The following is a 57,671-nucleotide window of genomic DNA, read 5'->3' as shown; positions in this document are numbered from 1 at the left end:
GGGCTGAACTGGAAGAAAATCGATTATGGTCGGAATCCTCCACACACCATTTATTAATGAATCTACTAGGTCGGAATCTAAATGAAATCTATGAAGCACGCCTAAAACTTGAAGGAATCGGCTTGGTGAAGACTTATGTTAAAACGGAGGATGAGGTGCGTTCCTTTATTTATGAACTCCACCCTCCGTTAAGCCCGGACCAGTTTTTTTTGGATGGTATGCTTAACATTTATCTTTATCGTAAAATTGGAAAAAATCATTTTTCCCGTTTAAAACGCTTTTTCTCGGAACAGCAAATCCCAAAAGGTACCGGATATCAGGAAACCACTAAGGCGTTTCAGGAAGTGTTTATGTCAGCAACACCCGGTACTATCCAATATATGCAGGATAACTCTGAGGATCTTGCTGCCGATACTGACCAGCACTTTATAGGGCGTCACGATTCAAGTGGTGTGCAAATTGATATCGGTACGTTTGATTTTGATCTGCTTATCGCCGGTTTAAATGAATCGCTTGTCCCGAACAAAGCTTTAAACCATAAGGTAAAAGAGGTTATTAGTAAACTCGCATTTCTTTATAATATCGATGCTATTCAAATGAAAAATATTATTCTCAGTGCTGTTAATGAGGCAAATGAAATTGATTTGGAAGAGTTGCGAAAAGCTGCGCGTGATTGGTATCAATTTGTGAACTATGACCAGCTGCCGACACTCATCGAACGTACCCAACCGGCTGCCCATCGGGTTCAAACGGAAGAGCCAAAAACAAAGGAAGAGAAGCTCATTCATTATTTGGAAACAACGTCCCCTTTGCAGTTTTTAAAAGACCTGTCGGGAGGGGCAGAACCATCAAAATCGGAAATTGAGCTGATTGAAGAGATCATGTTCAATCAAAAGCTTCTTCCAGGTGTTTTAAATGTGCTGATGCATTTTGTGATGCTAAAGACCGATATGAAGCTGACAAAGGGGTACACCGGGACAATTGCCAGCAACTGGGCAAGGCTGCAAATAAAGACGGTCAAAGAAGCGATGGAGCAAGCCAAGAAGGAATCCCAAAAAACGGCCAAAAATAAACAGGCTACCGGAAAAACATCAAAGCAAAAGCCAATCCGGACGGAGTTTCTTCCAGAATGGTTTGACGAAGATCCATCCAAAAAGGCTGAGCCGCACAAGGAAACGACCAAAGATTTAGAAGCAAAAAAACGTGAAATAGAAGAAATGCTTAAGGCATTTGATGACTAGATGCTGGAGGTGAATTATGGAAAAGATCAACAAAACTCTAAAACGGTTAGCCTCACATGAGAATTTTCAAAAACGATTTGCGCAAATGCGTGAGGACACATTGGCCAATCCTGATGTCAGGGATTTTTTAAGGAAGCATCAGCAGGACCTCACCGAGGAGATTATTGAGAAGAGCCTGATGAAGCTTTATGAATATACGCAGCAAAGCAGGTACTGTCACAAGTGTGAAAGTCTTGAGGCATGTACCAACATGATGAAGGGGTATCATCCTGAATTAATTTTAACGAGGAGTTCCATCGATTTGCGGTACGACCGCTGTCCGCGAAAAATTATGGAAGATGAGAAGCGGAAAAATGAGAAACTCATTAAAAGTTTACATGTGCCAAAGGATATCCTGAATGCCTCGTTCGAGGAGCTTGAACATGATGAGGAACGGATCGATGCAGTTCAGAAAGCTGCCGCTTTTTTACTAAAATATGAGCAGGGCAAGCCGGTGAAGGGACTTTATTTTTACGGGAAGTTTGGTGTTGGAAAGTCCTATTTATTAGGTGCCATTGCCAATAAACTTGCCAAAAAGCAGATTTCTTCGATGGTTGTCTATGTTCCGGAGTTGCTGCGGGAGATGAAAAGCTCCATCGCCGACTCGACTTTAAACGAAAAAATCGATGCGTTAAAAAAAGAGCCGATTTTAATGCTTGATGATATTGGTGCTGAAGCGATGTCCAGCTGGACGCGCGATGAAGTTCTTGGACCAATCCTGCAATTTCGCATGCTTGAGAGCCTGCCGACCTTCTTTACTTCTAATTTTGATTTTCAGGGGCTCGAGCACCATTTAACCTACAGCCAACGCGGCGAAGAGGAAAAAATGAAGGCCCGCCGCATAATGGAGCGAATTCGTTCTTTGAGCGAACCCGTAATGGTGGGCGGTTCCAACCGCAGAAATTAATGTTACAAGGGATTCCGGTATTCGCCGGAGTCCTTTTTTACACTTTTAAAACTTCTATTTTGGCCAAGTCCCCCATATATATTAAAACAGAGATTCGGTTTTTAGGGGGGATTTGGTTGGCAGAAATCATCTTCCAAAATAAGATGGATGCAATCCGTTTTTATAATCATTTGCAAAAAGTATTAAATAATCTTCTTGATTATGAAAATATTCTTCTTTTTGAAGATCGACATATAGTGAAAATAATGGATGGCTCTTGTTCTGACCATTTATTTGCCAAGGTTAAAGACGCTTTTTATGAGTTTATTACATGTATTAAACGCGATGACTGGTTTATGGATATTTTGGAGCAGCAATTTTTTTACGAAGACCTGGAGGAACGGCAGCAAATTTTGGAGATTCTTTATTCCATTTTAGAAGGGCATCGCTTTGAACTGTCTTCTTTTTTACTGGAAAATAATGAGGAGCCTAATATTAAGGAAGCCATTCATCATGTTTTTCAGGAAAATATTTCGTTCTCGTTTGATTCGTTTGCGAAATTTAGGTTGCGCTCGTATCTCCAGCTCCTTGAAAGCTATGTGGAGCTTTCAATTGATGAATATAAAATGGAGCAGGAATACCAAATGTTTGTGAATATGCTGAGAGATTTTTTGGCAAATCGGGAGCCGAAAATTGAAGTGCTGCATCTATTATTTGATGATGAAATCACCTTTTACAATGAACATTTTGAAGAAATGAAACGAAGCGAATTGATACGTCTGATTGACCGAAAGCTATTGGTGAATCATCCAGTTTACGTCGATTCGGCCTCGATTGCCCCGCTATTATCTCTGGCGCCGACATCTATTTTTCTTTATACAAATGATCCGGAGGCCCCGCTTGTCAGAACGATTAAGAATATTTTTGAGGAAAGAGTGAAGGTCAGGCAATTCGAGGCGCTCCGGGAAGTGAAAAATTGGGTAGGAAAAGCAGCTTCCTCCGAAAACCATGGATAAAAAATACAAATTGTTGAAATAATTTGTTTTATGAAGTTGATTTTTTAAAACTAAATCATTATAATAACGTACATAGCTTATATCACAGTAAATGTAATGATAAGGACAACAGTATTTTTTTACGGTTTTTAGAGAGGGAGGACGCGGCTGAAAGCCTCCTAACACGAAAGAAATACTTACCACCTTTAAACTTCACCAGTGAACACTTCATTTTTTCATGAAGCTAGTAATTGTTGACGGCAATCAGCCGTTACCCTGACCTAAAGTCATTTTCAGTATGCCTTTTTGGCAGCTTCTGAAAATGAAAAATTGGGTGGAACCACGTGTTAATCAAAACTCGTCCCTATTCCTAGGGATGGGTTTTTTTATTTTTTATTTTATAAGGAGGAATTGATGATGTCAGATGTTGTAAAAATTGCATTTCCTGATGGGGCAGTAAAGGAGTTTCCAAAAGGAACGACAACAGAAGATATTGCGGCATCCATCAGCCCTGGTCTGAAGAAAAAGGCTATTGCCGGCAAACTAAACGGTCAAATGTATGATCTTCGCCGTCCAATTCAAGAAGACGGTTCAATAGAAATCGTGACACCAGAATCTAAGGATGCCCTTGAGGTATTGCGCCACAGTACTGCCCACTTAATGGCACAGGCTGTTAAGCGTTTGTACCCGGGAGCCAAGCTTGGTGTCGGCCCGGTTATTGAAGGCGGATTTTATTACGATATGGATTTAGAGGAATCTTTGACACCTGAAGATCTTCCTAAAATCGAAAAGGAAATGGCGAAAATCGTTAGCGAGAACATTGAAGTTGTTCGCAAGGAAGTCAGCCGTTCTGAAGCAGTTCAGCTTTTTAAAGGAATCGACGACGAGTATAAGCTTGAGTTGATTGAAGCTATTCCTGATGAGGAACAAGTAACGATCTATGAGCAGGGTGATTTCTTTGACCTATGCCGCGGTATCCATGTTCCATCAACTGGAAAAATTAAAGAATTTAAGCTGTTAAGCATTGCGGGTGCCTACTGGCGCGGCGACAGCAATAACAAAATGCTTCAGCGCGTATACGGCACTGCCTTTTTCAAAAAGGAAGAGTTGGCTGAACATCTTCGTTTGCTTGAAGAAGCAAAAGAGCGTGACCACCGCAAGCTTGGTAAGGAGCTTAATTTATTTACTAATTCTCAAAAGGTAGGGCAAGGGTTGCCGCTTTGGCTGCCAAAGGGTGCAACAATCCGTCGTATCGTTGAGCGCTATATCGTGGACAAAGAGGTCAGCCTAGGCTATGACCATGTTTATACACCGATTATGGCAAACGTGGAGCTATATAAAACTTCCGGCCACTGGGATCATTACCATGAAGATATGTTCCCGGTAATGGAAATGGACAATGAGCAATTAGTGCTCCGTCCGATGAACTGCCCACACCATATGATGGTGTACAAAAATGCGATGCACAGCTACCGTGAGCTTCCAATTCGGATTGCTGAGTTAGGAACAATGCACCGTTATGAAATGTCTGGTGCTTTATCCGGATTGCAGCGTGTCCGCGGGATGACTTTGAACGATGCGCATATCTTTGTTCGTCCGGATCAAATTAAGGAAGAATTCCAGCGCGTTGTTCGGCTGATTCTAGAGGTTTATAAAGATTTCGATATTAAGGAATATTCATTCCGATTATCGTATCGTGACCCTCAAGATAAGGAAAAGTACTTCGATGACGATGCGATGTGGGAAAAAGCACAAAGCATGTTAAAAGAAGCGATGGATGACCTTGGCCTTGATTATTTCGAAGCTGAAGGAGAAGCCGCATTCTACGGTCCTAAATTGGATGTTCAAGTCAGAACTGCTTTAGGCAAGGACGAAACTTTGTCGACTGTGCAATTGGATTTCTTGCTGCCTGAACGTTTTGATTTAACTTATGTTGGTGAAGATGGCAAGCAGCACCGTCCGGTTGTTATCCACCGTGGCGTAGTTTCCACTATGGAACGATTTGTTGCTTACTTGATTGAAGAATACAAGGGCGCATTCCCAACTTGGCTGGCGCCTGTACAGGTTCAAGTGATTCCTGTATCACCAGAAGCGCATTTTGATTATGCCCGAAAGGTACAGGAACAATTGAAGGCTGCAGGCTTCCGCGTTGAATTGGACGGCCGTGATGAAAAAATAGGCTATAAGATCCGCGAAGCGCAAATGCAGAAAATCCCTTATATGCTGGTTGTCGGCGATAAGGAAGTCGAGGAAAACGCTGTTAACGTACGTAAATATGGCGAGCAGAAGTCTGAGACTAAGGCGTTTGAGGAGTTTCTTGCTGGGTTGAAGGCGGAAGTGCAGAAATAAACAGTAATTTTAAAAAAAGGGAGAGAAATCTCCCTTTTTGGTTTTTTAAGGACAAAACTGCTTGAAATAGAGGCGGAAGTGTCCGAACCCGGGCAACCTTCGGACAAAACCGATTAAAAAAGAGATGGAAGTGTCCGAACCCGGGCAACCTTCGGACAAAACCGATTGAAAAAGAGATGGAAGTGTCCGAACCCGGGTAACCTTCGGACAAAACCGATAGAAAAAGAGGTGAAAGTGTCCGAACCCGGGCAACCTTCGGACAAAACCGATTGAAAAAGAGATGGAAGTGTCCGAACCCGAGCAACCTTCGGACAAAACCGGTTGAAAAAGAGGTGGAAGTGTCCGAACCCGGGTAACCTTCGGACAAAACCGATTGAAAAAGAGGTGGAAGTGGTCCGAGGTTCTGGAGCAATTGGCGGAGCAAAGAATTACTTTTATTTAACTGGTAAAGTGGATTAGTATATTCAGTCTTTGGCAGCTTATATAATCTATCTGATTCTGGTTCGGATTCTGGTCCTAACTCGTAAAAATAATTACCTTCATAATTTTTTACTTCACACAAATAAATCTGTCCAGGCACAATAATCAATGAGTCAATTTGAAAAGTTTGATTGTTTACCGTAAACAGCAAATCGTTTAAAATAAAGCATTCGCATCTGAGCTGTTCCGTCAGCTCATCAAACATTATCTCTCCTTCATATCCCTTTTTTAGTCGTAGATAATGCTTCTTGTCATCATCTGATAAAGTCATCGGGCATTTAACACTCCTAAAATGAGTAATTCTTCAGACTGGGTTCGCGGTTTATATGCCATTTAGCCACATCCTTTCTCCAAATTTATTTTAATAAAAAATGATTCTCCTAGGAATGAATATTTTGTTAACTTTTACCTGTAATAAAAATATGTTGAATAATTTCTGCTTTCCTGCTAAAATAAATTTCGTTGTCACAAAAGGAGTTCATTTGACAAAAGTTCTTTGCTTGTGATATAGTATCTAAGGTATAAATTGAATACTTGTTTCTAGGAAAAGAAGAAGCACCCGCTTCTCACCTGATTGACGCAGTTTGGCAGTTGGCAGGTTTTACGAGGACTTTTAGTTATTTTAACTTTGTTCGTAAAGTGTGGGTGTGTACATCCACACTTTTTTATTTGTACTTCTCATGGACTGCCAAACATAAAAAATCTTGGTGGGGAGTATGTTTTTCCAAACGTTGTATTCTTGATTAAACCTTGGAGGTGGCTAATTATTAGCAAAGACATGTTAGTAAATGATGGGATTCGCGCTCGTGAAGTTCGCTTGATTGATCAAAATGGCGAGCAGTTAGGAATTAAATCCAAAATCGAAGCGCTGGAGATTGCCGGACGAGTGAATTTAGATTTAGTGCTTGTAGCACCAAACGCTAAGCCTCCGGTAGCCCGGATTATGGACTACGGCAAATTTAAATTCGAGAATCAAAAGAAAGAAAAAGAAGCTCGAAAGAACCAAAAGATTATCACGACAAAAGAAGTTCGTTTAAGTCCAACAATTGATGAGCACGACTTTAATACAAAGCTTCGCAATGCTATTAAGTTCTTGGAAAAAGGCGACAAGGTAAAGGCCTCCATCCGTTTCAAGGGCCGGGCAATTACCCATAAAGAAATCGGTCAGAAAGTATTAGACCGTTTTGCAGTAGAGTGTAAGGAAGTAGCTACGATTGAGTCTCATCCAAAAATGGATGGCCGTAGCATGTTCTTGGTTTTAGCACCTAAAATCGAAAAGTAATAAGGAGGACATCCCAATGCCAAAAATGAAAACTCACCGCGGCGCTGCTAAGCGTTTCAAGAAAACTGGATCTGGTCAATTAAAGCGTGACCACGCTTATACAAGCCACTTATTCGCAAACAAATCTACAAAAGCTAAGCGTAAGCTTCGCAAGTCTTCACTTGTATCTAAAGGTGATTTCAAACGCATTCGTCAATTATTAACAAACGTAAAGTAATCGATATAAGCATTGATTTAATCTAGGAGGGAAATTACATGCCACGTGTAAAAGGCGGTACAGTTACTCGCAAACGTCGTAAAAAAGTTCTTAAATTAGCTAAAGGTTATTACGGTTCAAAACATACATTATACAAAGTTGCTAACCAACAGGTTATGAAATCTTTAATGTATGCATTCCGCGACCGTCGCCAAAAGAAGCGCGACTTCCGCAAACTTTGGATCACTCGTATCAACGCAGCAGCTCGCATCAACGGTCTTTCTTACAGCCGTTTAATGCATGGCTTAAAGCTTGCTGGTATCGAAGTAAACCGCAAAATGCTTGCTGAATTAGCAATCAGCGATGCTAACGCATTTGCTGAATTAGCAAACGCTGCTAAAGCTCAAATAAATAAGTAATTAAAGATATGGCCATTCTCTCTGATGAGGATGGCCTTTTCTGTAGAGGAGATTTTTTATGGCAGGATTATGGGCAGCTATTATGGCTATAAATATAGTTGCGTTCAGCTTAATGGGCGTTGATAAAAACAGAGCGAAGAAACATCAATACCGGATTCGGGAAAGAACGTTATGGCTTGCAGCGTTATTTGGCGGCGCTGTTGGTGCTACGATTGGGATGTACTTTTTCCGGCATAAAACAAAGCATCTGCAGTTCAAGATTGGCTTTCCGATTCTGGCAATCATCGATGTGATACTTATTATAAAGGGAGTGTTTTAAAAATGAACCTTGTGAAGTTGTTTCAAATGCAAAAGGCATTAGATTCGCATATTGAAGAAAAACACCAGCTTCAGGACGAGGATTTATTCAGCCGAAAAATTCTCGCCTTATTAGTTGAGCTTGGTGAGCTCGCTAACGAAACCCGCTGCTTTAAATTTTGGAGCGTTAAGCCTTCATCACCAAAAGATGTGATTCTTGAGGAGTTCGTTGATGGGGTGCATTTTATTTTATCGTTGGGGATTGAGTGCGGATTTGATCAAAAGGGAATGGAATTAATGGCTGCACAGCCTGAGTGCAGCGTGACAGAACAGTTCTTAAGTGTTTATGAAGGGGTCACAATTTTTCAAAAATCAAAAGGTTTTGAGGATTACCTGCGATTATTCGTAGCATATTTGCAGCTGGCAGCCCTGCTTGGGATATCTTATGAAGAAATGGAACAGGCATATTTTTCAAAAAACGAAGTAAATTATCAAAGACAGCAAAACAACTATTAATTTGTTAATTGTCAAATAGTTTCGTTATAATGAAAATGATCGTACATATAAAAGGGGGCTAAATAATGGCAAAAATGGATGAAACATTGACCATGCTGAAGGATTTAACCGATGCCAATGGAATTCCAGGCAATGAGCGTGAAGTGCGCGAAGTCATGAAAAAATACATAGCACCATATGCAGATGAAATCACCACTGACGGATTAGGCAGTTTAATTGCCAAAAAGGTTGGAAAAGAGGGCGGCCCTAAAATCATGGTAGCCGGTCACTTGGACGAAGTTGGCTTTATGGTGACGGCGATTGATGACAAAGGCTTCCTGCGCTTTCAAACGGTCGGTGGCTGGTGGGGCCAGGTGATGCTTGCCCAGCGAGTGACCATTGTAACAAGAAAGGGCAATGTAACAGGGATTATCGGATCTAAGCCGCCGCATGTTTTATCAGCGGAAGCCCGCAAGAAGCCAATTGAAATCAAAGATATGTTTATTGATATCGGTGCATCAAGCCGGGAGGAAGCATCTGAGTGGGGCGTGCGTCCTGGAGACATGGTCGTGCCATATTTTGAATTCACTGTAATGAACAATGAAAAGATGCTTCTTGCGAAAGCTTGGGATAACCGCATCGGCTGTGCGATTGCGATTGATGTTTTAAAGCAATTGCAAGGTGTTGATCATCCGAATGTTGTTTACGGCGTCGGAAATGTTCAAGAAGAGGTTGGCTTACGCGGTGCCAAGACAGCTACTTATAAAATCCAGCCTGATATCGGCTTTGCTGTTGATGTAGGTATTGCCGGCGATACACCTGGAATTAGCGAAAAAGAAGCGATGAGCAAAATGGGCAAAGGGCCGCAAGTGGTTGTCTATGATGCTTCAATGGTAGCGCACAAGGGATTGCGTGATTTTGTAACGGATACTGCGGATGAACTCAACATCCCTTACCAGTTTGAATCCATCCCAGGCGGTGGAACAGATGCTGGCTCCATCCATTTAACGCATAATGGTGTACCTGCACTGGCGATTACGATTGCGACTCGCTATATTCATTCACATGCTGCAATGCTCCATCGTGATGACTATGAAAATGCTGTTAAGCTGATTGTAGAGGTCATAAAGCGTTTGGATCGCGAGGCTGTTGATAAGATTACGTTTGAATAAGGTATTGGGGTCCCCGGCTGCTGTGTTTGCGCCGGGGATTATTTTGTAATTTGACGATTCGCCGATAGAATGCTCCGATTCGCTGATAAAACCCAAAAATTCGCCGATAGACTTCTCAAATTCGCCGATAGAACTCAAAAATTCGCCGATAGACCCTGCCTTCCCCCAAAAAAACAGCCGCCAACCCATCGGCCAGCGGCTTCCAAACCAATTTTTAATGCTTTAACCCGCTTTCAAGCGTGCTAAGCATCTCTTTTTTCTCTTGTTCAGATGAATTTTGCCAAATAACTTCAAATAACACGCCCAAACCTGGCAGCATTTTCTCTTCCCCGCTTTGAATCGCATCGACAATGGTATCCTCTAATTGGTCTTGCGAATTATTGGAAACATTGTGAATTACAGCATTTCGCAAATTGAAATTCATAATGGGCCACTCCTTCTTTAAGCTTAAATTCTTTAGCTAATAGGGAATTATAAAATTCCCCAAATATATAATTCCCTAACGCATAAATTCAACTACGCTTCTGTCTTCGTCCTATCGGACTCGCCAATCAGCGAGTTTTCATTTATTATCATTTCTAATTTTGGTTTTAATATGTATTTTAATTGGGCTATAATGTTAAAATCAGAGTAATTTTTTAAAGGGGAAACAAAATTGAAATATATACAATCGCAGCAAAATCCGCAGGTTAAGCAATGGAAAAAGCTTTTAACGAAAAAAGAGCGAGACCGCTCAGATACATTTTTAGTGGAAGGCTTTCATTTAGTGGAAGAAGCACTCAAACAGGATGAACAGGTTTTAGAAATCATTATTTCTGAAAAAATAGGTGTGCCGCCTCGCCTCGATGCTGGTCAGACACCCATTTACATGGTGACGGAGGAAATCGCCGATTCCTTATCGGAAACGGAAACGCCCCAGGGGATTTATGCTGTCTGCCGGCAAACCGATCAAAAAACAGACTTAAAAAATGCAAAAACGTACCTCCTAATCGATGCTGTTCAAGATCCGGGAAATCTCGGCACGATGATTCGGACAGCCGATGCGGCGGGAATCGATGCGGTAATTGTAGGCAAAGGCAGCGTCGATGTCTTTAACGGAAAGGTTCTGCGTTCCGCTCAAGGAAGTCACTTTCACCTTCCAATCATAAGAGGCGACCTTCAAGAATGGACGACAAAACTAAAAGAAAAAAATATACCTGTTTACGGAACAGCACTTGAGGGAGCTTCTGCATATACTGATATTTCAACCGGTGAATCTTTCGCCCTGATTGTCGGCAACGAAGGGAGCGGCATGGATAAAGAACTTCTGTCCCAAACAACCGCCAACCTTTATATTCCGATTTACGGCAAAAGCGAATCGCTGAATGTCGCGGTTGCGGCAGGAATTCTTTTATATTACTTGAAAAAATAAATTTGAAACACTCAAAAAATTAGTATATAATAATGAACAATGTTGATATTTAAAAGACAATGACGGAGAAAAGTATCTTGTCAAATGGCCATTTTTAGGGAGAAAGTGCCGCGACTGAAAGCACTTTTATGGACAGGGCAGGAGAAGTTCACCTCCCGAGTCGGCATCGGGACCATTTCCATTGGAGATGTAAAGATGCGCCCGGCTACAGCCGTTATCTGAATGAAGCGAACACAATATGTGTATACATACGTGTTTACAAGGGTGGTACCGCGATCTAATACCTCGTCCCTTTTTTGGGGGCGGGGTTTTTTATTTTTACATAAATAATCAAGGAGGAATCCAAATGCAAGAGCGTTTAAAGGAGTTGCAAGCTGAAGCAATTCAGAAAGTGGAACAGTCTTCAAGCTTAAAAGACTTGAATGACATCCGTGTTGCATATTTAGGGAAAAAAGGCCCGATTACCGAGGTATTGCGTGGCATGGGCAAATTATCGGCGGAAGAGCGTCCGGTGATTGGAGCTCTCGCTAATGAAGTACGTGAAGCCATCGCTGCTAAAATCGAAGCTAAGCAAAATCACCTGGAAGAAGCAGCTGTCTTAGAAAAATTGGCTTCTGAAAGCATTGACGTCACCCTTCCAGGGCGTCCTGTTAAGGTTGGGAACCATCATCCATTAACAAAAATCATCGAGGAAATCGAAGACTTGTTTATCGGAATGGGCTATGAAATAGCAGAAGGACCTGAGGTAGAGCAGGATTATTATAACTTCGAAGCGTTGAACCTGCCGAAAGGCCACCCAGCCCGCGACATGCAAGATTCCTTCTACATTACGGAAGAAATCTTGCTTCGCACCCATACATCGCCGGTTCAGGCCCGGACGATGGAAAAGAACAACGGCAAAGGTCCGATCAAAATCATCTGCCCTGGTAAAGTATACCGCCGCGACAATGATGATGCGACGCACTCACATCAGTTCATGCAAATTGAGGGCTTAGTGGTAGGCGAAAATATCCGCATGAGTGACCTTAAGGGAACATTGGATGTATTTGCTAAAAAGATGTTCGGCCAAGACCGTGAAATCCGTCTTCGCCCAAGCTTTTTCCCATTCACAGAACCTTCCGTTGAGATGGATATTTCCTGTAAAGTATGCGGCGGCCATGGCTGTAATGTTTGTAAGCAGACAGGCTGGATTGAAATCCTTGGCGCAGGAATGGTTCATCCAAACGTACTTGAGATGGCTGGCTATGATTCAAAGAAATACACTGGATTTGCTTTTGGAATGGGACCTGAGCGGATTGCGATGCTGAAATACGGTGTTGATGATATCCGTCATTTCTATACAAATGATGTTCGTTTCTTAAAGCAATTTTCGGTGGAAGAATAGGAGGTTGACGATATGTTCGTTTCATATAAATGGCTCCAGGAATACGTAGACTTAACTGGAGTTTCGGCAAATGAATTAGCTGAAAAAATTACCAAAAGCGGGATTGAAGTAGAAGGTGTAGAAATCCTGAATGAGGGCATTAAGGGTGTAGTTGTTGGTCACGTTGTAGAACGCGTGCAGCATCCAAATGCCGATAAATTAAGCAAGTGCCAGGTTGATATTGGCGAAGGTGAGCCGGTTCAAATTATTTGCGGTGCACCGAATGTCGCCCAAGGACAAAAGGTTGCCGTTGCGAAAGTAGGCGCCGTGCTTCCAGGAAATTTTAAAATCAAAAAAGCGAAGCTTCGCGGGGAAGAATCAAATGGTATGATTTGTTCTCTACAAGAGCTTGGCATGGAAGGAAAAATTGTTCCTAAAGAATACGCAGAAGGAATCTTTGTTTTTCCAGCAGATGCAGAGGTCGGGACAGATGCACTTGCCTTGTTGAATCGCGACGACGAAGTTCTTGAACTTGGGTTAACGCCAAACCGTGCTGATTGCTTAAGCATGTTAGGTGTTGCTTATGAAGTGGCAGCGATTCTTGGCAGAGAGGTTACGCTTCCGGAAACAAGCCTAGAGCCGCTTAGTGAAAAGGCAACGGATTATGTAAAGGTTGTTGTCGAGGCGACTGAGGATAATCCGCTATACGTTGCGAAAATGATTAAAAATGTGAAAATCGGGCCGTCACCACTTTGGATGCAAACCCGCTTAATGTCTGCGGGAATCCGTCCGCACAATAACGTGGTTGATATCACAAACTACATTCTTCTCGAATATGGCCAGCCGCTTCATGCGTTTGACTACGACCGTTTAGGTTCAAAAGAAATCCTTGTCCGTCGTGCGAATGATGGCGAGAAATTTGTGACGCTTGATGATGTAGAGCGCACATTAACGGCTGACCATTTAGTGATCACGAACGGAACAGAACCTGTTGCGCTTGCTGGTGTAATGGGCGGTGCCAATTCTGAGGTAACTTCTGATACGACTACTGTGTTATTGGAAGCAGCTTATTTTAACGGAGCAACAGTAAGAAAAGCGTCTAAAGATCACGGCCTGCGCAGTGAAGCTAGCGCCCGGTTTGAAAAAGGGGTAGACCCGAACCGTGTACGTGTTGCTGGTGAACGTGCAGCTTACTTAATGGCTAAGTACGCTGGCGGTGAAGTGTTAGAAGGTGCAGCAGAGGTTGATACATTAACTGTTGAGCCGGCAGTGGTTTCAGTTACTCTTGAAAAAATCAATCGCGTACTTGGAACCGGCCTTGAAATGAAGGATGTGGAAGCCATCTTCAACCGCCTTCAATTTGGGGTTTCTGTTGAAGGGGACACGGTTACTGTAACGGCACCAACACGCCGCGGCGATATCAAAATCGAAGAGGATTTACTCGAAGAGGTTGCCCGCCTATTCGGCTATGACAACATCCCGAAAACCTTGCCGATTGGTTCCACAACACCAGGAAAGCTATCTGAATACCAAAAGAAACGCCGTGTCGTCCGTGCTTATTTAGAAGGAGCCGGTCTGTACCAGGCCGTAACTTATTCTTTAACAAGTGAAGAAAAAGCATCTCAGTTTGCTATGGAAAAGCGGGATTTCATTCGCCTGGCGATGCCAATGAGCGAAGACCGCAGTATACTTCGCCTAAGCATCCTGCCACAGCTGCTGGAAGTATTGAAATACAACAGTGCTCGTCAAAATGACAGCCTAGCAGTATACGAAACCGGAAATGTCTTTTTATCCAACGGTGTGGAAGTTCTTCCTGAAGAAAAAGAGCATTTGGCTGGAGCGATTACCGGTCTTTGGAACAATCATTCTTGGCAGGGCGAAAAGAAACCTGTTAATTTCTTCGTTTTAAAAGGTATTTTGGAAGGATTATTCGCAAAGCTAGGTCTGACAGAACGTGTCTCATATGTTCAAGCACAAGTAGAAGGCATGCACCCAGGGCGCACCGCTGAAATCCGGTTGGATGGCTCGAAAATCGGGTTTGCCGGCCAGCTGCATCCAAGCGTCCAAAAAGACCTAGATTTAAAAGATACCTATGTATTTGAATTATCATTAAAAGCAGTTCTTGGTGTAGAAACGGAAGCACTGCAATATCAGTCTATTCCGCGCTACCCATCCATTACAAGAGACATTGCTCTTGTAGTAAACAGAGAAACGGTGTCAGGCACGTTGAAGGATATTATCGTTAAAGCTGGTTCACCTCTTTTGAAAGAAGCTTATGTCTTTGATTTATATGAGGGTGATAAGATGGAGGAAGGCAAGAAGTCGATTGCGTTCTCATTGAAATATGTGGATCCAGAACGTACTTTGACAGATGAAGAGGTAACAAAGGTTCACGCGCGCGTGCTTGAGGCATTAAAAGAGCAAGCAGGTGCGGTTTTAAGGGGATAAGTATTAAAAAAGAGTATCCATTGGCGTGGATACTCTTTTTGCGTTTAGTTGTATTTTTCGTAGAGGGTGTCATATTGTTTTGCAAGGGAGATATCTAGGTCGGTTAAACCTCCAGCATGCCAGGAGGTTATTTTTAAAGTGACCATTTTATAGTCAATCGATATGAATGGATGGTGATTTTTTTCTTCGGATAATTGGGCGATGTCATTAACGAATGCAATCCCTTTTAAAAATTCCTGAAAGCGGTACTTTTTTACAATGAACTTTCCGTCCAGTTTCCAGCCGGTTAATTCATTAAGGGCTTCTGAAATTTCTTGGTCACTTAATTTCTTCATCACTTTTTGCACTCCCTTTGATTATTTTAATCTTCACCCTACAATGTGTCATAAGACCAAAAGCAACAAGTACGACTGGAAAGTGGTCTTATAAAAGGTTCATAAGACCAAAAGCCAATCAAGCAACCGGAAAATGGTCTTATAAAGGGTTCATAAGACCAAAATCCAACAAGCACGACCGAAAAATGGTCTTATAAAAGGTTCATAAGACCAAAAATCAACAAGCACGACCGGAAAGTGGTCTTATAAAAGGCTCATAAGACCAAAAGCCAATCAAGCACAACCAGAAAATGGTCTTATAAAAGGTTCATAAGACCAAAAGTCAACAAGCACGACCGGAAAGTGGTCTTATAAAAGGTTCATAAGACAAAAATGCAATAAATAAGACAGAGAAGTGGCCTTATAAAGGATTCATATGACCACAACCCGGTAAAACAAAAGCATAAAGTGGATTAATAGCTCCCCATTATCCATTACTTCTGCTTTTTCCTTACTAATGCCAGCGCCTTATCCGTATTTGCAAAATGAATCTTCACAAACCCTGGCAGCACTCTTTGCCCTTTTTTCAAAATAAGCTTGGCAGCAGCCTCATCCACCTGAGACCCGGCCCCTTTCGGCAGGCGAAAACCGGCCGCTTCGCTGAGTTTATCGATGTATTGGATAAAAGCATACCGGGCGAGAATACTTGCCGCGGCCACGGCTAAATGGATGCCCTCGGCCTTCGTGCTGAAATAAACATTCTCCCTAACAATGGATTTCTGCCCTTTAAGATGCTGATAATAGGTTCCCGACTGCACAAATTGGTCAATTAAAACAGCGTCAGGCTTCTCCGGTGAAATTTTTTCTAAAACCTTCAATATCGCCTGGTTATGAAGCAATGCCTTCATTTTTCCCTGTGACATTCCTGCCGCCTGAACCTGATTATATTTTTCATTTTTTAATGTCATGAGGCTAAAGGGAACAATATCCTTGATCACCTTTGCGATTTCAATTATTTTGTCATCGTTTAAATCCTTCGAATCTCTAACTCCCAATTCTTTTAATAAAGGAATATCCTTTTTCCGTACATAAGCAGCGACAACCGTAATCGGACCGAAGAAGTCCCCAGTTCCGACTTCATCCGAACCAATGACAGACCATTCACTAAAACCGGCCGGAAGCCCCGCCCCTGCCTTGGCAGAGGAAGACGTCATTTTTCCATTGCCGGCTGCCTTCGTGGCAGGCCCGGCTCCTGAAGCGGCCCCGCCCCATCTTCCCGCTTCCTTCTCACAATCATTCCCCTGAAACAAAACCTTTCCCGATTTATAAGCGGTAATGGCACAACCGGGAGTTTTCGCGGCAAACACGCTTCCGGGCGGAACCTTATCCGTTAAATGCTTGCTGTAAAAGTCTTTCATCTTTAAAATTGTATTCATATTACATACTAAAACAACATTTGCCATTAAAAGCACCACATTTCTATTAAATATATTCATTATTACAACTTTTCGACTTTAATCTTTTCATGTTATGATATACTGTAGGATTCCTGAAAGGGGCATTAACATTGTCGAATACTCAGAAAAATAGAATTACCGTAGAAATTTACGGGCAACAATACGTGATCTTAGGCACGGAAAGTCCGAGTCATATTCGCTATGTAGCATCGTTGGTCAACGCTAAAATGCGCGAAATTAGTTCTAAGAATCCAGGACTCGAGGTAAATAAACTTGCAGTTTTAACAGCAGTTAACGCAGTCAATGATTATATCAAAATAAAAGAAGAGATGGAACGACTGACGATAGAACTTCAAAAAGAAAAGGAATAAAAACAATGTTAGATTTAGTGATTATTTTATTTTTAATTATTGGTTTTTTTGTCGGCCTGAAAAGAGGCTTTATCCTGCAGCTTGTACATTTAACAGGGTTCATAATTGCCTACATCGCCGCCTATATTTACTACGACGATCTTGCACCAAAACTGACCCTTTGGATTCCTTACCCAAACCTTGGCGAGGATACGGCATTAAAAATTATCACTGATGCCGCAAACATGGAGACCGCCTTTTATCGGGCGATTGCTTTTGTTATTATCTTTTTTGCTGTAAAGGTGATTATGCAGATTATCGGGTCCATGTTTGATTTTATCGCCCATTTACCGGTACTAAGGCTGTTGAACGTATGGGCTGGTGGAATTTTAGGGTTTTTGGAAGTCTATTTAATTATCTTTATTGTATTATATATTGGCGCCTTATTACCAATTGAGATTTTCCAAAATATGCTAGATGGCTCCTTCATGGCAAAGGCGATTGTGAATTACACCCCTGTTCTTTCTCAGCAGATTAAGGACTGGTGGATCGAATATAAAGCTGCGTGAACTTCTCTAATGCAGAGAAGTTTTTCTATTGTTGGAAAAAAGGTTAAAATGAAAATGTGTTAATTAAAGGCAGGTGGAGTTTATGGAAGTGAATAAAAAAGAAGTCATTCGTTTATTGGAAACAATCGCGATTTATATGGAATTAAAGGGTGAGAATCCATTTAAAATTTCGGCCTTCCGCAAGGCTGCAAATGCTTTGGAGACGGACGAACGAAGTTTATTAGAAATAGACGACTTTACAGCACTATCCGGTATCGGCAAAGGGACGGCTGCTGTTATCGAAGAATACATAAAGGAAGGTTCTTCCACCGTTTTAAAGGAGCTAAAGGAAGAGGTTCCGCCAGGTTTGATTCCGCTTCTGCAAATCCCAGGTCTTGGTGGTAAAAAAATCTCCAAGCTTTATCAGGAATTAGAAATTACCGATGTATCAAGCTTAAAAGAAGCATGTGAAGCCGGCCGAGTACAGGGGCTGGCGGGTTTTGGAAAGAAGACGGAGGAAAAAATCTTAAGTGCAATCTCGAACGTGGGGACAAGACCAGAGCGCCTGCCCCTTGCTTACATGCTTCCGATTGCGGAGTGGATTGAAGTGAACCTGGGGAAATTCACCAATATTGACCGGTTCTCAAGGGCCGGAAGCCTGCGGAGGATGCGGGAAACTATTAAGGATCTGGATTTTATCATTGCTACTGATCAGCCAGAAACTGTCCGTGAACAGCTGTTAAAATTGCCGAATATTAAAGAAGTGATTGGCGCAGGGGATACAAAGGTATCAGTTACCTTGGAATTTGATTATGATATATCCGTTGATTTCCGCTTGGTGAAGCCGGAGGAATTTATTACAACGCTGCACCATTTTACCGGTTCAAAGGACCATAACGTGCGCATGAGACAATTAGCTAAGGAACGCGGCGAAAAAATAAGTGAATACGGCGTTGAAAACTTGGAAACAGGGGAAATCCTCACCTTCTCTTCCGAAGAGGAATTTTTCAAGCATTTCGACCTTCCATTTATCCCTCCTGAAGTGAGAGAGGATGGCCGCGAAGTAGATACATTCAAAGCCGATGAGGAATTAATCGAACTTGAAGACATCAAAGGCGACCTGCACATGCATTCGACCTGGAGTGATGGGGCACATACCATTGAACAAATGGTGGAGGCCTGCCGGGCCAGGGGCTATCAATACATGGCTATTACCGACCATTCTCAGTATCTGAAGGTGGCGAACGGATTAACTCGCGAAAGACTGTTGCAGCAAAAAGAAGAAATTAAGAAGCTAAATGAAAAATATGATGACTTTTTGATTTTATCTGGTGTGGAAATGGACATTTTACCGGACGGCAGTCTGGATTACGAGGATGAACTTCTAGCGGAAATGGATTTTGTGATCGCCTCCATCCATTCAGCTTTTTCGCAGCCAAAGGAAAAAATCATGGAGCGCCTAAAGAACGCGCTGCAAAATGCCCATGTTGATTTAATCGCCCATCCGACCGGCCGCAAAATTGGCCGTCGCGAGGGCTATGAAGTGGATATGGACCTACTGATCCAATTGGCAAAAGAAACGAACACAGCATTAGAGTTGAACGCGAATCCAAACCGGCTTGACCTTGCCGCAGAGCATTTACGGAAAGCCCAGGAGGCTGGCGTAAAAATAGTAATCAACACCGACGCCCATCAATTGGATACATTAAAGCATATGGAAATCGGTGTGTCCGCGGCTAAAAAAGGCTGGATTAAAAAATCAACTGTAATTAATGCCTTGGATAAAAAGGACTTGCTTAATTTTCTGCATAATAGATAAAAAAGGAGGCTCGCCCTCATGCAAGATAGAGTTTTAAAGGTTTTAGAGTTTACCAAGGTCAGGGAGCAGCTGTTAGAGCACGCTTCCTCCTCCCTTGGGAGAGAAAAAATAAAAAATTTGGTGCCCTCAACAGATTACAATGAGGTCGTTAAGCTGCAAGCCGAAACAGATGAGGCGGCAACTGTTTTACGTATAAAAGGCAATGTACCGCTCTCAGGCATTCACGATATCCGCCCGCATATAAAACGCTCTGTAATTGGTGGTGTCTTGAGCCCGCATGAGCTTGTGCAGATTGCCAGCACAATTCATACAAGCCGCCAAATGAAGCGTTTTCTGGAGGAAATTGCTGAGGAACGGACGGAAATTCCAATATTACTTGATCAGGTGGATCAAATTATTCCACTAACGGATCTCGAGCAGGCCATCAAAATGGCCATTGACGAAAGCGGTGAAGTCCTTGATGGCGCAAGCGAACTGCTTCGTTCGTTAAGACATCAGCTTCGTACCAGCGAAGCGCGGGTACGTGAAAAGCTGGAAAGCATGATTCGCTCTTCTAGTGCTCAAAAGATGCTTTCCGATGCGATTATAACGATTCGTAATGACCGTTTTGTCATACCTGTAAAGCAGGAATACCGCGGGCATTATGGCGGGATTATTCATGATCAAAGTTCATCGGGGCAGACGCTATTTATCGAACCCCAAGTGATTGTGCAGCTGAATAACCAGCTCCAGGATATCCGAGTGAAAGAGCATCTGGAGATTGAGCGGATTTTAATAGAGCTTTCCGCCAAGGCAGCAGAATACGAGAGTGAACTTCAGGTCATTGTAAAGATTTTGGCCAATTTGGATTTTGTTTTTGCAAAGGTCCGCTATGGGCGAAAGATAAAAGCGTCAATGCCGGCGATGAACAATGAGGGCAGAATCTCCTTATATAAGGCAAGACACCCCTTAATTCCTATCGAGGAAGTGGTCGCGAACGATATTATGCTCGGCAAAGACTATACGACCATTGTCATTACCGGTCCAAACACCGGGGGAAAAACGGTTACCTTAAAAACACTCGGCCTATGCACCTTGATGGCACAGGCGGGCCTGCAGGTACCAGCCCTGGATGGTTCTGAGCTGGCTGTGTTCGGGGCCGTCTACGCCGATATTGGTGATGAGCAATCGATTGAACAGAGCTTGAGTACTTTTTCCTCTCATATGGTGAACATTGTTGACATTTTAGAAAGGGTTGATTTCAACAGCCTCGTCCTGTTTGATGAACTGGGGGCTGGTACGGACCCACAGGAGGGGGCTGCATTGGCCATTTCCATTCTAGACGAAGTTCATAATCGAGGAGCAAGGGTAGTTGCTACAACCCACTACCCGGAATTAAAAGCATACGGCTATAACCGTGAAGGTGTGTTAAATGCAAGTGTGGAGTTTGATGTAGAAACATTAAGTCCAACCTATAAGCTGCTCTTAGGCGTCCCAGGCCGGAGCAATGCTTTTGAAATCTCGAAACGGCTCGGCCTGAATGAGCGGGTCATTGGGGCAGCACGATCGCATGTAAGCGAGGATACAAATCAAATTGACAAGATGATTGCCTCTCTTGAAGAAAGCAGACGTCAGGCTGAAAACGACCGTGATGAGGCTTTTGATTATTTAAAGCAGGCTGAAAAGCTGCACAAAGACTTGCAACAGCAAATGATCGAGTTTTATGAGAAGAAGGACTCGATGCTTGAGAAAGCCGCAGAAAAGGCGGAGGTAATCGTCGAAGAGGCGAAAAGAGAAGCGGAGCAAGTAATTCGCGACCTTCGCAAGATGCGGACCGAAAAGCATGCTGATATCAAAGAACACGAATTAATTGAAGCAAAAAGGCGCCTAGAAGGCGCGGCACCGGAAATCAAGAAATCGGATAAGCTCATCAATAAGAAAACGAAAAAGTATACTTTCACACCAGGGGATGAGGTAAAGGTACTTACGTTTAACCAAAACGGAATTCTGGTGGATAAAGTCTCGGATAACGAATGGCAGGTGCAGATAGGCATCTTAAAAATGAAGGTTAGAGAAAAGGATTTAGAATATATCGGTGCTTCTCAAACAAAACAAACGGAAATGAAGCCGCTGGCGATTGTTAGGGGGCGGGATTCCAATGTGAAGCTTGAATTGGACCTAAGGGGAGAACGTTATGAGGATGCTCTCTTAAAAGTGGAAAAATATATTGATGATGCCCTGCTGGCCAATTATCCGCGTGTTTCCATTATCCATGGAAAAGGAACAGGTGCATTGAGACAAGGAGTTCAGGAGTATTTGCGGAACCATCGCTCCGTCAAGAAAATCCGCTTTGGAGAAGCCGGTGAAGGCGGTTCAGGTGTCACCGTCGTTGAATTTAAATGAAAACTCGCCGATTGACAAGTCCGTTAGGACGAAGGCAGAGGAGTAGTTGAATTTATGCGTTCGGAATTTGAAAAAATTCCGATTAGCAAATAGATTCAGGGGAGAGTAGGCAATGGACCAGTTCTGGGAAAACGAATATATTCAAATAGCGGCCTATTACAGTGTTGTCATTTTATGTATGATTGTATTTTTAGCCATTTTCGAAATGGTTACGAAATACAAAAATTGGGATGAAATAAAGAAGGGAAATTTGGCTGTGGCAATGGCAACCGGCGGAAAAATTTTTGGCGTTGCCAATATTTTTAGACATACCATTGAAGACCACGGTTCATTGCTTTCCATGATTGGCTGGGGCATATACGGCTTTGTACTGCTGCTGGCCGGTTACTTTATCTTTGAATTTTTAACTCCAAAGTTTAAAATTGATGAAGAAATTCAAAATGATAATCGGGCTGTAGGCTTGATTTCGATGATTATTTCCATTGGGCTATCCTATGTCATCGGGGCAGGAATATCATAAGGGGAGAGAGTTTGTGGAAACATTAGCAAAAGTACTAATAGGATTATGCGGACTATTCGTGGTGCTGGGCGTTATCTATCTCTTATTTTAAATTAAGGAAAATCACCGTGTGAAATTATTGCACGGTGATTTTTTATTTTATAAACATAATGATTAACAAAAAAATCATGAATTTGAAACGTGAATAGACTAGATAAACTATTGCTTATTTAGTTGATAGACAAAAGGTAGTAATTATTTCAAGATATGGAAATGGAAATTGTTTATTGTAAAAATTTGTTCTATAATAGGTTTAGATGTTGGAATTTTCACAATTTAATAAACATAAGGGGGCATATTATGTCGGAGTTAAAACCGTGGTTGAAAAATTATCCTAAAGAAGTACCTGCCACACTGGAATACTCCACAGAACCAGTACACAAATACTTGGAAGTAACAGCCAAGAAGTTTCCGGATAAAGTGGCACTCCACTTTATGGGGAAGGAGCTTACCTTTAAACAGCTCTATGAAGATGCCCAAAGCTTTGCCGGCTATCTGCAGGCGAATCTTGGAGTTCAAAAGGGTGACCGTGTTGCAATTATGCTTCCGAATAGCCCGCAAAACGTTATCTGCTTCTTCGGAATTCTGATCGCAGGCGGGGTAGTCGTGGAAACCAATCCATTATACACAGAACGAGAGCTTGAACACCAAATGAATGATTCTGGCGCAAAGGTCATTGTCACAATGGATATTCTTTACCCGCGCGTCGCAAAAGTAATGCCGCACACTGCTTTAAAACACATCCTTGTTACCGCTATCAAAGATTTCCTCCCATTTCCTAAAAACTTAGTTTACCCTTACATCCAGAAAAAACAATACGGAATTGTTGTAAATGTAAAACATGAGGGCAGCACCCATTTGCTGACAGAGGTTTTAAAACAAAAGAAGAAAAAATTAATGGAATATGACTTCAAAATTGATGAAGATATTGCCATGCTTCAATATACCGGTGGAACGACCGGCGTGGCCAAAGGGGTCATGCTAACCCATAAAAATGTTAATGCCAATACCACGATGAACCAGGCCTGGGTCTTTAAAGCCCAGCCAGCAAAAGAAGTCATCTTGGGAATATTGCCGTTCTTCCATGTCTTTGGCTTAACCACGGTTATGATTCTGTCCGTAAAGATGGCCGCTAAATTAATTTTAATGCCTAAATTTGATGCGCTTGAGACGTTGAAAACGATACAAAAACACCGTGTAACACTTTTTCCGGGAGCACCAACGATTTTTATCGGCCTGTTAAAACATCCAGATTTGAAAAAATATGATTTATCATCAATTGAGGCATGTATCAGCGGCTCGGCTCCGCTTCCGCATGAAGTCCAGGAAAAATTTGAGGCTATTACAGGTGGTAAGCTTGTCGAGGGCTATGGTCTTTCAGAAGCATCACCAGTTACTCACTCCAACTTCTTATGGGGGGCAGTAAGAGTTAAGGGCAGCATCGGCGTACCGTATCCTGATACGGATTCCAAAATTGTATCTTCTGAAACGGGAGAAGAGATGCCTGCTGGAGAAATTGGCGAACTCATCATTAAAGGTCCACAGGTAATGAAGGGTTACTGGAATCGGCCAGAGGAGACAGCGGAAACAATAAAAGACGGCTGGCTGTATACAGGTGATCTGGGATACATGGATGAAAAGGGTTATTTTTATGTGGTTGACCGGAAGAAAGACATGATTATCGCCGGCGGATTTAATATTTATCCGCGTGAAATAGAAGAAGTTTTATATGAACATCCCGATGTTGTCGAAGCCGTCGTCGCGGGTGTGCCTGACCCTTATCGGGGTGAAACGGTTAAGGCGTACATTGTTTTAAAAGAGGGCGTAACGGTTACTGCTGAGGAAATGAACAAGTATGCCAGAAAATTTCTTACTGCTTATAAAGTGCCAAGACTTTACGAATTCAGAAGTGAACTTCCGAAAACTGCTGTAGGAAAAATACTGCGAAGAATGCTGGTCGAAGAGGAAATTCAAAAATTAGAAGACGAGGCTAAAAAGCACGCGTAACTTGCCAAATATTAATTTTTAAAATATTATGAAGAAAATAGCTTGTCTTTCTTGACAGAAAGTTATATAAAAACTATTATAAAAATATGAATGATGATTCATTCATATTTTTTCTTTTTTAATTTGATTGGTTTGTAAATTTTTCTTCAAAGGGGGGAACGTAAGTGAAAAAAATGAAACCAAAATACATGCAAATTATCGATGCCGCAGTGATTGTCATCGCTGAAAACGGCTACCACCAAGCCCAGGTTGCAAAGATTGCCAAGCAAGCAGGAGTGGCTGATGGCACGATTTATTTGTATTTTAAAAACAAAGAAGACATCCTTATCTCACTCTTTGAAGAAAAAATGGGTAGTTTCGTTGAAAAAATAGATGAAGAAATTGCAGGAAAAAAGACGGCGGCAGAGAAATTATTAGTGTTGGTTGAAACTCATTTTCAGCTTCTATCGGAAGACCATCATATGGCAATCGTCACACAGCTGGAATTACGCCAATCCAATAAGGAATTGCGGATGCGGATCAATAATGTTCTGAAAGGCTACTTGCAGGTGATCGACAAGATTATCATTGAAGGCATAGAAACTGGTGAGTTTTCAGAAACCCTGGATGTTCGACTGGCCCGGCAAATGGTCTTTGGCACCATTGATGAAATCGTTACTTCATGGGTGTTGAACGAGGAGAAGTTTAACTTAACAGCGCTTGCACCTAAAGTCCATCGTCTTTTAATCAACGGGTTTGCAGGCTGCTAGATCACAAATTAGAGGAGGGATACTATGGAATATTTAAAATGGTCAGTGGAGGACTCCATCGCAACCATTACGTTGCAGCGTCCTCCGGCAAATGCGCTTTCATCAGGCCTTTTACGGGAATTAACCGCAGCACTAGATGAAATTGAACCAAGCCGCGAGATTAGAGCAGTTGTCATCCATGGTGAAGGCCGCTTTTTCTCGGCAGGTGCCGATATTAAAGAATTTACAACGGTAAGTTCTTCAGAAGGTTTTTCAAACCTCGGCAAATTTGGACAAGATTTGTTTGACCGGATGGAGAAGTTTCCAAAACCTATTATTGCCGCAATCCATGGTGCAGCTCTAGGTGGTGGGCTGGAACTGGCAATGTCATGCCATATCCGTCTTGTTAGCGAAAACGCGAAACTAGGTCTTCCTGAATTGCAGCTTGGGATCATTCCAGGCTTTGCTGGTACCCAGCGTCTGCCAAAATATGTTGGAACAGCAAGAGCGGCGGAGATGATGTTAACATCCGAGCCAATCACTGGATTGGAAGCGGTTCAATATGGGCTTGCTAACCATGCTTATCCGGAAAATGAAGTCTTAGAACAAGCCTATAAACTTGCAGGAAAAATTGCCAAGAAGAGCCCTGGCTCTGTCAAAGCCGCTATTGAACTATTAAACTATTCAAAAACAAAAGAATTTTATGAAGGTGTAAAGCGGGAATCAGAACTTTTTGGTGAAGTATTTGTTTCAAAAGATGCCAAAGAAGGCATTCAAGCTTTTATTGAAAAAAGAGAACCTCATTTTAAAGGTGAATAAACTTTCCTAGTCCTCCGAGCGAGTGCTCGCTAGGAAGCTTATTATATTTTTTTACAAAAAATTTTTTCAATCTTTCAAACTAAACAAATGTTTGAATATTTAGGAGGGTAACCATGAACATTTTTGTATTAATGAAAAGAACCTTTGATACAGAGGAAAAGATTGCGATTTCCGGCGGCAAAATCAATGAAGATGGTGCTGAATTCATCATTAACCCTTATGATGAATACGCCATTGAAGAAGCGATTCAGGTCCGTGATGCAAACGGCGGCGAAGTAACCGTTATTTCTGTCGGCAACGAAGAAGCTGAAAAGCAATTGCGTACTGCGCTTGCCATGGGTGCAGATAAGGCTGTTCTCATCAATACTGAAGATGACGTTGAAAATGGCGACCAATTTACAACTGCCAAAATTCTTGCTGAATACTTAAAAGATAAAAATGCTGACTTAATCCTTGGCGGAAATGTTGCCATTGACGGCGGATCTGGCCAGGTTGGACCGCGTGTTGCTGAACTTCTAAACATTCCTTACGTAACCACGATTACAAAGCTTGAAATCGATGGAACAAAGGCAACTGTTACTCGTGACGTTGAAGGGGATTCTGAAGTAATTGAAACAAGCCTTCCGCTTTTAGTAACTGCTCAGCAAGGCTTGAACGAGCCGCGCTATCCATCATTGCCTGGGATCATGAAGGCAAAGAAAAAGCCTCTTGATGAGCTGGAATTAGATGATCTTGATCTTGAAGAAGATGATGTGGAAGCTAAAACAAAAACAATTGAAATTTACCTGCCGCCAAAGAAAGAAGCAGGCAAGGTTTTATCTGGCGATTTAGCCGACCAAGTAAAAGAACTTGTTCAACTGCTCCACACTGAAGCAAAAGTAGTCTAATCGGTTTATCATAAAAATTGATTTGCAGGAGGTAAACACTAATGTCTAAAAAAGTATTAGTTTTAGGAGAAGTTCGCGACGGATCCTTACGTAATGTATCTTTTGAAGCAGTTGCTGCAGCTAAAACTGTTGCTGAAGGCGGAGAAGTAGTAGGAGTATTGCTTGGAGAAGCAGTACAAAGCCTTGGTGCAGAATTAATTCAATCCGGTGCAGACCGCGTCGTTGTTGTTGAAAACGAAAAATTAAAGCAGTATACATCAGATGGCTATTCTCAAGCACTATTAGCTGTCATTGACCAAGAAAAGCCTGAAGGTCTTGTTTTCGGTCATACAGCACTTGGAAAAGACCTTTCTCCAAGAATTGCTGCTAAGCTTTCATCAGGTCTAATTTCTGATGCTACAGCTGTTGAAGTGGCTGGAGGAAACGTTGTCTTTACACGACCAATCTATTCCGGTAAAGCATTCGAAAAGAAAATTGTGACTGACGGCTTAATCTTTGCAACCGTTCGACCAAATAACATTGCTCCACTTGAAAAAGATGAGTCAAGAAGCGGCGAAGTTTCTTCCCTTTCTGTAGAAATCAAAGACCTTCGCGCCATCGTTAAAGAGGTAGTTAGAAAAGCTACTGAAGGTGTAGACCTGAGCGAAGCAAAAGTCGTTATTTCCGGCGGACGCGGCGTGAAGAGCGCGGAAGGCTTTGCACCTCTAAAAGAATTGGCTGCTGTATTAGGCGGAGCAATAGGAGCTTCCCGCGGTGCGTGTGACGCTGAATACTGCGATTACTCACTGCAAATCGGGCAAACTGGTAAGGTTGTAACTCCTGACCTATACATTGCCTGCGGTATTTCCGGCGCTATCCAGCATCTTGCGGGTATGTCCAACTCTAAAGTTATTGTAGCCATTAACAAAGATCCTGAAGCAAACATCTTCAAAGTGGCAGACTACGGTATCGTTGGTGACTTGTTCGAAGTTGTTCCACTTTTAACTGAAGAGTTTAAAAAGCTTAAAGTTCATTCATAATAAATAATGAGGGCGAGCGGGATGTTCCGCTCGCCTTTATCATGAGTTTGCATAGAATACTTACTAGGCAAAAAGGGAAAATTACCTTCGAAACAGATTATTAGCGTGATTTTCCATTCGATGTTATACTTTCGTTAGATTTAAGTATTAATTAGGGAGGCAATGAAAAATGGCTATTGCACACGTAACAGATCAAAACTTTGCGGCTGAAACAGGTTCAGGTCTTGTTCTTGTAGATTTCTGGGCACCATGGTGCGGACCTTGCAAAATGATTGCGCCAGTTTTAGAAGAGCTTGATGCTGAAATGGGAGATAAAGTAAAAATCACGAAACTTGACGTGGATGAAAATCCGCAGACAGCTTCTAATTTTGGAGTAATGAGCATTCCAACTTTACTAGTGTTGAAAAACGGTGAAGTTGTTGATAAAACTGTCGGCTTCCAACCAAAAGAAGCTTTAGCAGGATTACTACAAAAACATCTATAATCTTCAAAACAAAAAAACCTTAACCGGAATATCGGTTAAGGTTTTTTTATTTCTAGAGACTCCCACTTTAATTTACCTGCAGATTGTTTTAAAATTTATAAGTATATGATTAAAACGGCAGAGAGGAGAGCGGCCGGAATGAATGAAACCATTAAACAAAAGTTAACGCTGCTGCCGGATCAACCCGGCTGCTACTTGATGAAGGATCGTCAAGGATCGATTATCTACGTTGGTAAGGCGAAAGTATTAAAGAACCGTGTCCGGTCTTATTTTACCGGTTCGCATGATGGGAAAACACTTCGCTTGGTAAATGAGATTGAAGACTTTGAGTATATCGTGACCTCATCCAATATCGAAGCACTTCTGCTTGAATTAAATTTAATAAAAAAATATGACCCAAAATATAATGTCATGCTTAGGGATGATAAGACTTATCCATTTATTAAGCTGACTGCAGAAAGACACCCAAAGCTAATTATTACAAGAAAAGTAAAAAAGGATAAAGGTAAGTATTTTGGTCCATATCCCAACGTAGGCGCGGCCAACGAAACAAAGAAACTGCTTGACCGGATTTACCCGCTCCGCAAATGTTCTACGCTTCCTGACCGAGTTTGCCTCTATTATCACTTGGGGCAGTGCCTGGCGCCTTGCGTAAATGAGGTTTCTGAAGAACAGTATAAACAAATGACCGATGAAATTACCCGCTTTTTAAATGGCGGTTATAATGAAATAAAAAAGGACCTAACTGAAAAAATGCAGGCTGCCGCGGAAGAGCTTGATTTTGAAAGAGCAAAGGAATTCCGTGACAAAATCATTCATATTGAAACAATCATGGAAAAACAAAAGATCACGATGACTGATTTTACTGACCGTGATGTATTCGGCTATGCCGTTGACAAAGGCTGGATGTGTGTTCAAGTATTTTTTGTGCGCCAAGGGAAGCTGATTGAACGAGACGTTTCGATGTTCCCTATCTATAATGAGCCGGAAGAAGAAATCCTTACCTTCCTCGGCCAATTTTATCAAAAGACGAACCATTTTAAACCGAAGGAAATTCTCATCCAGGACGATGTGGATTTGCAGATGGCTGAGCAGTTATTGGAAGTAAAAGTCATCAAGCCGCAGCGGGGTCAGAAAAGGGACCTTGTCAAAATGGCAATTAAAAATGCGAAAATCGCCTTGAATGAAAAATTCTCTCTTATTGAAAAAGATGAGGAAAGAACGATCAAAGCCGTTGAAAACCTTGGAGAAATGCTTGGCATATATACGCCCCACCGGATCGAGGCCTTTGATAACTCTAACATTCAAGGGACAGACCCGGTGTCAGCGATGATTGTTTTTACAGACGGCAAAGCAAACAAGCGGGAATATCGGAAATATAAAATTAAGTCTGTTGAAGGCCCGGATGATTATGAATCGATGAGAGAGGTAACGAGACGAAGATACTCGAGGGCTCTAAAGGAAGAGCTTCCGCTGCCTGATTTGATCATCATTGACGGTGGAAAGGGGCATGTAGAAGCTGTCCGCGATGTACTAGAAAATGAATTGGGGCTGGACATTCCTCTTGCTGGACTGGTCAAGGATGAGAAGCACCGCACATCACAGCTTATGTATGGGAATCCATTAGAAATTGTAGCGCTTGCCCGGAATAGCCAGGAATTTTATTTACTCCAGCGAATCCAGGATGAAGTTCACCGCTTTGCGATTACCTTCCACCGGCAGACACGCGGTAAAACTGCATTCCAATCCTTACTTGACGACATTCCTGGGATTGGCGAAAAACGCAAGAAGCAGCTATTAAAGGAATTTGGCTCCGTTAAGAAAATGAGAGAGGCAACCCTTGAGGAATTTAGAGGGATTGGCATCCCCAAAAATGTGGCAGAAGAATTAATAAAAAAACTTCAGTCACAATAATTGTCACTCTAGTATTACTATGCTATAATGAATAAAAATTTAATAGACTATCACTTTTATAAGTAAAGTGAAGGTAGAGGTGCGAGCTTCAAGAGTAAAGGCCCGGAGAAGGATGAGCTTCAACGATGGGCTTTGAAAGGGAATGTTCGCCGAAGTTGGGAAACACTCATTATTTTCCTTGCTGGTTCGTCATTGAAAAAATGCCGGATTGTCAAGACCGTTGTCTTGGAGCGCTATCTTTCATTGTCTACTAACGCGAAAATGTTAATTTTGTGTTTTCAAAGCAATGGGATATGCTCCCATTGCTTTTTATTTTTTTACAAGAATGACTGAGAGAAGGGGAAGACATGGGCTTAATAGTACAGAAATTTGGCGGAACCTCCGTTGGCAGCATTGAAAAAATTCTAAATGTCGCAGAATGTGTGCGGGGGGAAAAGGAATGTGGAAACCAAGTAGTGGTCGTTGTTTCGGCGATGGGAAAATCAACGGACCAGCTTGTTAATATGGCAAAGGAAATATCCGAGCAGCCGAATAAGCGGGAAATGGATATGCTGCTTTCAACAGGTGAGCAAGTAACGATCGCATTGCTTTCAATGGCCTTAAACCAAAAAGGTCTGGAGGCTGTTTCCTTTACAGGCTGGCAGGCTGGAATTATGACAGAGCCTGTTCACGGCAATGCAAGGATTTCGAAAATAAACACTGATGCTGTTCAAAACCAGCTTGATGCTGGAAAAGTCGTTATTGTGGCCGGATTCCAAGGGGTTACTGAAGTCGGGGAAATCACTACGCTCGGACGCGGGGGTTCTGATACAACTGCAGTTGCGTTGGCGGCTGCGCTAAATGCGGATAAATGTGATATTTATACCGATGTAACCGGGGTATTTACAACGGATCCCCGTTATGTCAAGAACGCTCGGAAATTATTATCAGTATCGTATGATGAAATGCTTGAACTGGCCAATCTGGGTGCGGGAGTTCTACATCCAAGAGCGGTCGAGTTTGCAAAAAATTATAATGTAAGGCTTGAGGTCCGCTCTAGCATGGAGAAGGTTGAAGGAACTGTAATTGAGGGGGAAGCAACGATGGAACAAAATTTAGTCGTACGCGGAGTCGCGTTTGAAGATGGAATTACACGGGTTACTGTTTTAGGGCTTAGAAATTCATTAACAAGCTTATCAACTATTTTTACGACATTGGCCAAAAATCACATTAACGTGGATATTATTATTCAAAGCACAACAGATGAGGGCGCAGCCAATCTCTCCTTTTCCATCCATACCGATGATTGGATCCCAACCTTAAATGTGCTCGAAAACAATAAAGAAACACTTGCCTATGACCAGCTTGATGCTGAGAATAAACTGGCAAAGGTATCAATTGTTGGTTCCGGAATGATTTCTAATCCTGGTGTGGCTGCGAAAATGTTTGAGGTTCTTGCGAACAGCAATATTCCAGTAAAGATGGTCAGCACCTCAGAAATCAAAGTATCAGCTGTAGTAGAAGAAAAAAATATGCTCAAAGCAGTAGAAGCCCTGCACGAAGCATTTGAACTTGGGCAAAATTAAATGAAAACTCGCCGATTGGCGAGTCCGGCTGGACGGTTCATGGGGCGTAGTTGAATTTATGCGTTAAGAAAAGGGGGGCTTTGCCCCCCTTTCTTTTAGTCTTTATCCCATTTGACGGTGAAGCAAACTTTGTTCGATTTTTTGACCGGGTGTTCGAAGGTTTCCGCAATAGCCCCTTTTTGGACTTCGATTTGCTGAGCTAGGAAGCCGGCTTCAAGTTGAAAGAAGTTTTCCGCTTTTGATTTAACACGCGATACAATCATTGGACTTGCCAACTCGAATTCCAGCTCATTTTTTGCTTCCTTCTTAATTTCTAACTCACCCCATGAAGCTTTTGAAAAAAAATCTATCAGGCTTTCGTAGCTTTCCAAAGGATATTTTCGAGCGAGACGTTTCCCTGCCCAGTAAAGAATTTCAGGAGTGTCCTTGCCGAAAATCTCAGGGAGAAGAACTTCTCTAATTAATTCATAGCCAAATATAGAGACTGTCCTTGGTTCAGGCGTTTGTAGATCTTGGTCCATTACTGCACTATTTTTCATTTACTTCCCCTCTTTCTATCATTCTATTATATACAAATCGAGTTCTGTTTCAGTACAGTTTTCTAATAATGTAAAGAAGTCGCAAAGAAATTTATTATTTTACAATATATGTTCTTATTTCTTATCATAATTATCGTTTCCGATATAGGAAAAAAATTATCCAGTAAGATGTTGGTAATTACAAACAAAAATAAAGCGCTTACAAAACGATGACATGCTGAAATTCATATCTATAATAATATCAATATATTATAAAAATTTTAGTTTTCAACGCTTTTTTATGTATCCGTTTCCTTGACGCTCTATGATGTTGGGAGTAAAATGGACATGTCACATAATTGTCACAGTGATGCTAGGTTATATTAATGAAGGAAGTTAAAACTTAACATCATTTTTTAAAATTTAAAAGGGGGTAAATCAATGGCGGGGAATCGCGAATTTTTCAATCGGAGACTGCACTCGTTGCTTGGGGTTATCCCAATCGGGGTATTCATTGTTCAGCACCTGATTGTCAACCACTTTGCAACAGAAGGAGTGGAATCCTTCAACAAGGCAGCAAATTTCATGGGGACACTTCCGTTCCGTATTGTCCTTGAAACAGTAGTAATTTATTTACCTTTGCTGTTCCATGCAATCTATGGTCTGTACATTGCATTTACAGCAAAAAACAATGTTTCAAGATTTGGTTTCTTTAGAAACTGGATGTTCCTGCTTCAGCGTGTATCAGGGGTAATCACTCTTATTTTTATCGCATGGCATGTGTGGGAAACACGTATTGCCGCTGCATTTGGTGCTGAGGTTAACTTCCAAATGATGCATGATATTCTTTCTTCACCAGTCATGTTTGCATTTTATGTAATTGGTATTATTTCAGCTATTTTTCACTTTGCGAACGGATTATGGTCTTTCATGGTAAGCTGGGGTATTACGCAATCCCCACGGTCACAAACTATTGCTACATATTTTACGATGGTAGTTTTCGTACTTCTATCTATCGTAGCCGTTCAAACTCTATTAGCTTTTGTTTGATAAATTAATGATTTCTTGATTGGAAAAATATTGGATTTGGATTAAGGGAGTGAGTCACGATGAGTAAAGGTAAGGTGATCATTGTCGGTGGCGGATTGGCCGGCTTGATGGCGACTATTAAAGTTGCAGAACACGGAACTCCTGTAGAATTATTTTCTCTTGTTCCTGTTAAACGCTCTCACTCTGTTTGTGCCCAAGGCGGTATTAATGGAGCAGTAAATACTAAAGGTGAAGGGGATTCCCCATGGATTCACTTTGATGATACGGTTTATGGCGGAGATTTCTTGGCTAACCAGCCTCCGGTTAAGGCAATGTGTGATGCCGCGCCTGGTATTATCAATTTATTTGACCGGATGGGTGTTATGTTTAACCGTACTCCAGAAGGCTTATTAGACTTCCGCCGTTTCGGGGGAACTCAACACCACAGAACTGCATTTGCAGGTGCAACAACTGGTCAGCAGCTTTTATATGCATTGGATGAGCAGGTTCGCCGCCACGAGGTAGCAGGGCTTGTTACTAAATATGAAGGCTGGGAGTTTTTAGGTGCAGTCGTTGACGAGGAAGGCGTTTGCCGTGGAATCGTTGCCCAAGACTTAAAAACAATGGAAATCAAATCTTTCGTTGCAGATGCCGTAATTATGGCAACTGGCGGACCTGGTATTATTTTTGGTAAATCTACAAACTCAGTAATTAACACTGGTTCGGCAGCATCGATTGTTTATCAGCAGGGTGCATATTATGCAAACGGTGAAATGATTCAGATTCACCCAACTGCCATCCCTGGTGACGATAAACTTCGCTTAATGAGTGAATCTGCTCGTGGTGAAGGCGGCCGTGTTTGGACATACAAAGACGGAAAGCCTTGGTACTTCCTAGAGGAAAAATATCCTGCATACGGTAACCTGGTACCACGTGATATCGCAACACGTGAAATTTTTGATGTCTGTGTTAATCAAAAATTGGGTGTTAACGGTGAAAACATGGTATTCCTTGACCTATCTCATAAGGATCCTCATGAATTGGATGTTAAACTTGGCGGTATCATTGAAATTTATGAAAAATTTGTTGGTGATGACCCGCGTAAAGTTCCAATGAAAATTTTCCCTGCCGTTCACTATTCAATGGGCGGACTTTGGGTTAATTATGACCAAATGACTAGCATTCCAGGCCTATTTGCTGCTGGAGAATGTGATTATTCTCAGCATGGTGCGAACCGTCTTGGCGCAAACTCACTGCTTTCTGCCGTTTTTGGCGGTATGGTTGCAGGACCAAATGCGGTTAGCTATATTGAAGGACTTGAGAAAAGCTCGGATGCTGTTTCTTCTACTGTCTTTGACCGTCATGTTAAAGAGCAGGAAGAAAAGTGGAACAATATTATGTCATTGGATGGCAATGAAAATGCCTACATTCTTCATAAAGAGCTTGGCGAGTGGATGACTGATAATGTAACAGTTGTTCGTTACAATGACAAACTGTTGAAAACAGACGAAAAGATCCAAGAACTGTTAGAGCGTTACCAAAAAATCAATATTAATGATACATCTAAATGGAGCAACCAAGGAGCAGCCTTTACAAGACAACTGCAAAACATGCTGCAATTGGCTCGCGTTATTACGCTTGGTGCGTACAACCGTAATGAAAGCCGTGGCGCCCATTATAAGCCTGAATTCCCTGAACGGAATGATGAGGAATTCATGAAGACAACAATGGCTAAATTTACAGATGCGAAAACTGCACCAGCTTTCCATTATGAAGATATTGATGTGTCTTTAATTCAACCACGGAAGCGTGACTATACAACAAAACACTAATAGGAAAGGGGAGAAGAAAAGATGGCTGAAACTAAGACTGTAAAATTTATTATTCAACGTCAGGACAATGAAAATTCTGCCCCTTATGAGGAAGAATTTGAAGTTCCATACCGCCCGGGGATGAATGTTATCTCGGCGTTAATGGAAGTTCGGAGAAACCCTGTTAATGCAAAAGGACAAGCTACCAGCCCAATTACTTGGGATATGAACTGTCTTGAAGAGGTTTGTGGTGCATGTTCAATGATTATCAACGGAAAGCCGCGCCAATCCTGTTCGGCCTTAGTGGATCAATTGGAGCAGCCGATCCGCTTAGCTCCAATGCGGACATTCCCTGTTGTGCGCGACCTTCAGGTTGATCGCAGCAGAATGTTTGATGCATTAAAGAGAGTGAAAGCGTGGATTCCAATTGACGGAACCTATGACCTAGGACCAGGACCTCGTATGCCTGAGAATAAACGCCAATGGGCTTACGAGCTTTCCAAGTGTATGACATGTGGTGTCTGCCTAGAGGCATGTCCGAATGTTAACAGTAAATCAAAATTTTTCGGACCGCAGCCATTATCACAGGTTCGTCTTTTCAATGCTCATCCAACAGGTGCGATGAATAAGGCTGAGCGGCTTGAAACCATCATGGGTGAAGGCGGTCTTGAAGGCTGCGGTAACTCACAAAACTGTGTTCAATCCTGTCCAAAAGGTATTCCATTGACTACCTCAATCGCAGCATTGAACCGTGAAACAACATTCCAAGCATTTAGAAACTTCTTCGGCTCCGACCGCGACTAATAATGTTAAAAACCTCCTTTTTACAATGAAAGGGAGGTTTTTTCTTGTCTGGAAATTATAGTCGTTTCTCTGCCCGTTTGTTATACTTGAACTAATAGTATGAGCTTTTTGAAAAGGCAGGTATTTATGGTGAAAGCTAAGATTCCAATTCTTATTATATTGGCCGGGCTCATAGTTTTAGGTATCGGATTATGGCAGATTGCAGACACAAAAATGCAAACAAAAGCCTCCCTTCAAGAAGCAAAAAACTTAGTGCGTGAGCAGCCCAAAAAGGTTTCAAGCAATAATCAACCAGGACAGAAACAGGGTGAAAGCAAACCGCCGAATATGGGGGATACAGTCGGTCTATTGGCCATACCGAAGATAAAAGCGGAACTGGCGATCGTGGAAGGGACAAATCCCGATGATTTAGAAAGAGGAGTAGGCCACTATAAAGGATCGTATTTTCCCGGCGATAAAGGGCAAATTGTTTTATCGGGACATCGCGATACCGTTTTTCGCCACTTAGGTGAACTGAAAGTAGGCGACTCCTTAAATATGCAAATGCCCTATGGTAACTTCAATTACGAAATAACCCATACGAAAATCGTGAAGTCAGACGATACCAGTATTATCACCTTGCAAAACAAAGAAGAAGAATTAATTCTAACAACATGCTACCCCTTCCGTTACGTCGGAAACGCCCCAAAACGATATATTATATATGCAATGCTAAAGAGCTCATAAAAGAAGGGCTCTTGTCTTTTTTTTAGAAAGTTTTTTTTGGGGAAGTTTTTTCATAAAATTCATATCTAACGAGTAAATATAGTCACTCCCCCTGACCAGTTCACATAAGATATGGTGACTAAATATATACCCACCCCCGGTGCATAACTGGCGAAGGCAAGGAGGGTTACAATACTTGAAGGAGAATGAATATACTCACAAGCCATTACTCACCAAACGAGAAAGAGAAGTATTCGAACTGTTAGTACAGGACAAAACAACAAAAGAAATCGCTAGTGAATTATTTATCAGCGAAAAAACAGTTCGGAATCATATTTCGAATGCCATGCAAAAGCTTGGTGTGAAGGGGCGATCACAGGCAGTTGTAGAACTCCTTCGTATGGGAGAGCTAGAACTTTAAACATGACCGGCATCCTTATGGGACGCCGGTTCATACATTTATTTGGACAATTTTTTGTAATAACATAACAATACTTACCTCCTTTATCATCTTCAAGTCAGGAGATACTTTAGTAGTAAGGATAAAGGAGGTAAGAAATACATTATGTCTAATACGCAAATTAAAGAGAAAAATTCTTGGCAAGAGGTCGTAAAGACGGTAAAAACTCTTGATCCGAATAAGCTTGAAATCATAAAAGCCACACTTCCGATTGTGAAGGATCATGGTGAACAAATAACCAAGCATTTTTATAAGCGTATGTTTAAGCAGCACCCGGAGCTTCTCAATATTTTCAATCAAACGCATCAAATAACAGGTCACCAGCCTAAAGCACTCGCAGATGCTGTTTACGGGGCAGCGGCAAATATTGAAGATTTCAGCCAAATTATGCCCGTTCTCGAGCGAATTGGTGAAAAACATCGAAGCCTGCAAATTAAGCCGGAGCACTATCCGATAGTTGGTGAAAATTTGCTGGGAGCCATCAAAGAAGTATTAGGCGATGCGGCAACACAAGAAATTATTGATGCATGGGCGGATGCATATGGGGTCATCGCAGATGTGTTTATTAGAATGGAAAATAAAATGTATAAAACGGCGGAGACAATGCCTGGCGGCTGGGCCGGCTACCGGAATTTTGTTGTGGAAAAAAAGGTGAAAGAAAGCGACGTCATCACGTCGTTTTACTTAAAGCCGCAAGACGGTAAGGAAATTGCCAGCTATATTCCCGGTCAATACATTACCGTAAAACTGGAGATTCCCGGTGAACAATACACCCATTTACGCCAGTATAGTTTATCAGATCGTCCCGGTCAGAATTATTACCGAATCAGTGTAAAACGGGAAGACCCAAAAGGGGATAACATTCCTGCTGGGATTGTTTCCACCTATTTGCACACTCATGTAAAAGAGGGAGATACGATTCCGATTACCGCACCTGCCGGTGATTTTTATTTAGATTTGGATACGAATCTTCCGCTAGTATTAATTAGCGGTGGGGTTGGTCTTACTCCGATGATGGCCATGTTAAACACAACCGTAAACGAAAGCTCAAATCGGGAAATTTATTATATCCATGCAGCCATAAACAGCCAACTGCATGCCTTCAGAGCCCATGTAAATGACCTGGCAGCTGGACATAAGAATGTCCACTCCTTCGTTATTTATGAAAAACCATCAGAAGATGATAAAGAAATGAAAAATTACGATAAAGAAGGATTTTTTAGCCTGGAGTGGCTGCAGCAAAGTTTACCAACCAAGGATGCCGATTTTTATTTCTGCGGACCGGAGCCTTTCATGAAAGTGGTTAATAAAGCTTTAAAACAATGGGGAGTTCCAGAAGAACGGATCCATTACGAATTTTTTGGCTCCTTTGGAAAGCTGGAAGAGATCGAATAATCCAACTGGCAGGATGAAGCACCTTCATCTTGCCAGTTTTTTTGAGAAGCTGACAAGACAGTTCCGGCTTGAAATTTTCCTGAAAAAAGTAGACAATAAGTACAAGCTTGAAAAGTATTTTTTATTTGGTCATGTCATGAGGAGAAGCCTATTTTAGGAGTGTAGAACAAATGAAACTCGAAAATTCCCAAAAAGTGACTGGGGACGTTGTCGCAAATATCGAAAAAGAACTGCGGTATATATCAGGCATAATTAAGCAAAAGGGAAGAGAGATGTTGAGTAATTATAAAATTACTCCTCCTCAATTCGTTGCCCTGCAATGGCTCTTTGAAGACGGAGATATGACAATTGGCGAGCTCTCTACTAAAATGTATTTAGCCTGCAGTACTACCACTGATCTGGTCGACCGTATGGAGAAAAATCTTTTGGTAGAGCGGGTGAAAGATACAAACGATCGCCGTGTTGTGAGAATCCATCTTCTCGAAGAAGGCAAGAGAATCATTGATGAAGTGATTAAAAAGCGTCAAGTCTATCTTGAAGAAGTCTTAAAAAACTTCAATAAGGAAGAAATTCAACTCTTGCAAAACAACTTAATAAAACTGCATCAGGAAATGAAGTAAGTCCAGTAGACGGATTGGCGAGCCAGAGGTTCGTTTATGAACGCAGTTGATATGATGCGTTCGAATATAAAGAAGTTGCTAACAGCAAAATGAGGCGAAAAGTTTGAAGCAAGCAATTGGTGTTATAGATTCTGGTGTCGGCGGCCTGACCGTTGCTAAAGAGGTCATGAGGCAGCTGCCAAACGAGAAAATCATCTATTTGGGTGATACCGCGCGCTGTCCCTACGGCCCAAGATCGACGAAAGAAGTAAAAAGATTTACATGGGAATTGACCCACTTTTTATTAGAAAAAAATATAAAAATGCTGGTAATTGCCTGCAATACGGCAACAGCAGCTGCGCTCGACGATATCCGCAGGGAATTATCGATTCCTGTGCTAGGGGTCATTAACCCAGGAGCAAGAGCGGCAATAAAACGGACAAAAAACTATCGTGTCGGAATTATTGGGACAGATGGAACTGTCAAAAGCGGTGCCTACGAAAAGGCATTAAAATCACTTAACAGCCGTCTTTTTGTCAAAAGTCAATCCTGCCCCAAGTTTGTGCCGCTGGTGGAAAGCGGTGAATACGATGGGCCGATTGCTGCGAAAATTGTGGATGAAGCGCTGCAGCCTTTATTGAATCAAAACTTGGATACGCTTATTTTGGGGTGCACCCATTATCCACTGCTCGAACCGTTGATCAAAAAAATCATGGGTGAAAAGGTTAGTGTCATTAGCTCAGGTGATGAAACGGCCAGGGAGATTAGTGCCATTCTCCAATATAAAGGACTCCTTGAATCAGACGAGCAGGCACCAGAACATGAATTCTATACGACTGGCTCCACCTGGATTTTTTCAAAAATAGCGTCGCAATGGCTCGGCGCCCCTATTGAAAACGTGAAAAAAATAAAATTGTAAAATAGAGTCCTTGGTGGGCTCTATTTTTTTTAAAAAAAAATTTAATAAATTTGTCCTATTTTTCTTTTCGAGGCGGTCTAATTTTTTCATAGGCTCGTATACATGATAGTACAAACAGTCTTAGGGGGGAAAAATATGTTCAAAAATAAAGCAAAAATTCTTGGCCTGGCTGTGCTCACTTCCACGGTTGTGCTATCCGGCTGCGGCCTATTTGGCAGTGAAACACAAAAGAAAATTGATCCGCCAAAAACGGTGACGACAACGAGTGAGAAGAACATCAATAAGGAAACAGCGGCCGTAAAGAAGGAAAATGCAGAGAATGTGTTGAAGACGGAGCTATATCTCATTGACAAGAATGGTTATGTTGTCCCACAAACATTAAATCTTCCAAAAACAAAATCAGTCGCTAAACAGGCGTTGGATTACTTAGTGGTGAACGGACCTGTAACGGATATGCTGCCGAATGATTTTAGAGCCGTTCTGCCTGAGGATACAAAACCATCGGTTAATATTAAAGATGGGGTTGCAGTCGTTGATTTTTCAAAGGAATTCAAAAACTATCAGCCTGAGGATGAATTGAAAATTCTTCAGTCAGTCACCTGGACCCTGACGCAGTTTGCTGGTGTCAATTCTGTTAAGCTAAAAATGAACGGCCATGAATTAACGGAAATGCCTGTAAAAGGAACGCCAATCAGCGAAAAGCTTTCCAGGGCAACAGGCATCAACTTAGATACAAAGGATGTAGTGGATATCACGAATACGAAGCCAATTACTGTATACTTTATTGGCGGTGAAGAAGGCTCCTACTATTATGTGCCAGTGACCCGCAGGGTGAAAGCAAGTGAGAAGGATCCAATCACAGCGGCAGTCAATGAATTAATCAAGGGCCCAAGTGAAAAATCGAACCTTGTTTCTGAATTTATGACTGACGTTAAACTAAATGAAACACCGAAATATCAGGACGGAACTGTCACCTTAAACTTTAACAAAAATATTTACGGCAGCTTTGAAGAGAAAGTGATTTCGCAGAACCTATTGGATACACTGGTGCTTTCCTTGACTGAACAGAAGGGCGTACAAAAGGTAGCAGTTTTAGTTGACGGTAAAGCGGAATTGAAGAATGACAAGGGTAAGAAGCTTTCTGCACCGGTTACCCGCCCAGAAAAAGTCAATACAGGTAGTTTTTAAAAAATAATTTTTGTTATACTATATAATGACAATCAAAGAGGTTGGCTGACTGCCGCCTCTTTCTATTTTGTATTTAGTGTTTTTGTAAGGGGGGAGAGTCCCTTACAGTGACCACGGAGGAGGAGTTTGGGATATGGCGCGTGCAGACGGAAGAGAGCCATTGCAATTAAGACCCGTACATATTGAAACCAATTATTTAATGCATCCGGAAGGCTCGGTCCTTATTTCAGTCGGCAATACAAAGGTGATTTGTACCGCTAGCATTGAGGATAAAGTCCCGCCGTTTATGAGAGGGCAAGGCAAGGGCTGGATCACCGCGGAATATGCGATGCTTCCCCGGGCAACGGAAACAAGGAATATCCGAGAGTCCTCGAAAGGCAAGGTTACCGGCCGGACAATGGAAATCCAGCGATTAATCGGCCGTGCCTTAAGAGCGGTAGTGGATCTTGAAGCGCTGGGCGAGCGAACTGTTTGGATTGACTGTGATGTTATTCAGGCGGACGGCGGAACAAGAACAGCTTCGATAACGGGGGCTTTTGTGGCTTTGTCTCTTGCCTTACAGTCGTTTTCTGGGAAAAAATCATTATCAAAGTTTCCGATTACTGATTATTTAGCTGCAACGAGTGTCGGAATTTTAGAGGGCGGCCAAGTAGTGTTAGATTTAAATTACATAGAGGATTCCAAGGCACAGGTCGATATGAATGTTGTCATGACAGGAAGCGGCGAATTTGTTGAGCTGCAGGGAACGGGTGAGGAATCGACATTTTCCTACAATGATCTCCAAGGGTTGCTTGGTGCTGCTCAAGAGGGCCTCATGGAGTTGTTTGAACAGCAAAAGGCGGCCCTTGGCGAGGAAATCATGCAAAAAATTGAAAATCGCAGAAAGAAATAGAGGAGATTCATATGAATGAAGTTATCATTGCCACGAAAAATCCCGGAAAGGCCAGGGAGTTTGATCATATTTTTGCAAGCAGAGGAATTACAGTGCGGACGTTGCTGGACTTTCCGGAGCTTCCGGAGGTAGAAGAAACCGGGACAACCTTTGAGGAAAATGCCACATTAAAGGCGGAAACCATTTCGAAGGCACTTGGGAAAATGGTAATTGGCGATGATTCGGGACTAATCGTTGACGCGCTTGAAGGCCGTCCAGGCATCTATTCGGCCCGCTATGCTGGGGAACCGAAAAATGACTTGAATAACACGAATAAGGTACTTGCGGAGCTAGAGGGTGTTCCTGAGGAGCAGAGAACAGCACGCTTCTATTGTGCTTTAGCAGTTGCCATCCCTGGTCAGGAGACGTTTACGGTGTCAGGTACCTGTGAAGGCCGGATATTGGAAGAGCCAAGGGGTACCAACGGCTTCGGCTATGACCCGGTTTTCTTTGCTCCGGAAAAGGGAGTGGCAATGGCAAAGCTATCTGCTGATGAAAAAAATAAAATCAGCCATCGGGCGAATGCGTTAAGGAAATTGGATTCGGTGCTAGATTCGAAGCTGGAAAGCGCTGAAGGCAAATGAGCAAGGTATTGGTCGTAAGCGACAGCCACGGTATGACGAAAGAGCTTGAGGTAATCAGGGAAAGGCACTTGGCCGATGTCGATTTAATGATTCATTGCGGTGATTCCCAGTTGGACCCGGACCACAAGTCCTTAATGGGGTATTTTACGGTTGGCGGAAATTGTGATTTTGGCGGATTCCCGCTGGAGCTGGTAACGGACCTCTCTGGAAAAAAGATTTTCATTACCCATGGCCATCGATATTCGGTCAAAACTTCGTTGATGAAATTAACCTACAAAGCTCAAGAATCTGGTGCTGATATTGTCTGTTTTGGGCATTCGCATATCCTGGGGGCAGAGGTGATCGACGGTACCCTGTACCTGAACCCAGGCAGCATCCGCCTCCCACGCCAGCGTGTTGAAAAAACATACGTGATCCTTGACTTGCAGGAGAATTCCGTCAGGATGATTGTTTATGAATTAAACGGCAAGGACATACCGGGATTGGCTCGTGATTTCAAGGTTAATTAATAATGGGGGGAGCGCCCCCCCCGATTATTTTTCAGAAAAAATTTATAATCTGTTGACAATAAAATACTAAGGTAATATAATAAATCTTGTCTTTGATTACTGATTATGTCCCAGTAGCTCAGCTGGATAGAGCACACGCCTTCTAAGCGTGCGGTCGGGAGTTCGAATCTCTCCTGGGACGCCACTACTACATACCAAAATATATACTCACCTCATCAGGTGAGTTTTTTTTATGCTTTAATTATGTTACACTATTTTCCAATGATAACCTACAAGGACGGATTCTTATGAAAAAGCGGGAAAAAGTGAAAAAAATAGATAACGTGATTTTTTTCCCCGGAATGGAAAAAAGATTAACGGACAAAGGCTTAGAAAGCCTGCACAATAAAAAATATGCTGAAGCCATCAGGCTTCTCGAAGAGGCGAAAGAACTGGATCAGGATAACGATGATGTTTTAATCGGCCTGGTCCTTGCCTATTTTGAGGCTGGGAATTTTCAAAAGGCAAAGGTCCTTGCAAAGGAATTGCTTCATAAGGGAATCGGTGACTATTTTCAATTGGTGGATTTATACGTAACAGTGCTTATTCAGCTTCATGAATATCAGGAAATCGTCTCAACTATTGAGGCCCTCTTGGAGGAAAAAGAGATTCCGCCGGAAAGAATGGAGCATTTCTTAACCCTTCTCCAATTCAGCCGAAAAATGGCAGAGAACAAAAGCCTTGATCTGAGTAGTGAAGAGCCTAATGAGGATACCGATCCGGATTCATTAAATCTATTATCCTTAACCAGCCTGAACGAGCAAATGCTGGCCATTTCAAGACTTTCAGATAAAAACATCAGGCCTTATGTCCCCGAAATAGAAGACTACTTAAAAGCGGAAATAGGCCATCCCTTTTTAAAAACAATCCTATTAACTCTTTTAAAAGAGCAGGAAGTCGACAAAGACTTAAAAATGGTTAAATTTTCGGAAGAAATAACCATAAATCCGATAGGAATACCAGATGTAAGACATCAGCCGAAAATGACCTCTATTAAAGAACTGCTTGAGAATCGGCTTGAAAGCAGCAATCCCGTTCTCTTTGCCAGCATCAGTGAAATGGTAGAGCGCATTTTCTTTATCAGCTACCCATTCGAACTGGAGCCAGAGAATCCGGCTGCTTGGGCTGCTGGCTTTCAATATTTGGCGCAGGCATATATGGGGATAAACTCGGAAATAAATGAATTATCTAAAGACTATGACGTATCACCGGTTGAAATCACCCTTGCTATACAGGAAATAGAAGAAATTGAGAAAATTTCTTATCCTAATCTATAACCTTCGCTGTTGAAAGAAACAAATCCTGTGTTATAATGTAAGGGTTGCATTGTGTAAAAAACTATTTTACAGCAAAAAAAGTGGAAAATGGCTTCGTGGACAAGACATATTCCGAATTTAAATTCGTTACGAATGAAATGAGTAATAGATGTTGGAGGGAAAAGAATGACTGCAAAATGGGAAAAGTTAGAAGGAAACCGCGGTGTCCTTACAATTGAAGTAAGTGCAGATAAAGTAAACGAAGGTTTAGACGCGGCTTTCAAAAAAGTAGTAAAACAAATCAATGTTCCAGGCTTCCGTAAAGGTAAAATGCCTCGTGGAATGTTTGAAAAGCGCTTTGGTGTAGAAGCTCTATACCAAGATGCATTAGATTTTATTTTTCCAGATGCATACATGACTGCTATCGATGAAACTGGAATCGAGCCAATTGCTCAGCCTGAAAATGTTGATTTTGACCTTGAGCAAATGGGTAAAGACAAAGACTTTACTTTCAAGGCAACTGTTCAAGTAAAACCTGAAGTAATTTTAGGCGAATACAAAGGCCTTGAAGTAGAAGAGCTTGACACCACTATTTCAGAAGAAGATGTGCAAAAAGAATTAGAAGCTCTTCAAAATCGTCATGCTGAGCTTGTTGTGAAAGAAGAAGGAACTGCTGTACTTGGCGACACAGTTGTAATCGACTTTGAAGGCTTTGTTGATGGCGAAGCATTCGAAGGCGGCAAAGGTGAAAACTACTCTCTTGAACTAGGTTCAGGCTCTTTCATTCCTGGCTTTGAAGAACAACTTGTGGGCGTTGCTGCCGGCGAATCTAAAGATGTAGAAGTAACTTTCCCTGAAGAATACCATGCAGCAGAGCTTGCAGGTAAACCAGCTGTGTTCAAAACAACTGTTCACGAAATTAAAGGTAAAGAACTTCCTGCATTAGATGACGAGTTTGCTAAAGACGTAGACGATGAAGTTGAAACTTTAGATGCATTAAAAGAGAAAATCAAAACTCGTTTAGAAGACAGCAAAAAGCATGAAGCAGAACACAACCTACAAGATACAGTAGTGGAAAAAGCTGCTGAAAATGCTCAAGTTGAACTTCCAGAAGTGATGATTGACAACGAAGTAAATCGTCTTCTTCAAGATTTTGAACAACGTCTGCAAATGCAAGGCATGAACCTTCAGCTTTACTATCAATTCTCTGGCCAAGGTGAAGAAGCTCTTCGCGAACAAATGAAGGCTGATGCTGAGAAAAATGTTCGTGTAAGATTAACTTTAGAAGCTATTGCTAAGGCTGAAAACTTAGAAGTATCTGAAGAAGATGTAAATGCTGAGCTTGAAAAAATGGCAGGAATGTACAACATGCCTGTTGATAACATCAAAAAAGCTCTTGGCGGAACAGAAGGCATCAAAGAAGAACTTAAATACAAAAAAGCAATCGACTTTCTTGTTGAAAACAAGAAGTAATACGTAAATAGTTTCAAGGCACGATTTTTATCGTGCCTTGTTTTATACATTTTTTCAATTACATATTATAATAAGGACAGGGTAACCTTTTTTATAAACGGGTGGCAGGAATAAAATTTTTGCCGGCGAATTAATTAAATCCAAGATTGATTTTTGAAAATTATGGTTAAGCTGTTTGAGGTACATATTTCATTTTTTAAGCGAAGTCCAGACAAATAAAAAACATATTTTGAGAAAAGCTTTTTAGTTCCAGTCCGCCCGCTAAATGTGTTACAATGCAAAATACATACCTAATGAATTGTAGAAAAAATCGGATTTGTTTGGAATTTTCGCGAGCTTTAAATAAAGAAATAAGTCGTCTTAAGGGGTGAAAGGGTTGTTTAAATTTAATGATGAAAAAGGACAACTGAAGTGTTCATTCTGTGGAAAAACACAGGATCAAGTCCGCAAGCTTGTTGCCGGACCTGGAGTCTATATATGTGACGAATGTATTGAACTCTGCACAGAGATTGTGGAGGAAGAGCTTGGAACAGAGGAAGAAGTAGAATTTAAAGATGTTCCGAAGCCAAAGGAAATTTGCGAAATCCTTGATGAATATGTAATCGGACAGGATAAAGCAAAGAAAGCATTATCGGTGGCTGTTTATAACCATTACAAGCGGATCAATTCCAACAGCAAAATCGATGATGTCGAGCTTTCAAAAAGTAATATTTGTATGATTGGACCGACTGGTAGCGGTAAAACATTGCTCGCGCAGACATTGGCGCGCATCTTAAATGTGCCGTTTGCGATTGCAGATGCTACATCGCTTACAGAGGCCGGCTACGTTGGTGAAGACGTTGAAAACATCTTATTAAAATTAATCCAAGCTGCTGATTACGATGTAGAGAAGGCAGAAAAAGGGATTATTTATATTGATGAAATTGATAAAATTGCCCGTAAATCTGAAAATCCTTCGATTACCCGTGACGTTTCCGGTGAAGGCGTTCAGCAGGCATTATTGAAAATTCTTGAAGGAACGGTTGCGAGCGTTCCCCCACAAGGCGGAAGAAAGCATCCGCATCAGGAATTTATTCAAATTGATACAACAAACATCTTATTTATCTGCGGTGGAGCCTTTGATGGCATCGAGCCAATCATCAAGCGCCGTTTAGGACAAAAGGTTATCGGCTTTGGCGCTGATCCGAAACAACAACAGGAAATCAGTTCAAAAGAATTGCTTTCCAAGGTTCTTCCTGAAGACCTTTTACGCTTCGGCTTGATTCCTGAATTCATCGGCCGTCTGCCCGTTATTGCTAGCCTAGAGCAGCTTGACGAAGGAGCGTTAATTGAAATTTTAACGAAACCAAAGAATGCTCTTGTAAAGCAATATCAAAAAATGCTTGAAATCGATGATGTCGAGCTTGAGTTTGAAGAAGGAGCACTGCAGGAAATCGCGAAAAAGGCGATTGAGCGTAAAACAGGTGCCCGCGGCTTACGTTCCATCATTGAAGGCATCATGCTTGATGTTATGTTCGACCTTCCATCCCGCGATGATATTACCAAATGTATCATCACGAAGGATACAGTCGCGGACAACAGCGTTCCAAAGCTGATCCTTGAAGATGGTACGGTTGTTAAAGAAGAGAAATCTGCATAATAGGTGAGGACCCGGACTTATTAGTTCGGGTTCTTTTTATTGGGGTTAAGAGTTACTGTCGTATAAACTGTTCCAACTGTCGTATAGGTGCTCGTAACTGTCGGATAACTGGCTCCAACTGTCGCTATGTGTGAAATACTCTCGGATAAGAGCGAATGCTCTCGGATAACAGGAAATACTCTCGCATACCCCCGATTTACTCGCGCGTAACTGGATTTTACTCAAATCTTCATTTTTTCCTCCCCCTTCAGTTTTTTCAATTCATGGTTTATTCCGCCAGCCTGCAGGAAATACTTATTAATATCTACAGGAGTTAATTAGATACTGGAGGGAAACGAAATGAGTTGGACGGGGATCGCCTTATTTATACAATTGTTTTTTGGAATCATCATTGGTCTTTATTTTTGGAATTTGCTCAAGAATCAGCGCACGCAGAAGGTGTCAATTGACCGGGAATCCCGGAAGGAGATGGAGCAGCTTCGCAAAATGAGATCTATTTCATTAACCGAACCGCTTTCAGAAAAAGTGCGTCCGACAAGCTTTCAGGATATTGTCGGCCAAGAGGATGGCATTAAATCTTTAAAAGCGGCTCTTTGTGGACCGAATCCGCAGCATGTGATCATCTACGGACCGCCCGGTGTCGGTAAAACGGCGGCAGCAAGGCTCGTTCTCGAAGAAGCCAAAAAGAATGCAAAGTCACCATTTAAAAAAGATTCCGTTTTTATAGAATTAGATGCTACAACGGCCCGATTTGACGAAAGAGGAATTGCTGACCCACTAATCGGATCAGTTCATGACCCAATCTATCAGGGAGCTGGAGCAATGGGGCAAGCGGGGATTCCGCAGCCAAAACAAGGGGCAGTCACAAATGCTCATGGCGGTGTCCTCTTTATTGATGAAATTGGCGAACTGCACCCGATTCAGATGAATAAGCTGCTCAAGGTCCTCGAGGATCGCAAGGTATATTTGGAAAGTGCTTATTATCACGAGGAAAATACACAAATACCTACCCATATTCATGATATTTTTAAAAATGGACTTCCCGCCGATTTCCGCTTAATCGGGGCGACAACGCGGACACCAAGTGAAATTCCGCCCGCCATCCGGTCGCGCTGCATGGAAGTGTTCTTTCGCGATTTAAACCAAGAGGAAATTGTGAAAGTAGCACGAAAGGCTGCGGAAAAAGTCAATATGGAAATTAATGATACCGGTGTCCATACTCTTTCTACATATGCCAGAAATGGCCGGGAAACCGTCAACATGATTCAGATTGCGGCGGGCCTTGCCATAACCGAAGATCGGCAATATATTAAGGACGAAGATATTGAATGGGTAATTCATTCCAGTCAAATGACGCCGCGCATGGAACGGATGATTAATGATGCTGCGCAAGTCGGGCTTGTTAACGGCTTGGCTGTTTATGGACCAAATTCAGGAGCACTTCTCGAAATTGAAGTGACCGTTATTCCGGCAAAGGAGAAAGGATCCATTAACATTACCGGAATTGTCGAGGAAGAAAGCATTGGCGGACAAGGGAAATCAATCCGCCGTAAAAGTATGGCGCGCGGTTCAATTGAAAATGTCATCACCGTTCTCCGGTCGATGGGTGTTCCGGCGAATGATTATGATATTCATGTCAATTTCCCTGGGGGTGTGCCGATTGATGGTCCGTCCGCAGGTATCGCAATGGCGACAGGGATTTACTCCGCTATTTATAATATTCCAATTGACAACACGGTTGCGATGACAGGTGAAATCAGCATCCATGGAAACGTTAAGCCAATCGGAGGAGTCTATCCAAAGATAAAAGCGGCGAAAAAAGCAGGGGCGAAAACGGTCATTATTCCACAGGAAAATATTCAAACGATATTAAACGAAATAGACGGAATCCGAATTGTGCCCGTTACCCATCTGCACGAAGTTTTTGAGATTGCGTTTGTGAACGAATTTAAGAAGAATCATGCCGTGCCGGCTTCCGTTGAGTTAACAAAAAAAGAATCGATCTAAATTTCCCACTTCGGTTTGTCCTTAAAAGCAAACCGAAGTTTTTATTTGCGAATGCTGTAAATTACTTTTTCATAGCTTATTTTGAAGTAATTTTTTTGGTTAGGGAGAAACTAACGTATATTGAAAAAAGCGCTGTCTATAAAAATAGACACGTTAATTCAAATAAGATAGAATTGTACAAAGACTTATTCTGCATTAGCAGTATAAATTCATGTTTTTTGCATGTGGAGGTGCTGTATTTTGGCGAAAAAGAAAGAATTGATCGTCCCCCTCCTGCCGCTTCGGGGATTGCTCGTATATCCGACCATGGTTCTTCATTTAGATGTGGGCCGTGATAAATCGGTTCAGGCACTCGAAAAAGCGATGGTTGATGACCATATCATTTTTTTAACAACCCAAAAGGATGTTTCCATTGATGAGCCTGCCGAGGAGGATCTTTACCGATTTGGAACGTTAACAAAAGTGAAGCAAATGTTGAAGCTTCCAAACGGTACGATTCGCGTTTTGGTGGAAGGGTTAAGCAGGGCAGAAATCGTAACATTTCACGATGAGGACGATCATTATGCTGTCAGCGTTGTCACCTATGAAGATTCTGACACTAAAGATGTTGAAGACCAGGCTCTAATGAGAACCATGTTGGAATATTTTGAACAATACATAAAATTATCTAAAAAAATCTCGGCGGAGACATTTGCTACTGTTGCCGATATTGAAGAACCCGGAAGAATGGCGGACATTATCGCTTCCCATTTGCCGATCAAGCTGAAGGAGAAACAAGAAATCCTTGAGACAATCGAGATAAAGCAAAGAATGAACCGGGTGATTGACCGAATTTTTAACGAAAAAGAAGTCCTCAATCTTGAAAAGAAAATCGGCCAGCGGGTTAAGCGGTCAATGGAAAGAACGCAAAAGGAATACTATTTGCGCGAACAGATGAAAGCAATCCAGAAGGAATTAGGGGATAAAGAAGGCAAGACTGGCGAAATCGCCGACCTCACCAAGAAAATCGAAGAAGCGGGAATGCCGGAGCACGTTTATAATGCGGCCATGAAGGAACTGGATCGTTATGAAAAAGTGCCGACAAGCTCCGCGGAAAGTGCGGTCATCCGCAATTATATTGAGTGGCTGATTTCCCTGCCATGGTCGAAAAAGACGGAAGACGATATTGACATTCGTCGAGCAGAAAAGATTCTAAATGAAGAACATTACGGGCTTGAAAAGGTAAAGGAGCGAGTACTCGAATATTTGGCTGTTCAGAAATTGACCAATTCCTTGAAAGGGCCGATTCTTTGTCTAGCTGGACCTCCGGGAGTAGGGAAAACAAGCCTTGCCAAATCGATTGCGACCTCACTTAACCGGAATTTTGTCCGTGTTTCGCTCGGGGGCGTCCGTGATGAATCCGAGATTCGCGGCCATCGCAGAACGTACGTTGGCGCGATGCCTGGCCGGATTATTCAGGGAATGAAAAAAGCAGGAACGATTAACCCGGTTTTCTTGCTCGATGAAATTGATAAAATGTCGAGTGATTTCCGCGGCGATCCATCTGCGGCACTTTTAGAGGTATTGGATCCGGAACAAAACCATAATTTCAGCGATCATTATATAGAAGAAACCTACGATTTATCGAAGGTCATGTTTATTGCTACCGCCAATAACCTTAGCACCATCCCAGGACCACTGTTAGACCGGATGGAGATCATTACAATTGCGGGCTATACGGAATTGGAAAAGGTTCATATTACAAGGGACCATTTGCTGCCAAAGCAAATTAAGGAAAATGGACTTTCCAAGAGTACCCTGCAGGTTCGTGACGATGCGATTTTAAAGGTCGTCCGTTACTACACTCGCGAAGCAGGAGTTAGAAGCCTGGAACGCCAGATGGCCACCATCTGCCGGAAAACGGCGAAAATTATTGTTTCTGGAGATAAGAAGCGAGTTGTCATTACGGATAAAAATGTGGAAGAATTTTTAGGAAAACCAAGGTTCCGTTACGGCCAGGCTGAAGCAGAAGACCAGGTAGGAGTAGCGACCGGACTCGCTTACACAACTGTTGGCGGGGACACTCTGCAAATCGAAGTTTCGCTTGCACCTGGTAAAGGCAAGCTTGTTCTGACTGGTAAGCTTGGAGATGTCATGAAGGAATCTGCACAGGCTGCATTCAGTTATGTACGCTCTAAAGCAAAGGAACTTGGCATCGAAGAAGACTTTCACGAGAAACACGATATTCATATTCACGTACCGGAAGGAGCTGTTCCAAAAGACGGTCCATCTGCGGGAATCACCATCGCTACGGCATTGGTATCGGCGCTGACCGGCAGACCAATCCGACGTGAAGTGGGGATGACAGGTGAAATCACCCTCCGAGGCAGAGTCCTCCCGATTGGCGGACTCAAAGAGAAAACGTTAAGTGCTCACCGCGCTGGGCTGACAAAAGTTATTTTACCGAAGGATAATGAAAAGGATATTGATGACATTCCGGAAAGCGTCCGCGGTGAATTGGAATTTGTCCCGGTTTCCCATGTGGATGAAGTATTGAAGCATGCCCTTCGTGAAGGAGAAGCAAGATGAAAGTAACAAGTTCAGATATCGTCATTAGTGCGGTAAAGCCAGAGCAGTACCCTGACACAGATTTGCCAGAGTTTGCTCTGGCCGGCCGCTCGAATGTTGGAAAGTCTTCATTTATTAATAAAATGCTAAATCGTAAGGGACTGGCAAGAATTTCCTCCAAGCCCGGAAAAACACAGACACTTAACTTTTATCTGATAAATGAAATCCTGCATTTTGTGGATGTTCCCGGCTATGGCTACGCAAAGGTTTCAAAAACAGAGCGGGCCGCATGGGGAAGAATGATTGAAACCTATTTTACAACGCGTGAACAATTAAGGGCCGGTGTCCTGATTGTCGACCTAAGACATCCACCGACCGAAGATGATGTGATGATGTACGATTTTTTAAAGCATTATGAAATCCCATGCATAGTCATTGCCACAAAAGCGGATAAAATTCCAAAGGGGAAATGGCAGAAGCATGCCAAGGTTACCCGGGAAACATTAGATCTTGACGAAAACGACCAGATTGTCATTTTCTCTTCTGAAACAGGTGAGGGGAAAGATAAAGCTTGGTCCATACTTGAGAGTTATATGTAGAAACATAAAACGCCCGGCGGGTTTATCACCGCAGGGCGTTATTTTTTCTTTTTAAAAAGGAAGTATATACCAATGAGGATTAGAAGGACAGGCCAAAATTTCCAAACTAGACTCATCCCGTTCTGCAATAATCCGAAATACCCGGCAATCTTATCATAAAAAAGCAGCAATACAGCAACAATAAGAAAAAGGAAGGCTTGAAATAACCCTGATCCTGTTTTTTGAAAACGCAAGAAAAAACCAATTGAAATGATCAGGATTAACATGCCAATCGTATTTTGCGGCCAGAAGGAAACGTGGCCAACCAGATGAAAGTGAAGGCCGAACCCGGTCATAATGACTCCCGGAAGAACTGCTTCGGACTCATTGCCAGAATAGCCTTGGCCTAAAAAGGCAATCCCAACAATGAACATAAGCGTAGGCCAGGTAAAAAATGCAGGGAACAAAGTCATTCCGATTTGCTGTAATAAAAAGTAAGCACCAAAACCGATTAAAATGATTCCAGGAAAAATTCTTTGACTTTTCATTAAAAAACACCACTTCCAGTAAGGTTCACTTGAAACTAGTCTGTTTTTTTGATACTGTACATAAGGAAGTATTCCTATTTAACCAACTTATTCATTTTTCTATATTAACATATAGTGTCGTTTTATGTTCACATTTTTCGTGTTCTGACGGAAAATGTTCATGATATAATCAGTCTAGTTATTACTGTAAACATATTGGGGGTGTCCAAAACAAATGCATATTCTAGCGATCGGTCTAAATTATAAAACTGCCCCTGTTGAAATCCGCGAGCGGTTAACTTTTAATGAAACTGATGTTATGGATGCCGTCAAAAAATTAAGCACAAAGAAAAGCATCCTGGAAAATGTTATTTTATCAACATGTAATCGGACGGAAATCTACGCGGTCGTTGATCAATTGCATACAGGCCGTTACTATATTAAGGAGTTTCTCGCTGATTGGTTCGGAATGGAACAGGCGGAGTTCTCTTCATTTCTTTTTGTTTATGAAGATGATGGTGCGGTCGAGCATCTATTTAATGTAACCTGTGGATTGAATTCCATGGTTTTAGGAGAAACACAAATCCTTGGACAGGTTCGAACAAGCTTTATGAATGCCCAAGAGCATGGGGCAACAGGTTCGGTCTTTAACCATTTGTTTAAGCAAGCCATTACTTTGGCAAAGCGTGCGCATTCTGAGACAGAAATCGGTGCTAACGCTGTATCTGTCAGCTATGCGGCGGTTGAACTGGCCAAGAAAATTTTTGGTTCGCTTGCCAATAAGCATGTGTTGATTTTTGGTGCCGGAAAAATGGGCGAATTAGCTGTTCAAAACCTGCATGGCAATGGTGTAAGAAAAGTTACGGTTATTAACCGGACTTATGAAAAAGCGAAGGATCTTGCCGGCCGTTTCGACGGTGAAGCAAGAACCATCGATGAATTGCAGAAATTGCTTGTCGAGGCCGATATTTTAATCAGCTCAACAGGTGCGAAGGATTTTGTCATTACAAAAGAGTTGATGGCGGCGGTTGAGAAAAAGCGTAAAGGCAAGCCACTGTTTATGGTCGATATTGCCGTGCCGCGTGACTTGGATCCGCAAATAGCAGAACTTGAAAACGTCTTTTTATATGATATTGACGATCTAGAGGGAATTGTTGAGGCCAATCTTCAAGAGCGGAAGAAAGCAGCTGAAAAAATCATGCTGATGATTGAAAAGGAAGCGGTCGATTTCAAACAATGGCTTGGCATGCTTGGTGTCATTCCGGTTATTTCCGCTCTCCGGGAAAAAGCGCTCGCCATTCAAGCTGAAACAATGGAAAGTATTGAACGGAAGCTTCCAAATTTATCTGACCGCGATAAAAAGGTCTTAAACAAGCATACAAAGAGCATCATTAACCAGCTTTTAAAAGATCCAATTTTACAGGCGAAGGAATTGGCGGCAAGACCGGATGCCGAACAGGCAATGGACTTATTCATGAAAATCTTTAATATCGAAGAGCTGGCAAAGGAACATCATTCAAAAACAGCCGAAACGAATAAATTAACGGTTGCAGAAGCACAGGCTTCTTTTTAAATGGGGGCCTCGGCTATGTATGATGTCTTGATGACGAGGCTGCACGAATTTACGGTTGTTCTTTATGCCTTCAGTGTTCTTTTATATTTTTTCGACTTTATTCATCATAACCGGAAGGCAAATCGGATTGCCTTCTGGTTACTTGCATTTGTATGGGTTTCGCAAACTGTATTTCTTTTTTTCTATATGATGAAAACAGGAAGGTTCCCTGTCTTAACCATTTTTGAGGGGCTTTATTTTTACGCCTGGGTATTAATAACATTGTCAATTGTTATAAATCATTTATTACGAGTTGACTTTATTGTGTTTTTTACTAATATCCTTGGCTTTACGGTCATGACGATTCATACGTTTGCACCTATGCAATACCATTCCCATGTCATGGCTAAACAGCTGATATCTGAGCTGCTATTAATTCATATTACAATGGCAATACTGTCATATGGGGCCTTTTCATTATCATTTGTTTTTTCAGTGTTGTACCTACTTCAATATGATTTATTAAAAAGGAAGAAATGGGGTACAAGACTAATCCGTCTTGCCGATTTAGACAAACTTGAAAAATCATCTTACATATTAGCAATAATCGGAGTTCCAATGCTTCTGTTAAGCTTAATCTTGGGCTTGCAATGGGCGTTTCTGAAGCTTCCGGGAATGCCTTGGTATGACATTAAAATTGTCGGTTCCTTTATTTTACTCACAGCGTATAGCATTTATTTATATTTGCGGACAGTGAAAAATCTTTCAGGAAAGAAATTGGCGATTTGGAATGCCGGTTCTTTTCTAATTGTATTAATTAACTTTTTCTTATTTGGGCAACTATCATCATTCCATCTATGGTACTCGTAAATTAGGAGGCAGTCATGAGAAAAATTATCGTAGGATCCAGACGCAGCAAGTTAGCTTTAACACAAACCAATTGGGTGATTGACCAACTGAAAAAAATTGACCCCCGCTTTGAATTCGAGGTCAAGGAAATCGTCACCAAAGGTGATAAAATTCTAGACGTTACCCTTTCCAAGGTCGGCGGTAAAGGTCTTTTTGTAAAAGAAATTGAGCAGGCGATGCTTGATAAAGAGATTGATATGGCCGTCCATAGCATGAAGGATATGCCGGCTGTATTGCCTGAAGGGCTAACTATCGGCTGTATTCCGTTCCGTGAAGACCATCGCGATGCGCTGATTTCCAGGGACCATGTGAAATTAGCTGATTTAAAACCAGGTGCGATTATCGGAACAAGCAGTCTGCGCCGCAGTGCCCAGCTTTTGGCGAAACGCCCTGATTTAGAGATTAAATGGATCCGCGGCAATGTTGATACTAGATTGGCAAAATTGAAGGAAGAAGAGTACGACGCCATCATTTTGGCGGCAGCAGGCCTATCCCGCCTTGGCTGGGCGTCTGATGTCGTCACTGAGTTCTTGGATGCTGATATCTGCATTCCTGCGGTTGGTCAGGGAGCTCTATCTATCGAGTGCCGTGAAGATGACCGTGAACTTCATGAACTGTTTGAAAAATTCACTTGTAAGAAAACTGAAAGAGCAGTTCGGGCAGAGCGTGCCTTCCTGCAAAAAATGGAGGGCGGCTGTCAGGTGCCGATTGCCGGCTTTGCGCGTGTCGAGGATAACGATGAAATTGTCCTAAATGTGCTTGTAGGTTCTCCAGAAGGCCAGGAAATTTTTAAAGAAGAAGTACGCGGGCAAAATCCGGAAGAACTTGGGATTAAGGCGGCAGACCTTTTGATTGAAAAAGGAGCGAAGGATCTGATTGACAGGGTAAAGCGGGAGTTGGAGGGTCAATGAGTCCCTCCCTGCCTTTATTGAATAAAAGGGTACTTGTTCCGCGCGGGGAAGGCCAGGCGAAGTCATTTTCTGAGCTTGTTGAGAGATACGGCGGGATTCCGATTGAAATTCCGCTGATTGCCTTCCGCCCGATTGAAAAAAACCAGCGCCTTCAGGAAAGCCTAAAGGTGCTAGATACATATGACTGGATTATATTTACGAGCAGTGTCACGGTGGAGACGTTTTTTTCGTTTGTTGATCGTGTTGGGGCGGAATTCCCAAGGGTTGCGGTTATCGGCAAAAAAACTGAAAAAGTACTTAAGGAAAGAGGCATCCGGGTAGATTTTGTTCCCTCTGTCTACGTGGCTGAAGAGTTTGTTGAGGAATTTTTGCCTCATGTTGAGCGTGGCTGCCGGGTTTTGCTGCCAAAGGGAAACCTTGCCCGTGAATACATCGCAACTGGTTTACGAAAGGCCGGAGCTGTGGTGGACGAGCTGATTATTTACGAAAACTACATGCCTGAGGAAAGCCGAGAGAAACTTGCGAAGATGCTTTCCGAGCGGGAGTTGGACATCTTAACCTTTACGAGCCCATCGACGGTGGACCACCTGATGGACGTGGTTGGGGAGTATGGGCTGGCCGACCATCTGAATGGGTGTATCATCGCCTGCATCGGACCAGTTACCGAGAAGAGGCTGCTTGAATACGGGCTGCCGATTCATGCCGCTCCTGAGGAGTATACGGTGGATGAGATGGTTAAGAGCGTGATCGGTTTTTTTGGAAAAGATTGATGGCTGATCCGCAAGTTGGGAAGGGCTATCCGCAAGTGGGAGCAAGCCATCCGCAAGTTACATATTAAAATAGCTAAATTTAATGG

General features: G+C 42.2%; 54 protein-coding genes, 1 tRNA gene, 1 riboswitch and 1 other annotated feature (1 of these 57 only partly in view). Of the genes, 49 read left to right on the top strand and 6 right to left on the bottom strand.

Annotated features, from left to right (window positions below; genetic code table 11):
* From ACFPA1_RS16970 to thrS, 4 genes are all read left to right on the top strand, one after another.
* Positions 1-1,241: the 3' portion of a replication initiation and membrane attachment family protein gene (locus tag ACFPA1_RS16970; RefSeq protein WP_378584422.1), read on the top strand. It extends 148 nt beyond the left edge of the window; the window shows 1,241 of its 1,389 coding nt (coding positions 149-1,389); the start codon falls outside the window, past its left edge; it ends in the stop codon at positions 1,239-1,241.
* Positions 1,242-1,257: 16 nt separating this feature from the next.
* On the top strand, positions 1,258-2,187 hold the full coding sequence (gene dnaI, locus ACFPA1_RS16965; protein WP_213144639.1) for a primosomal protein DnaI: 930 nt from the start codon (positions 1,258-1,260) through the stop codon (positions 2,185-2,187).
* Between the two features lie 116 nt (positions 2,188-2,303).
* Positions 2,304-3,182: a putative sporulation protein YtxC gene (ytxC, locus tag ACFPA1_RS16960; RefSeq protein ID WP_378584268.1), complete on the top strand. Its 879-nt coding sequence runs from the start codon at positions 2,304-2,306 to the stop codon at positions 3,180-3,182.
* 396 nt (positions 3,183-3,578) lie between these two features.
* Complete coding sequence (thrS, locus tag ACFPA1_RS16955) at positions 3,579-5,510, top strand: threonine--tRNA ligase (RefSeq protein WP_378584420.1); 1,932 nt, start codon at positions 3,579-3,581, stop codon at positions 5,508-5,510.
* On the opposite strand, the gene ACFPA1_RS16950 is transcribed toward thrS, so the two are convergent.
* Positions 5,458-6,195, bottom strand: a complete 738-nt coding sequence (locus ACFPA1_RS16950; protein ID WP_378584418.1) for a nuclease-related domain-containing protein — start codon at positions 6,193-6,195, stop codon at positions 5,458-5,460. The two genes, thrS and ACFPA1_RS16950, sit on opposite strands and share 53 nt — an antisense overlap.
* Before the next feature lie 336 nt (positions 6,196-6,531).
* Positions 6,532-6,663 (top strand) — a sequence feature (ribosomal protein L20 leader region).
* A 105-nt stretch (positions 6,664-6,768) separates the two neighbouring features.
* On the opposite strand from ACFPA1_RS16950, the gene infC reads away from it, so the two are divergent.
* The 6 genes from infC (at position 6,769) to ACFPA1_RS16920 (ending at position 9,851) form a co-directional block, all read left to right on the top strand.
* Positions 6,769-7,272: a translation initiation factor IF-3 gene (gene infC / locus ACFPA1_RS16945; protein ID WP_277398316.1), complete on the top strand. Its 504-nt coding sequence runs from the start codon at positions 6,769-6,771 to the stop codon at positions 7,270-7,272.
* 16 nt (positions 7,273-7,288) lie between these two features.
* Positions 7,289-7,489, top strand: coding sequence for a 50S ribosomal protein L35 (gene rpmI / locus ACFPA1_RS16940; RefSeq protein WP_213119942.1), 201 nt, complete (start codon positions 7,289-7,291; stop codon positions 7,487-7,489).
* 38 nt (positions 7,490-7,527) lie between these two features.
* Positions 7,528-7,887 (top strand): 50S ribosomal protein L20, encoded by a 360-nt coding sequence (gene rplT / locus ACFPA1_RS16935; RefSeq protein WP_213144642.1) that lies wholly within the window; start codon positions 7,528-7,530, stop codon positions 7,885-7,887.
* A 58-nt stretch (positions 7,888-7,945) separates the two neighbouring features.
* The gene (locus tag ACFPA1_RS16930) at positions 7,946-8,206 is read left to right on the top strand and encodes a DUF1294 domain-containing protein (protein ID WP_378584266.1); all 261 of its coding nucleotides are present in this window, start codon (positions 7,946-7,948) and stop codon (positions 8,204-8,206) included.
* Positions 8,207-8,208: 2 nt separating this feature from the next.
* Positions 8,209-8,700, top strand: coding sequence for a dUTP diphosphatase (locus ACFPA1_RS16925; protein WP_213144644.1), 492 nt, complete (start codon positions 8,209-8,211; stop codon positions 8,698-8,700).
* A 65-nt stretch (positions 8,701-8,765) separates the two neighbouring features.
* A complete protein-coding gene (locus ACFPA1_RS16920) occupies positions 8,766-9,851 on the top strand; it encodes a M42 family metallopeptidase (protein ID WP_213119946.1) in 1,086 nt (361 codons plus the stop codon).
* Between the two features lie 214 nt (positions 9,852-10,065).
* Here ACFPA1_RS16920 and sspI read toward each other — a convergent pair whose 3' ends face one another.
* The gene (sspI, locus tag ACFPA1_RS16915) at positions 10,066-10,275 is read right to left on the bottom strand and encodes a small acid-soluble spore protein SspI (protein ID WP_213144645.1); all 210 of its coding nucleotides are present in this window, start codon (positions 10,273-10,275) and stop codon (positions 10,066-10,068) included.
* 231 nt (positions 10,276-10,506) lie between these two features.
* On the opposite strand from sspI, the gene ACFPA1_RS16910 reads away from it, so the two are divergent.
* The 3 genes from ACFPA1_RS16910 (at position 10,507) to pheT (ending at position 15,073) form a co-directional block, all read left to right on the top strand.
* Complete coding sequence (locus tag ACFPA1_RS16910; RefSeq protein WP_378584264.1) at positions 10,507-11,262, top strand: TrmH family RNA methyltransferase; 756 nt, start codon at positions 10,507-10,509, stop codon at positions 11,260-11,262.
* Between the two features lie 346 nt (positions 11,263-11,608).
* The gene (gene pheS / locus ACFPA1_RS16905) at positions 11,609-12,646 is read left to right on the top strand and encodes a phenylalanine--tRNA ligase subunit alpha (protein ID WP_378584263.1); all 1,038 of its coding nucleotides are present in this window, start codon (positions 11,609-11,611) and stop codon (positions 12,644-12,646) included.
* A 12-nt stretch (positions 12,647-12,658) separates the two neighbouring features.
* Complete coding sequence (gene pheT, locus ACFPA1_RS16900; RefSeq protein ID WP_378584261.1) at positions 12,659-15,073, top strand: phenylalanine--tRNA ligase subunit beta; 2,415 nt, start codon at positions 12,659-12,661, stop codon at positions 15,071-15,073.
* 44 nt (positions 15,074-15,117) lie between these two features.
* On the opposite strand, the gene ACFPA1_RS16895 is transcribed toward pheT, so the two are convergent.
* Entirely contained in the window at positions 15,118-15,408 is a 291-nt protein-coding gene (locus ACFPA1_RS16895) for a 4a-hydroxytetrahydrobiopterin dehydratase (protein ID WP_378584416.1), read from the bottom strand.
* A 473-nt stretch (positions 15,409-15,881) separates the two neighbouring features.
* The gene (gene rnhC / locus ACFPA1_RS16890; RefSeq protein WP_378584260.1) at positions 15,882-16,850 is read right to left on the bottom strand and encodes a ribonuclease HIII; all 969 of its coding nucleotides are present in this window, start codon (positions 16,848-16,850) and stop codon (positions 15,882-15,884) included.
* A 104-nt stretch (positions 16,851-16,954) separates the two neighbouring features.
* Here rnhC and zapA point away from each other — a divergent pair, with 104 nt between their 5' ends.
* The 13 genes from zapA to ACFPA1_RS16825 all read left to right on the top strand — a co-directional run bounded on the left by zapA (position 16,955) and on the right by ACFPA1_RS16825 (position 31,925).
* The gene (zapA, locus tag ACFPA1_RS16885) at positions 16,955-17,215 is read left to right on the top strand and encodes a cell division protein ZapA (protein WP_213144651.1); all 261 of its coding nucleotides are present in this window, start codon (positions 16,955-16,957) and stop codon (positions 17,213-17,215) included.
* A 5-nt stretch (positions 17,216-17,220) separates the two neighbouring features.
* The gene (locus tag ACFPA1_RS16880; protein WP_378584258.1) at positions 17,221-17,763 is read left to right on the top strand and encodes a CvpA family protein; all 543 of its coding nucleotides are present in this window, start codon (positions 17,221-17,223) and stop codon (positions 17,761-17,763) included.
* An 82-nt stretch (positions 17,764-17,845) separates the two neighbouring features.
* On the top strand, positions 17,846-19,561 hold the full coding sequence (gene polX / locus ACFPA1_RS16875; protein ID WP_378584256.1) for a DNA polymerase/3'-5' exonuclease PolX: 1,716 nt from the start codon (positions 17,846-17,848) through the stop codon (positions 19,559-19,561).
* 18 nt (positions 19,562-19,579) lie between these two features.
* Positions 19,580-21,943 (top strand): endonuclease MutS2, encoded by a 2,364-nt coding sequence (locus ACFPA1_RS16870; RefSeq protein ID WP_378584254.1) that lies wholly within the window; start codon positions 19,580-19,582, stop codon positions 21,941-21,943.
* Positions 21,944-22,055: 112 nt separating this feature from the next.
* Positions 22,056-22,463: a DUF350 domain-containing protein gene (locus ACFPA1_RS16865; protein ID WP_378584253.1), complete on the top strand. Its 408-nt coding sequence runs from the start codon at positions 22,056-22,058 to the stop codon at positions 22,461-22,463.
* Positions 22,464-22,802: 339 nt separating this feature from the next.
* On the top strand, positions 22,803-24,509 hold the full coding sequence (locus ACFPA1_RS16860) for an AMP-binding protein (RefSeq protein ID WP_378584252.1): 1,707 nt from the start codon (positions 22,803-22,805) through the stop codon (positions 24,507-24,509).
* Positions 24,510-24,673: 164 nt separating this feature from the next.
* A complete protein-coding gene (locus ACFPA1_RS16855; protein ID WP_378584250.1) occupies positions 24,674-25,258 on the top strand; it encodes a TetR/AcrR family transcriptional regulator in 585 nt (194 codons plus the stop codon).
* A gap of 24 nt (positions 25,259-25,282) precedes the next feature.
* Positions 25,283-26,056, top strand: a complete 774-nt coding sequence (locus ACFPA1_RS16850) for an enoyl-CoA hydratase (protein WP_378584248.1) — start codon at positions 25,283-25,285, stop codon at positions 26,054-26,056.
* Positions 26,057-26,169: 113 nt separating this feature from the next.
* Positions 26,170-26,943, top strand: coding sequence for an electron transfer flavoprotein subunit beta/FixA family protein (locus tag ACFPA1_RS16845; protein ID WP_213144659.1), 774 nt, complete (start codon positions 26,170-26,172; stop codon positions 26,941-26,943).
* Between the two features lie 41 nt (positions 26,944-26,984).
* Positions 26,985-27,962 carry an electron transfer flavoprotein subunit alpha/FixB family protein gene (locus ACFPA1_RS16840; RefSeq protein ID WP_378584247.1) on the top strand — a complete coding sequence of 326 codons (978 nt, stop codon included), beginning with the start codon at positions 26,985-26,987 and terminating at the stop codon, positions 27,960-27,962.
* Positions 27,963-28,131: 169 nt separating this feature from the next.
* Positions 28,132-28,446 (top strand): thioredoxin, encoded by a 315-nt coding sequence (gene trxA, locus ACFPA1_RS16835; RefSeq protein ID WP_378584245.1) that lies wholly within the window; start codon positions 28,132-28,134, stop codon positions 28,444-28,446.
* Between the two features lie 138 nt (positions 28,447-28,584).
* A complete protein-coding gene (uvrC, locus tag ACFPA1_RS16830; RefSeq protein ID WP_378584243.1) occupies positions 28,585-30,360 on the top strand; it encodes an excinuclease ABC subunit UvrC in 1,776 nt (591 codons plus the stop codon).
* Positions 30,361-30,426: 66 nt separating this feature from the next.
* Positions 30,427-30,604: riboswitch (Lysine riboswitch) on the top strand.
* Positions 30,605-30,707: 103 nt separating this feature from the next.
* On the top strand, positions 30,708-31,925 hold the full coding sequence (locus tag ACFPA1_RS16825) for an aspartate kinase (RefSeq protein ID WP_378584241.1): 1,218 nt from the start codon (positions 30,708-30,710) through the stop codon (positions 31,923-31,925).
* A gap of 95 nt (positions 31,926-32,020) precedes the next feature.
* Here the strand turns inward: ACFPA1_RS16825 and ACFPA1_RS16820 are convergent, their stop codons facing one another.
* Positions 32,021-32,464: a YslB family protein gene (locus ACFPA1_RS16820; protein ID WP_378584239.1), complete on the bottom strand. Its 444-nt coding sequence runs from the start codon at positions 32,462-32,464 to the stop codon at positions 32,021-32,023.
* Positions 32,465-32,884: 420 nt separating this feature from the next.
* Between ACFPA1_RS16820 and ACFPA1_RS16815 the strand changes: the two genes are divergently transcribed.
* From ACFPA1_RS16815 to yihA, 19 genes are all read left to right on the top strand, one after another.
* Positions 32,885-33,493, top strand: coding sequence for a succinate dehydrogenase cytochrome b558 subunit (locus ACFPA1_RS16815; protein ID WP_213144665.1), 609 nt, complete (start codon positions 32,885-32,887; stop codon positions 33,491-33,493).
* A gap of 59 nt (positions 33,494-33,552) precedes the next feature.
* On the top strand, positions 33,553-35,304 hold the full coding sequence (gene sdhA / locus ACFPA1_RS16810; protein WP_213119970.1) for a succinate dehydrogenase flavoprotein subunit: 1,752 nt from the start codon (positions 33,553-33,555) through the stop codon (positions 35,302-35,304).
* 21 nt (positions 35,305-35,325) lie between these two features.
* Entirely contained in the window at positions 35,326-36,087 is a 762-nt protein-coding gene (sdhB, locus tag ACFPA1_RS16805; RefSeq protein WP_213144666.1) for a succinate dehydrogenase iron-sulfur subunit, read from the top strand.
* 129 nt (positions 36,088-36,216) lie between these two features.
* On the top strand, positions 36,217-36,813 hold the full coding sequence (locus tag ACFPA1_RS16800; protein ID WP_378584414.1) for a class D sortase: 597 nt from the start codon (positions 36,217-36,219) through the stop codon (positions 36,811-36,813).
* Between the two features lie 175 nt (positions 36,814-36,988).
* Positions 36,989-37,213, top strand: coding sequence for a spore germination transcription factor GerE (gene gerE / locus ACFPA1_RS16795; RefSeq protein ID WP_019154738.1), 225 nt, complete (start codon positions 36,989-36,991; stop codon positions 37,211-37,213).
* Positions 37,214-37,357: 144 nt separating this feature from the next.
* The gene (gene hmpA, locus ACFPA1_RS16790; RefSeq protein WP_378584237.1) at positions 37,358-38,647 is read left to right on the top strand and encodes an NO-inducible flavohemoprotein; all 1,290 of its coding nucleotides are present in this window, start codon (positions 37,358-37,360) and stop codon (positions 38,645-38,647) included.
* A gap of 170 nt (positions 38,648-38,817) precedes the next feature.
* Positions 38,818-39,267, top strand: a complete 450-nt coding sequence (locus ACFPA1_RS16785) for a MarR family winged helix-turn-helix transcriptional regulator (protein WP_213144668.1) — start codon at positions 38,818-38,820, stop codon at positions 39,265-39,267.
* 103 nt (positions 39,268-39,370) lie between these two features.
* A complete protein-coding gene (gene racE, locus ACFPA1_RS16780) occupies positions 39,371-40,165 on the top strand; it encodes a glutamate racemase (RefSeq protein ID WP_378584235.1) in 795 nt (264 codons plus the stop codon).
* Between the two features lie 135 nt (positions 40,166-40,300).
* Positions 40,301-41,353, top strand: coding sequence for a GerMN domain-containing protein (locus tag ACFPA1_RS16775; protein WP_378584233.1), 1,053 nt, complete (start codon positions 40,301-40,303; stop codon positions 41,351-41,353).
* 133 nt (positions 41,354-41,486) lie between these two features.
* Positions 41,487-42,245: a ribonuclease PH gene (gene rph, locus ACFPA1_RS16770; protein ID WP_378584232.1), complete on the top strand. Its 759-nt coding sequence runs from the start codon at positions 41,487-41,489 to the stop codon at positions 42,243-42,245.
* An 11-nt stretch (positions 42,246-42,256) separates the two neighbouring features.
* Positions 42,257-42,868: an XTP/dITP diphosphatase gene (locus tag ACFPA1_RS16765; RefSeq protein ID WP_378584230.1), complete on the top strand. Its 612-nt coding sequence runs from the start codon at positions 42,257-42,259 to the stop codon at positions 42,866-42,868.
* Positions 42,865-43,377 (top strand): metallophosphoesterase family protein, encoded by a 513-nt coding sequence (locus ACFPA1_RS16760; protein ID WP_378584228.1) that lies wholly within the window; start codon positions 42,865-42,867, stop codon positions 43,375-43,377. Before ACFPA1_RS16765 ends, ACFPA1_RS16760 begins: the two co-directional genes overlap by 4 nt.
* Before the next feature lie 107 nt (positions 43,378-43,484).
* A tRNA-Arg gene (locus tag ACFPA1_RS16755) sits at positions 43,485-43,561 on the top strand.
* 103 nt (positions 43,562-43,664) lie between these two features.
* The gene (locus tag ACFPA1_RS16750) at positions 43,665-44,693 is read left to right on the top strand and encodes a tetratricopeptide repeat protein (protein ID WP_378584227.1); all 1,029 of its coding nucleotides are present in this window, start codon (positions 43,665-43,667) and stop codon (positions 44,691-44,693) included.
* A gap of 165 nt (positions 44,694-44,858) precedes the next feature.
* A complete protein-coding gene (tig, locus tag ACFPA1_RS16745) occupies positions 44,859-46,145 on the top strand; it encodes a trigger factor (protein WP_378584225.1) in 1,287 nt (428 codons plus the stop codon).
* Between the two features lie 376 nt (positions 46,146-46,521).
* Positions 46,522-47,784 carry an ATP-dependent protease ATP-binding subunit ClpX gene (clpX, locus tag ACFPA1_RS16740; protein ID WP_213144676.1) on the top strand — a complete coding sequence of 421 codons (1,263 nt, stop codon included), beginning with the start codon at positions 46,522-46,524 and terminating at the stop codon, positions 47,782-47,784.
* Between the two features lie 339 nt (positions 47,785-48,123).
* Positions 48,124-49,791 carry an ATP-dependent protease LonB gene (gene lonB, locus ACFPA1_RS16735; protein WP_378584223.1) on the top strand — a complete coding sequence of 556 codons (1,668 nt, stop codon included), beginning with the start codon at positions 48,124-48,126 and terminating at the stop codon, positions 49,789-49,791.
* A 240-nt stretch (positions 49,792-50,031) separates the two neighbouring features.
* A complete protein-coding gene (lon, locus tag ACFPA1_RS16730; protein ID WP_213144678.1) occupies positions 50,032-52,359 on the top strand; it encodes an endopeptidase La in 2,328 nt (775 codons plus the stop codon).
* Entirely contained in the window at positions 52,356-52,937 is a 582-nt protein-coding gene (gene yihA / locus ACFPA1_RS16725; protein WP_213144679.1) for a ribosome biogenesis GTP-binding protein YihA/YsxC, read from the top strand. Before lon ends, yihA begins: the two co-directional genes overlap by 4 nt.
* A 38-nt stretch (positions 52,938-52,975) precedes the next feature.
* On the opposite strand, the gene ACFPA1_RS16720 is transcribed toward yihA, so the two are convergent.
* Positions 52,976-53,464 (bottom strand): LiaF transmembrane domain-containing protein, encoded by a 489-nt coding sequence (locus tag ACFPA1_RS16720; RefSeq protein ID WP_213144680.1) that lies wholly within the window; start codon positions 53,462-53,464, stop codon positions 52,976-52,978.
* 214 nt (positions 53,465-53,678) lie between these two features.
* Between ACFPA1_RS16720 and hemA the strand changes: the two genes are divergently transcribed.
* Genes hemA through ACFPA1_RS16700 form a run of 4 tightly spaced genes read left to right on the top strand, consistent with a single transcriptional unit; the run spans position 53,679 to position 57,585 of the window.
* Complete coding sequence (gene hemA / locus ACFPA1_RS16715; RefSeq protein WP_378584222.1) at positions 53,679-55,016, top strand: glutamyl-tRNA reductase; 1,338 nt, start codon at positions 53,679-53,681, stop codon at positions 55,014-55,016.
* A gap of 15 nt (positions 55,017-55,031) precedes the next feature.
* Positions 55,032-55,865, top strand: a complete 834-nt coding sequence (locus ACFPA1_RS16710) for a cytochrome c biogenesis protein (RefSeq protein ID WP_378584221.1) — start codon at positions 55,032-55,034, stop codon at positions 55,863-55,865.
* Positions 55,866-55,879: 14 nt separating this feature from the next.
* A complete protein-coding gene (gene hemC / locus ACFPA1_RS16705; RefSeq protein WP_213144683.1) occupies positions 55,880-56,815 on the top strand; it encodes a hydroxymethylbilane synthase in 936 nt (311 codons plus the stop codon).
* The gene (locus ACFPA1_RS16700) at positions 56,812-57,585 is read left to right on the top strand and encodes a uroporphyrinogen-III synthase (RefSeq protein WP_378584219.1); all 774 of its coding nucleotides are present in this window, start codon (positions 56,812-56,814) and stop codon (positions 57,583-57,585) included. Before hemC ends, ACFPA1_RS16700 begins: the two co-directional genes overlap by 4 nt.
* Positions 57,586-57,671: the final 86 nt, after the last annotated feature.

It is taken from the genome of Neobacillus sp. GCM10023253, from assembly GCF_042653105.1.
Taxonomy (GTDB): domain Bacteria; phylum Bacillota; class Bacilli; order Bacillales; family Cytobacillaceae; genus Neobacillus; species Neobacillus citreus.
The sequence above is the reverse complement of the archived record's forward strand: the minus strand, read 5'-3'. Positions and strand labels throughout refer to the sequence as shown.

What these genes read in the sequence shown, in the direction of transcription:
- ACFPA1_RS16880 (WP_378584258.1), top strand. Translation starts at nt 17,221, where the DNA reads ATGTTAGATTTAGTGATTATTTTATTTTTAATTATTGGTTTTTTTGTC.
- ACFPA1_RS16920 (WP_213119946.1), top strand. Translation starts at nt 8,766, where the DNA reads ATGGCAAAAATGGATGAAACATTGACCATGCTGAAGGATTTAACCGAT.
- sdhA (WP_213119970.1), top strand. Translation starts at nt 33,553, where the DNA reads ATGAGTAAAGGTAAGGTGATCATTGTCGGTGGCGGATTGGCCGGCTTG.
- ACFPA1_RS16775 (WP_378584233.1), top strand. Translation starts at nt 40,301, where the DNA reads ATGTTCAAAAATAAAGCAAAAATTCTTGGCCTGGCTGTGCTCACTTCC.
- lonB (WP_378584223.1), top strand. Translation starts at nt 48,124, where the DNA reads ATGAGTTGGACGGGGATCGCCTTATTTATACAATTGTTTTTTGGAATC.
- ACFPA1_RS16815 (WP_213144665.1), top strand. Translation starts at nt 32,885, where the DNA reads ATGGCGGGGAATCGCGAATTTTTCAATCGGAGACTGCACTCGTTGCTT.
- ACFPA1_RS16765 (WP_378584230.1), top strand. Translation starts at nt 42,257, where the DNA reads ATGAATGAAGTTATCATTGCCACGAAAAATCCCGGAAAGGCCAGGGAG.
- infC (WP_277398316.1), top strand. Translation starts at nt 6,769, where the DNA reads ATGTTAGTAAATGATGGGATTCGCGCTCGTGAAGTTCGCTTGATTGAT.
- ACFPA1_RS16930 (WP_378584266.1), top strand. Translation starts at nt 7,946, where the DNA reads ATGGCAGGATTATGGGCAGCTATTATGGCTATAAATATAGTTGCGTTC.
- ACFPA1_RS16785 (WP_213144668.1), top strand. Translation starts at nt 38,818, where the DNA reads ATGAAACTCGAAAATTCCCAAAAAGTGACTGGGGACGTTGTCGCAAAT.
- ACFPA1_RS16840 (WP_378584247.1), top strand. Translation starts at nt 26,985, where the DNA reads ATGTCTAAAAAAGTATTAGTTTTAGGAGAAGTTCGCGACGGATCCTTA.
- ACFPA1_RS16860 (WP_378584252.1), top strand. Translation starts at nt 22,803, where the DNA reads ATGTCGGAGTTAAAACCGTGGTTGAAAAATTATCCTAAAGAAGTACCT.
- rph (WP_378584232.1), top strand. Translation starts at nt 41,487, where the DNA reads ATGGCGCGTGCAGACGGAAGAGAGCCATTGCAATTAAGACCCGTACAT.
- pheS (WP_378584263.1), top strand. Translation starts at nt 11,609, where the DNA reads ATGCAAGAGCGTTTAAAGGAGTTGCAAGCTGAAGCAATTCAGAAAGTG.
- polX (WP_378584256.1), top strand. Translation starts at nt 17,846, where the DNA reads ATGGAAGTGAATAAAAAAGAAGTCATTCGTTTATTGGAAACAATCGCG.
- sspI (WP_213144645.1), bottom strand. Translation starts at nt 10,275, where the DNA reads ATGAATTTCAATTTGCGAAATGCTGTAATTCACAATGTTTCCAATAAT.
- ACFPA1_RS16925 (WP_213144644.1), top strand. Translation starts at nt 8,209, where the DNA reads ATGAACCTTGTGAAGTTGTTTCAAATGCAAAAGGCATTAGATTCGCAT.
- ACFPA1_RS16700 (WP_378584219.1), top strand. Translation starts at nt 56,812, where the DNA reads ATGAGTCCCTCCCTGCCTTTATTGAATAAAAGGGTACTTGTTCCGCGC.
- trxA (WP_378584245.1), top strand. Translation starts at nt 28,132, where the DNA reads ATGGCTATTGCACACGTAACAGATCAAAACTTTGCGGCTGAAACAGGT.
- rplT (WP_213144642.1), top strand. Translation starts at nt 7,528, where the DNA reads ATGCCACGTGTAAAAGGCGGTACAGTTACTCGCAAACGTCGTAAAAAA.
- hemA (WP_378584222.1), top strand. Translation starts at nt 53,679, where the DNA reads ATGCATATTCTAGCGATCGGTCTAAATTATAAAACTGCCCCTGTTGAA.
- ACFPA1_RS16895 (WP_378584416.1), bottom strand. Translation starts at nt 15,408, where the DNA reads ATGAAGAAATTAAGTGACCAAGAAATTTCAGAAGCCCTTAATGAATTA.
- ACFPA1_RS16865 (WP_378584253.1), top strand. Translation starts at nt 22,056, where the DNA reads ATGGACCAGTTCTGGGAAAACGAATATATTCAAATAGCGGCCTATTAC.
- hemC (WP_213144683.1), top strand. Translation starts at nt 55,880, where the DNA reads ATGAGAAAAATTATCGTAGGATCCAGACGCAGCAAGTTAGCTTTAACA.
- ACFPA1_RS16870 (WP_378584254.1), top strand. Translation starts at nt 19,580, where the DNA reads ATGCAAGATAGAGTTTTAAAGGTTTTAGAGTTTACCAAGGTCAGGGAG.
- hmpA (WP_378584237.1), top strand. Translation starts at nt 37,358, where the DNA reads ATGTCTAATACGCAAATTAAAGAGAAAAATTCTTGGCAAGAGGTCGTA.
- ACFPA1_RS16825 (WP_378584241.1), top strand. Translation starts at nt 30,708, where the DNA reads ATGGGCTTAATAGTACAGAAATTTGGCGGAACCTCCGTTGGCAGCATT.
- dnaI (WP_213144639.1), top strand. Translation starts at nt 1,258, where the DNA reads ATGGAAAAGATCAACAAAACTCTAAAACGGTTAGCCTCACATGAGAAT.
- ACFPA1_RS16820 (WP_378584239.1), bottom strand. Translation starts at nt 32,464, where the DNA reads ATGAAAAATAGTGCAGTAATGGACCAAGATCTACAAACGCCTGAACCA.
- uvrC (WP_378584243.1), top strand. Translation starts at nt 28,585, where the DNA reads ATGAATGAAACCATTAAACAAAAGTTAACGCTGCTGCCGGATCAACCC.
- ACFPA1_RS16710 (WP_378584221.1), top strand. Translation starts at nt 55,032, where the DNA reads ATGTATGATGTCTTGATGACGAGGCTGCACGAATTTACGGTTGTTCTT.
- ACFPA1_RS16850 (WP_378584248.1), top strand. Translation starts at nt 25,283, where the DNA reads ATGGAATATTTAAAATGGTCAGTGGAGGACTCCATCGCAACCATTACG.
- ACFPA1_RS16760 (WP_378584228.1), top strand. Translation starts at nt 42,865, where the DNA reads ATGAGCAAGGTATTGGTCGTAAGCGACAGCCACGGTATGACGAAAGAG.
- sdhB (WP_213144666.1), top strand. Translation starts at nt 35,326, where the DNA reads ATGGCTGAAACTAAGACTGTAAAATTTATTATTCAACGTCAGGACAAT.
- yihA (WP_213144679.1), top strand. Translation starts at nt 52,356, where the DNA reads ATGAAAGTAACAAGTTCAGATATCGTCATTAGTGCGGTAAAGCCAGAG.
- ACFPA1_RS16950 (WP_378584418.1), bottom strand. Translation starts at nt 6,195, where the DNA reads ATGTTTGATGAGCTGACGGAACAGCTCAGATGCGAATGCTTTATTTTA.
- ACFPA1_RS16720 (WP_213144680.1), bottom strand. Translation starts at nt 53,464, where the DNA reads ATGAAAAGTCAAAGAATTTTTCCTGGAATCATTTTAATCGGTTTTGGT.
- thrS (WP_378584420.1), top strand. Translation starts at nt 3,579, where the DNA reads ATGTCAGATGTTGTAAAAATTGCATTTCCTGATGGGGCAGTAAAGGAG.
- rnhC (WP_378584260.1), bottom strand. Translation starts at nt 16,850, where the DNA reads ATGGCAAATGTTGTTTTAGTATGTAATATGAATACAATTTTAAAGATG.
- rpmI (WP_213119942.1), top strand. Translation starts at nt 7,289, where the DNA reads ATGCCAAAAATGAAAACTCACCGCGGCGCTGCTAAGCGTTTCAAGAAA.
- tig (WP_378584225.1), top strand. Translation starts at nt 44,859, where the DNA reads ATGACTGCAAAATGGGAAAAGTTAGAAGGAAACCGCGGTGTCCTTACA.
- ACFPA1_RS16750 (WP_378584227.1), top strand. Translation starts at nt 43,665, where the DNA reads ATGAAAAAGCGGGAAAAAGTGAAAAAAATAGATAACGTGATTTTTTTC.
- pheT (WP_378584261.1), top strand. Translation starts at nt 12,659, where the DNA reads ATGTTCGTTTCATATAAATGGCTCCAGGAATACGTAGACTTAACTGGA.
- ACFPA1_RS16845 (WP_213144659.1), top strand. Translation starts at nt 26,170, where the DNA reads ATGAACATTTTTGTATTAATGAAAAGAACCTTTGATACAGAGGAAAAG.